This is a genomic window from Kriegella aquimaris, assembly GCF_900103215.1.
Lineage (GTDB): Bacteria > Bacteroidota > Bacteroidia > Flavobacteriales > Flavobacteriaceae > Kriegella > Kriegella aquimaris.
Genome location: NZ_FNGV01000009.1, coordinates 57,672 through 115,342 on the forward strand (window position 1 = coordinate 57,672; position 57,671 = coordinate 115,342).

Below are 57,671 nucleotides of genomic sequence, written 5' to 3' on the forward strand. Positions count from 1 at the left end.
CGGCCACCTCTTTAGCGGTAAAACCAATATAACTAAAGACTAGAACGGCGCTGGTGCTCGGTACCATTATGGTGTAATTGCCATTGAAATCGGAGGTAACTCCAGTGTTGGTTCCTTTAACAAGAATGCTTGTCCCGGGTAAGGGCCCGCCATCAGAATCGGTGACGATGCCACTTATCTCTATGGGGTCTTGTAAAATGGGTGGGACCGAAGTCTTCCCTGCCGAGCGATACGTGGTGTTCGAAGTCAGAACGATTTGTTTGTCAATAATCTTGAAATTAACGTTTCCAAAGGGAAAAAGCTTTTGAAGTACTTTTTCAATATTTATCCCCTTCACACGCATATCTACTTTGCGTTGCAGGTCTAAATCTTCTTTGCTATAAAAGAACTTAAACTCAGTCTTGGCTTCTATCGCATCGATTATTTCGAGTATCGTAGCCCCAGTTTTGTCTAAATCAATTTTCGTATTTTGGGCGTAGCCCGTAGTTGCGTGTAATTGGCAAAGTGATCCAAAGAAAAAAAAGAGGATGGCAATCACTTGACAATTAAATTTTGGAAGTAGCGCATTGGCATCGTCCAATAGCCTCATTGGTTTTTTCATAATTACTTGTTTGGTTGATTAATTACGTTGTTCAGTGTATTGCATGAAGGTGCTTCTGCACTTTTCGAATGCGTGCTGTATATAATGAATGGGGTTTTAATTCATCTGGTATGTTTTAAGGTTTTCTTTTTTCCATAATGGTTATAGTGTTTCCTTTTTCCCTAAAATCGAAAGGAGTATGTTCTTGAAATACCCTTAAAATCTGATCTAGGGATTCTTTGGTGAAGGTTCCTGTAAATCGTTTTTTGTTCAATAGTGTAATATGATTATCAATAATGACATTAAAATGCCTTTCCAGTGTTTTGGCAATTGTTTCAAATGGATCATCGATGAATACCAATTTCCCTTTTGTCCAGGCGATGTACTTGTCTACGTTTACTTGATCAATGGCAATGGTATTCTTGAACATTACTGCACGCTGACCCGGGGCTATTTCGATGTCGTTGAAGCTTGAAACATCAGTTGCTTTATAGACACCGACACTTCCTTCTATTAAAACCACAGCGGTTTCGTTCTCTTCGCCGTAACTAGAAATATTGAATTTTGTACCGTAAACTCGGGCATTCATTGTTTTGGTGATTACCTTGAAGGGCCATACCCTGTCTTTTTCTACCGAAAAATAGGCTTCGCCATCAAGAAAAACATTTCTTGCGCTATTGTTCGAGAAGGCTACGGGGTACCGTAGTTTAGAACCCGAATTCAAAAAGACATGAGATCCATCTGAAAGTTTCAGTTCAAATTTTTTGCCATAGGGTACGACCAATTCGTTATAGGCAAGGTGTTCTTGGTCTTTGACTCTTTTTTTATCGTAAACAAGAATATTTCGCTCTTGATTTACAACTCTATTCCCTTTTTCATTCATAATAACTTCCGAAGCCTGTTCATTGAGTATTTGCACGGATCCGTCTTCAAGTTGTAAGGTTATTTGTGAGCTGATAGTTTTTAGACTTTTCTCCTCGGAATTGAAAAGAAGGTGATAAAGTCCGAAAGTGGTACCTGTTATGATGATAAAGAGTGCGGCAAATCGCAGTAGAGATCTGATCTCAAACAGGGGTGATGGATGAAGTTGAAAATAGTTTCTATTGCTTTTTTTCTTTCTTTTTTGAAAAATATTTTGCCACATCGTATCAATTTCTGTGGCAGAAAGTTCTTCTTTGCCGGCAAATTTCATCAGTCGCATCATACGTGCCGCATTTTCAACGGTCTCCTTTTTCTTTGGATTTTGCACGACCCAGTTTTCCCAAAAATTACGCGTCAAACGGTCCGGGTCCAAAATCCATTTCTGAAAATAGGTGTCCTTTACAAAATCTTCTTCTTTGTAATGGGTGTATTTCATGCTGCAATTCATTTGGTACTACCGAAGTAATTGTGCCATGCCGACTACTGGTATTAAGAAAGAGACGGAAATTTGATTTTTACCCCAATAAAATCCATTTTTTTGCTGAAAAAAGAATATGAAATCAGTATTTAGTAGCTTGATATAAAGTGTTTTGGTAAAAAAATATGCTACATATGGACGTATCTTATAGGTCTATGGACATCCTATTTCTTTCACGAAGAAAATTCAAAAAAAATACGTGTCGGAATGCTATTTTCAAAAAAGGAATCCTTCTGGAGGAGACTCAAAAAAAACAGCACCGTTTAAATCAAACGATGCTGTTTCTGACTAACCTAACTAATTTTTTTGTTAATACCCCATGTCGATGGCGTGCATTAATGCTTTGATATATCCGAAAGCATAGGCATGGCCTTGAAGTCCGCTTGCGGGATCTTTATGATAGGGTATGTGGTCGGGCATGACCATACCGGCATAATCTACATCGCGTAAGGCTTTAATGATCTCACCGAAATCCATATCCCCGTTGTCGGGATATACTTCTTGAAAATCATTATATCCTCCTTTGATATTGCGTAGGTGTATATTGAATATTTGTTTTCGTTCACCCACCCATTTGATGATAGGCAAAATTTCTGTTCGTGGGTTTTTCAAACCCTCAGCTGTGGATCCAAGACAAAGGTTGAAGCCATGCGACGGACTGTCGTAAAGTTGGGCAAAGCGTTTTATGCCCTCGAAGACATCAGGACTGTTCCATCGCGTTATGCCTCGGTACCCGACTGGCGCCGGGGGGTCTGCAATATGGTTGGCCAATTGCACATTGTATTCCTCGGCCACAGGAATGACCCGATCCAAGAAATAGGTGATACGCTCGAATATTTCGTCGATGTCCACTTTTCCTGCAATGGTGAGTCCTTCGTTTTTGGCAAGCGATTTTTCGAGGTTCCAGCTTCTGTAATACGTATTGCCACGGGTCTTGTCAAGTGTATCTTCAGTTCTTAGGATGACGTGTATGATGGTATTGTACATTAACGTTTTCACTCCGGTTTTACTGGCGACGGAAATCATTTGCTGAATCATTTCTATTTCGCGGTCACGTGCAGGGCTTTTACCCAACATGATGTTCGGGGTGCTTATGTTTTCAATGCCTGCGGACGACAATGGCAGGTGATAGGCGTCTAGAGTGATACCATATTTTTCGCAAGCTTCCCGTTTTCGCATGGAGTCATCTATGTCCCATCCGACACCCTCGATTAGTTTAGGGGATCCGCCATCCATATTAAAGACACCATAGCGGGCCAAAAATTCTAGGTTTTCTTTTCCAGTGCCCCCATGTTGACATCCGATTTTCATCAGCATCGGTTTTTTGGACATCTTGGAGATTTCTTCCTTTATATTTTTTGTTGATGTTTTTTCGCTGTGTGCCGAGACCGTACCCATTGATCCGAATGCAGCAGCTCCCAATCCTCCTTTTAATAAAGTAGAGAGGGCCTTTCTTCGATTTAACTTTTCAAGTTCTTTCATTTTTAGAGGTTTTTAAAAGCATATTTATCGACTTGGGCATAGCGGTGATTGTTACCATCGTTGTAGTTTAAAATGCCATTGCGGGTCAACTTTTTGCATTTCTACTTCATCATTCCGTTCTTTTAGGCCGCAGGCCAAGAATTTCTTATGAAGTTTTTGCAACTGCTCCCGATCTAACGTTACTCCAAGACCAGGTCCGTCTGGCACAGTAACGAATCCGTCAATTATGGGAATTTTACCCCCGTCAATCACCTCGTCGGCTTGCCATGGATAATGAGTGTCTAGGGCATAGTCAAGATGTGGGATGGCCGCCCCCAAATGCACCATTGCGGCCATGGAAATACCGAGGTGACTATTGGAATGCATTGAAAACCCCCTACCGAAGGTCTGGCAGATTTTATTCAGTTCCATTGATGCCCGCAAACCGCCCCAAAAGTGATGGTCGGACAAAATGATATGTTCCGACCCTAATCGAATGCTTGCAGGAAGATCTTCAAAAGAGGTGGTGCACATATTGGTTGCTAACGGAATATCGACTTTTTGACTCAATAGCGCCATATCAATTTGGCCTCTGACGGGATCTTCATAGTATTCAAGAATGCCCTCCATTTTTTTACCATATTTTATGGCGGTCTCCAATGACCAAATGGCGTTTGGGTCTAACCGCAAAGGTGTATCGGCGCCAAAGGCATCCCGCAAGGCTAAAATACTTTCGTATTCGATTTCAGGAGGACGCGCGCCACCCTTTAGTTTTATAGATTGAAACCCGAATGCCTCGCACATGGCTTTGGCCTGGTCGACTATCTGATCGGGGGATAGGGCCTCCTCTTGACGGGCCCGTAACCAACCGGATGCTTCCGTATCCTTATCTGATCCGAGTGCTCCCCCAGCACCTTCGTATTTATAAAAAAGATAGGCAGAAAAAGGAACTTTGTTTCTTGACCTTCCTCCCAGTAAATCTACAACGGGACGATCTAATTTTTTACCGATACAATCTAAACAAGCAACTTCGATTGCACTGAACAAATGTACCAGTAACCTTTGGTCCCAAGGTGCGACTCCCCGTTGGTCGTCGCGTTCCCCAAATTTTTGATTGATCAATGTCTTGATCGTATGGAGTTGAAATACGTCTTGACCGATTAGATGTGATTTTAATTCGGTCAACGCTTTGTATATTTTTTCGCTCCCGGGAATTTCACTCAGTCCGGTAATTCCAGAATCAGTGATTATTTCTACGATAATACGAAGTGCATAAGGGGCATGCAGCCCCGCCGCATTTAATAATGGAGGGTCTCCGACTGCAATCTGGGTGATATTTATATCGGTAATTTTCACGGTTTCATTTTAAATAGGAAATTCATTTTATTCGAACATTCAAATGGCGGCCAGCTCGGCAAGTAGTACATACAATGCGCTGTGGTCGAGCTCTCCTTTTCCCTGGGCAATAAGGGCATCCATATTGGCAGCGACCTGAGCGCTACCCTGTAAGGGAACAGAGAATTCTTTTCCAGCTTGAAGCGCGATGTTCATATCTTTTCGGTGTAGTTTTACTTTAAAGCCCGGCTTGAAATTGTCATCGATGATCCGTTGTCCGTGCAAATCAAGAATACGACTTTGGGCAAATCCGCCAAGTAACGCTTCCCTCATTTTTTCGAGGTTTACATCTGCTTTCTTTGCGAGGGCAAAAGCTTCAGCTACGGCCTGAATAGTCATTCCCACAATGATTTGATTGCAAGCCTTCGTCGTTTGGCCGGCCCCTGCATCACCAATCAATACGGCGCTTTTTCCCATTACATTAAATAGTGGGAGCACTTTGTCAAAGGCATCTTGGCTGCCTCCTACCATTATTGAAATTGTGCCACTTTCTGCACCTACCTGCCCTCCGGATACAGGAGCATCCAAAGCTTCAACTTTCTTTTCTTGAAAGGCGTTGTATATTTTTTTTGCGGTTGCGGGTGCTATGGTCGACATATCAACGAAAATCGACCCAGGGCGTATGCCTTCAATAACCCCGTCTTTGCCTAAAACTACGGTCTCTACTTCTGGCGAATCTGGAAGCATGGTAATGACGACGTCGCTATCATGGGCTAAGGCTTTACTCGTTTTATATTCTTTTGCCCCAGCGGCGGCGACCTCTTTGGCTGCCGCACTGGTTTCCAATATCAATACAGTGTATCCTGCCTTGATTAAATTTAATGCCATGGGTTTCCCCATTATTCCTAATCCTATGAATCCTACTTTTTCCATTTTTTGTGTTCTATTTTATGCGATTGTTCGGTTAAAATTAATTATATATTATTCTGTTGTTCTATACCAAAGGCCACAGTTGTGCGGCAATTAAAATAACGATAAGGCCGGTTACGCCCATTATCGTCAACATGGGTGAAAATGTTTTCAATAGTTCCTTTTCAGTCAAGTTACTCATTTTACATACAATCCAAAACCCGCTGTCGTTCATCCAAGGAAATATTTTAGAGCCACAGGCAATGGCAAGTCCGACATAAAGTTGATGGTAGCCGAGATCCATTGTAGCCGACATGCCTGCAAGAATTCCCGAAGCAGTAATCATGGCAACCGTAGCTGATCCTTGGGCGGTTCGCACCACCATTGCTATAAAAAAGGCGAGAGGTATGATGGCCATTTGATAGCCTTGGGTGAGTTCTCCGATGCGGGCACTAATGCCAGTCTGTTGCAACATTCCTCCGAAAGCACCTCCCGCAGCGGTAATCAATATGATGACTCCACCACTCATCAATGCGGTTTGTACTGCTTTTCCCATTGCCGTCTTATCTTCTTTTTTTTGGAGGACTAGCAGGATTAAGGCGGATAGTGCACCACAGATCAAGGCCGTGTTCTTTTCCCCAAAGAAGTTCACTAAGGCCAACAAGATATTTTCTGGGTTCTCTATATTCATAAATGTGTCAATGACCGCTTTGACGGTTATAAAGATCAAGGGAATTAAAACAGGAAGTGTAGAAAACCATAACGATGGCAGGTGGTCATCTGATTTTAAGGATAATGCTTTTATGTCTTTTAGAGGTGCATCTACCGAGTCACGAAGGGGTATGGGCCATTTTCGATTCGCCCATACGGCATACATGTAGCCAGTTGAAATTGTGAAGAGGCCCACCAAAATTCCACCGAGCATCATCATGCCAATCGGAATATTCATTTCACTGATTAAGAACAACGGTCCCGGAGTTGGTGGTACCAATGAATTGGCCATTGCGGCGCCTGCAGTAATGGCAAGTACCAAAAGCAAGTAGTTTTTGCCCATTTTGTTCGCCATCGCTTTGGCCAAAGGAATCATCAGGTAAAAAACAGTGTCAAAAAAAACGGGAATCCCCAGAAAGAAGCTACCACCTAAAAATGAAATAGGGGCATTTTTCATCCCGGTCCATTTGATAAGGGACCTTATGATTTTCTCTGCCGCGCCACTTTCGAGCATACATTTACCAATAATGGCGGCCATGGCAATAAGTATTCCGATTTTGCCACATGTCTCCCCGAAGGCAATAGCGATTCTTTTGCCGACATGCCAATGCGACATTTGAAGTGCCGCTTCGTTGGAGACGCCCTTGGTCAGGGCAAATGTTTCGACAGCGGAGGCCGGGGTCAATAAAGCTACGGCGAAGGCAGCGATCAACAGTGCAAGAAAAGCATGCAATCGAAGACCTATGATTCCGCCAACGACAATTATAATACCAATTAACAAAATAAATAAAGGGTCGGAAAAAAAACTAGCTAAAGCCATATTGTAGGATTACGCTTTTTGAGAATTTAAAGACTCGGCCATTTTCAATGCCCCTTGACTCACAAAAGTGGCATCAGAGCCACAGGCTATCAATCTGATGCCCATGTCATAATATGTTTTGTAATCGTCAGGATTGAACAAGAGAATTCCGACAGCCTTTCCCGCTTTATTGGCGGCAGCGATAATAGCCTTTAGGGCGCTGATATATTTGGGGTGGTCTAATTGGCCGAATATTCCTAAAGACATGGAAAGGTCTGAAGGCCCCACAAACAGCACATCGACCCCTTCCAAAGCCGCAATTTCATCTAAATGGTTTAGTGCCTCGGTAGTTTCAATTTGAATTACCCCTAAAATATTTTCTTTCGATTTTGTTCTGTAGCTGTCAAAATTTTTCCCAAAACTGGTGGCCCTGACCATTTTGGCTACCCCCCGTTTTCCATCAGGGGCATAATACAGACCATCGATTACTTTTTCTGCGTCGGCTGGGGTTTCTATTTGAGGGCACATGATTCCTTCGGCACCCATATCCAAGGCGCGCTGAATACGTCTTTTGTCATTGCTCTCAACCCTAATAATTGCACCCGTTGAACTAGCTTGTAGCGCTTGAAGCTGTAAGAGTGCGTCTTTTTCATTGCCTGAACCATGTTCAAGATCAATCAAGACCCAATCGAAACCTGCCTGCCCCACAATTTCGGCTGTTAGTGAACTGCCTAAGTTCAACCAGCAGCCATTTAGGGCTTCTCCATTTTTGAGTCTTACCTTTAAGTTTTTCATAAGATGTACAATTGGTTTATTGTTAAAGCTTGGATAATAGTTGGCACTTTACAATCAAGAGGTAGAATTTTTATTTTTACCCCATAATCGAAACAAGTTTTTTGAACTAGTTGTAATTTCAATAGATCGTTCAGTTTTTATATCTGGATTTTAGTAAAGCTTTAGATGGAAATTTGAATACTTGCAAATTTTCCTTTCCTGTCGTTTCCTGCAATTTTATACTAACGTTCAATTTATTTTAATGGACATATTAATTATTAGTTGTTAAATTATTTTGTATTTTGTTCACATATTCCCAAAATTCCCCTAGCATTAATAGCATATAACTATTTTTCAACTGCGGATATACTTTAATTTTGGATTTAAATTTATCATATTTTCAGAGCTACATTTCGGACGACCGAAGTGAGGCGCCCAAGGTTGTCTCGAGAGAACCCAAGGGGATAGCAGATTTTCAACTATGGCAAGAATTTCAGGCCGGCAGCGATATCGCATATGCTACTATTTATAGAAACAATGTGTCTTTATTATATAGCTACGGACTAAAATTGATCAGGGACAAGGAATTGATCAAAGATTGTATTCAAGAACTTTTTGTTGAAATTTGGAATTCCAAACATAAACTAGGTCGCGTAAAATCGATAAAATCCTACTTGTTCAAATCCATTAGAAGAAAATTGATTGCCGAATCTGTAAAGCGTCGCAAGAAATCGATGCCCCTTGATTTAAAACCTAATTTTTTAAAAGTACTGGCCACCCCTTCCATAGAGTTTGATATTATTGAACGACAATGTTTTGATCAGCAATGCCAAAAACTTAAAAAAGCGCTTGAAAAGCTTACCGATAGACAGAAAGAAATCATTCACCTGAAATACTACACCCAGTTGAGTTATGATGAGATTGCAGAAATTATGTCGCTCAGTACAAAGGGAACTTATAAGTTGATGGGCCGATCCATCAGTTTTCTTAGAAAAAATATGGGTAGCATTCTAATTCTGTCAATGCTCGTGCATCTTTAAGTTGCCAGTACTATTGGTGATTATGTGTCAAGACTTTTTTCATCAAAGGAAGGGTCGTCAGGGGTTTCTTGGATACCAGAATCATTCTTTGGAGTTTCTATATTTGATGAAGTTGAAATTACCGCATTTTGCTCCTGCTCCTTTGATTCAGAGTGCGTTACATGCTCGACGCCATCATAGGCTTCTTCCCTAGCCTCGTATTCTACTTCGATTTCATCTAGTAAAGTGCCCATCTTATGTTTATCCTTGATCATGGCCCAAGTCATGACCAAGCTGGTCACAATAATTACAAATAGCAGAATGCCCGATTCGAAACCGGCAATTTCTGCTTCCACAGGAATGGCATAGAATAATAGTATAGTAATTAATCCCCTTGGTGCGATAAAGATTTGTGGGAGAATATCCTTTCCGATAAAAACACGTAAGACTATAAATCGAATGATGTATATAGAAGCGATGATTAGAAGACTGACCAGCGCTACATTTAGGTTTAGCAAAGAAGTTAAAACGATGGTGATTCCAAATATCACAAAGAAAAAAGTACGCACTACAAAGGCCGTTTCCAAAGTGATAATGTGTAATTCGTGATAAATTTGGTGCATTTTTTCTTTTTCGAGAAAAATAGCCGTTTTTCCAGGAAAGAATAGTTTAACGTTCGCGATTACCAGTCCGAATACCAAGATAATTATCAATGACGAGAGATGCATCTTCTTACCTATAGCGTAAAGCAAAAGCAACACGGCAATGAGCAAAAATTGTTTGGCCTGACTTTTTATACGTTGAAAAATAAGTACAAGGGCGTAACTTGCGACTATGGCAATCACAATGGTCAGAACGATGTTGCCAGCAAAGCCTACGGCTCCTGAGTCTTGTTCGGGGTCGAGACCTCCCGCCAAAAAATAAAACATCATGATACCCATGATATCGGAAAAGGTACTCTCGTAGATGTGGAACTCTTTTTTATCGCTTGAAAGGCCTCCAACACTTGGGATTATAATGGCGGATGAAAGTATGGAAAGGGGTGTGGCATACAGCCAAGCCGATTGCATGGTCATATCGGGTATGAACTGATATAGAATCAAAGCGGCGACCCAAGCAGAACCGATGAGACCGATCAGGGCAATCGCCATTGATTTGAGAATAGGCACCAATTTTTCCCTTTTAAGCTCCAATTCCAGGGCCGCTTCCAATACAATCATGATAAGGCCTACGGTTCCGATAATTTCTAAGGTGCCTTTCAGACTCTTTTCAAAATCAATATGGTCTCCGATAAAATATTTCAACACAAACTGCAAAATAATACCCAGAACAATGAGCATCAAGACTGAGGGGATATTAGTTCTTTTAGAAATGCCATTGAACCAAAAAGATAAGATAACAATGATCGAAGCCCCGATAATCATGTTGTATGAAGACAATATTTCCATAGGGTAAGTGGGTTGTTTAGTATGGTCGTTGTTTAAAAATACTACTTAAATAGCAAGTTAAACTTTTTACCTTAAGATTCTTTTTTATGAAGTAAATAATGGAATTTTAAGGTGTTGCAAAGCGGGTGTCCACCATAAATAGATTGTGGGAAACAAAAAAATTGTATATTTGCACCACTGAAAGGATATAAAAGTATTCATGAGGGGACCATAATAGTCCTCTTTTTTGTTTGCAAGATTTTCTTTTTTGAGGTATTCAATACAAATAAGAGGGTGCGATTGTATTGTTGCTGAACGATATTTAGAAAGATTTTAAACGTTACGATTCATGTTAAAAGATAAAGTTAGGGCGCTTTTAGAAGCTGCTTTACAAGAGGATTCATCACTCTTCCTTATTGATTTTTCCGTGACACTTGACAATAAAATAAAGGTCGTTATTGATGGTGATCAGGGTGTTACGGTGCAAGACTGCATGAAAGTCAGTAGGGCTATCGAGCATAATCTAGATCGCGAAGAAGAAGACTTTTCTTTAGAGGTGGCATCGGCCGGGGCCGCTGCACCGATGGTGATGCCGAGACAGTATAAAAAAAATATTGGCAGAAAATTAGAGGTGAACACTTTAGGCGATACCTTTGAGGGCAATCTAACAGACGTTACCGAGAAGGGTATCATCTTAGAGTGGAAAGCACGTGAACCCAAGCCTATTGGAAAAGGGAAAGTTACGGTTCGGAAAAAAAAGGAAATCGGATTTGCCGACATAAACGAAGCAAAAGTTGTATTAAAATTTTAATTGTAGCATAAAAATGGAAAATATTGCGCTCATTGAATCTTTCTCTGAATTTAAGGACGATAAATTCATAGACAGGGTAACGCTAATGGCGATTTTAGAAGATGTTTTTAGAAACGCGCTAAAGAAGAAATTTGGCTCCGATGATAATTTCGATATTATTATCAACCCTGATAAAGGGGATTTGGAAATATGGAGGAATAGAATTGTTGTTGAAGATGGTGAGGTAGAAGATCCTAATGAAGAAATATCGTTATCTGAAGCACGAAAGATTGAGCCCGATTTTGAAGTAGGCGAAGACGTTTCCGAAGAGGTGAAATTGATTAATTTAGGGAGAAGGGCCATTTTAGCCTTGCGACAGAATCTTATTTCTAAAATTCATGAGCATGACAATACTACCATATACAAGCAGTTCAAGGATTTAGAAGGAGAAATTTATACGGCCGAGGTACATCATATTCGTCACAAGGCCATCATTCTTTTAGATGATGAGGGCAACGAGATTATTATGCCCAAAGACCGACAGATTCCTTCTGATTTCTTTAGAAAGGGAGATAACGTACGGGGAATTATAGAAAGCGTTGAACTAAAAGGAAGCAAACCGACCATAATAATGTCGAGAACATCTCCCAAATTTTTGGAAGCTTTGTTTTTTCAAGAGATACCCGAGGTTTTTGATGGTTTGATTACGATTAAAAAAGCGGTGCGCATCCCTGGTGAAAAGGCTAAAGTTGCTGTTGATTCATATGATGACCGTATCGATCCGGTAGGTGCTTGTGTGGGTATGAAAGGTTCCCGTATTCACGGTATCGTGAGAGAATTGGGCAATGAGAATATCGATGTAATCAATTGGACCAGCAATCCGCAATTGATGGTAACCAGGGCGTTGAGTCCGGCACGTGTTTCCACGGTAAAGCTGAATGATGAGAAAATGACGGCTCAGGTATATTTACGGCCTGAAGAAGTTTCGAAGGCTATCGGTAGAGGTGGTCATAATATTAGATTGGCAGGTCAATTGACTGGTTATGAGATTGATGTGTTCCGTGAAGGTGTTGAAGAAGATGTAGAGCTTACCGAGTTTTCAGATGAAATCGAAGGGTGGATTATCGAAGAGTTCAAGAAAATCGGAATGGATACGGCAAGAAGCGTTTTAGAGCAAGACGTGGCCGATTTGGTCAAACGTACTGATCTTGAAGAGGAAACAATTTCAGAAGTTGTACGCATACTAAAAGAAGAATTGGAAGATTAGCTATATATTAGCGGTGTTTTATTGAAAGAATAGGAATTAATATTTATGGCAGAAGTTGCAAAAATTAGGCTTAACAAGGTTCTCCGAGAGCTCAATATTTCATTGGATAGAGCTGTGGACTTTCTTAAGGATGCAGGGCACGAGGTAGAGGCGCGACCGACCACGAAAATATCTAATGAAGTGTATCAAGTGCTAGTCGACGAGTTCCAAACAGACATGAGCAAGAAGGTTGCTTCAAAGGAAGTCGGTGAAGAAAAGCGTAAGGAGAAGGAAGCCCTGAGACTGCAATTGGAACAAGAGCAGGAAGAAAGGCGTCTGGCCCGTGAGAAGCGAACTGCAGCATCTGAGAATATAATTAAGGCAAAAGCATCACTGGCGGGTCCTAAAACGGTTGGTAAAATCGATTTAGATAATAAGAAGAAGCCTAAGCCAGTGGTTGAAGAGGCACCCAAAACTGAGGAGCCAATAACTCCGGAAGTCAAAACTCCTGAGGTCAAAGCTCCTGCTGAGGTGAAGACACCTGAGGTGAAAGCACCTGAAACCAAGGCTCCTGAAACAAAAACTCCGGAGGTCAAAACTCCCGAGGCGAAGAAGACTGAAGTTGTCAAACCATCTGAGCCCGTTAAAAAGGAAGAGCCGAAGGAAGAACCCAAGGTAGTAGCAAAAAAAGAACCGGAAGAAGTTAAGGAGAAGCAGGAAGAAGCTGCGCAACCGGAAAGTGAAACGATAGCCACTAACTACAAAAAGCTGTCGGGACCAAAAATTACTGGTGCAAAAATTGACTTATCCCAATTTAATAAACCGAAGAAAAAGAAGGAAGATGCAAAAACTTCCGACTCGGTTGATAGAAAGAAAAGAAGGCGACGTATTGTAAGTGGTAACACTGCCAAACCGCCAGCAGCTCGGGGTACTGGCCCTAGAGGTGCGAATTCCGGATCTAGCGATGCGAGAAGGGGATCAGGCCCAGGTAGGCGTTTTGCTACACCTGTGAATAAGGTTGAGCCTACGGAAGAAGATGTACAAAAACAAGTAAGGGAAACCCTGGAAAAATTACAGGGCAAATCGAAAAAAGGAAAAGGTGCCAAATACCGTAGGGATAAGAGGGACCAACATAGACAGCAGACAGAAAAAGATTTAGAGCAGCAAGAACTTCAGAGTAAAATTTTGAAGGTTACCGAGTTTGTTACGGCAAGCGAGGTGGCTACGATGATGAACGTTTCAACGACCGAAATTATTTCGGCCTGTATGTCGCTAGGTTTGATGGTTACCATGAACCAACGATTGGATGCTGAGACGATTTCGATTGTAGCCGAGGAGTTTGGTTACGAAGTTGAATTTGTGACTGCTGAAATCGAAGAGACAATCGAAGAGCACGAAGATGCGCCGGAAGATTTAAAGCCAAGAGCACCAATTGTTACGGTGATGGGGCATGTGGATCATGGTAAAACTTCACTTTTGGATTATGTTCGTGAAGCCAACGTTATCGCTGGAGAAAGCGGTGGTATTACCCAGCATATCGGTGCTTATGGTGTAACTTTAGAAGGAGGTCAAAAAATCACTTTCTTGGATACTCCGGGTCACGAAGCCTTTACGGCGATGCGTGCTAGGGGTGCTCAAGTAACCGATATTGCGGTAATTGTCGTCGCTGCTGATGATGATATTATGCCGCAGACCAAGGAAGCAATCAGTCATGCGCAGGCCGCTGGTGTTCCCATTGTATTTGCAATTAACAAGATAGATAGGCCAACGGCGAATCCTGAGAAGATTAAAGATGGTCTGGCGCAAATGAATTTATTGGTGGAAGATTGGGGAGGCAAGATACAGTCGCACGATATTTCTGCAAAAACCGGTGAGGGTGTTAAAGAGCTTCTTGAAAAAGTATTGCTTGAGGCCGAGTTGCTAGAGTTGAAGGCTAACCCAGATAAACTGGCTTTAGGTACGGTTGTAGAGGCCTTTTTAGATAAAGGCCGTGGTTATGTATCAACTATTTTGATACAGGCAGGTACGCTCAAAATTGGGGATTATGTTTTGGCAGGTACCCATAGTGGTAAAGTGAAGGCCATGCATGATGAACGTGGAAAAGAGGTTCAAGAAGCAGGTCCGGCGACACCGATCTCTATTTTAGGGTTGGATGGTGCTCCGCAGGCAGGTGATAAGTTCAATGTCATGGAAGACGAGCGCGAAGCCAAACAAATTGCATCGAAAAGATCACAGTTGCAGCGCGAACAATCTGTTCGTACACAGCGACATATCACACTGGATGAAATAGGAAGACGAATTGCATTAGGCGACTTTAAGGAGTTGAATATTATCTTGAAAGGTGATGTTGATGGTTCTGTTGAGGCGTTGACTGATTCTTTCCAGAAATTATCTTCTGATGAGATTCAGGTAAATATTATACATAAAGGTGTTGGTGCGATTACAGAGTCCGATGTGTTATTGGCGTCTGCTTCTGATGCAATTATAATCGGCTTTAATGTTCGGCCAATGGGTAACGCGCGTGATGTAGCAGAAAAAGAAGAAATCGATATCAGAATGTACTCGATTATCTATGATGCCATCAATGACCTTAAGGATGCCATGGAAGGAATGCTTTCCCCGGAAATCAAAGAAGAGATTACGGGAACTGCCGAAATTCGTGAAACATTCAAAATTTCGAAGATTGGTACTATCGCAGGTTGTATGGTTACAAGTGGAAAAATATTACGAAATGCCGGTATACGATTAATTCGTGATGGTGTAGTAGTGTATACTGGAGAATTGTCTTCCTTGAAACGATTTAAAGATGATGTGAAAGAAGTTTCCAAGGGTTACGATTGTGGACTTCAGGTCAAGAATTACAATGACATATTCGAAGGGGATATTGTAGAAGCCTTCCAAGAAGTTGCTGTTAAGAAAAAGTTGAAGTCTAAATAATCACAGTAGTGAATCTTAAGCTGTCAAATTGTTGAGGGCTGTTAGTGGGATACTCAGATTTGATTTGATAAAGAGCAAAAAAAAATCGACCTAATTGGTCGATTTTTTTGGTTTTAATAGCATCGCGTCAGGATATTTTGCCCTGACCTCCATAAAATTTCGTTCCGCTTCCAATTTGGTTTTGAATCTTCCAACGCGTACGCGATAGGTGGGTGACTCAAAAACAATTTTCGAAGATAATTGTGGAAAATCTATTTCTACATTCGATTTTATTTCCTGTGCCTTTGAAGAAGAACCGAAGCCTACCTGTATTCTGTAGTAATCAGAATCGTCCTTGGGAGATTTATACAGGGCCATTAATTCGTTTATTTTTTGATCTTGTTCGATATTGATCTGTCCTTTCTGTGAAATTCCTAAATTGTAAATAAAGGCAAAAGCAATAACACTTATCGTTGTTTTCATTCTAATCTATTGTGTTTAAGTGGGTAGCTGTAAAAGTAAATCTTTCCGATCAGTCGACCAAAAATGTATTTATTTAGAACTGTTATAAATTATAAATTATAAATCCATTAACATTTTGCAAATAAAGTCTATGTCGTATTTTTGCCTGCAATTTAGGCATGGGAAACAATCCATAAATTTATCTAAAGCAATAGAAAATATCATGCCAAGATTTGAAATACTTTATACATGAAAAAGGTTATATACCGTAATCAAATTTCCAAAGTCTTAGGTATCGGTCTGGTGGTTTTCCAACTCTTTTCCATTTCGCTCAGCGCGCAGGAAGATGCTGCGGCCGCTGGAGGTGATCCAGTGAAAGGAAAGGCGTTGTTCAATCAGAACTGTGCTGCTTGTCATGCTTTGGACCGTAAAATGACGGGTCCTGCGCTGGCTAATGTAGAAAGTCGCCTTGCGGAGGACGAAGGTTTGGATAAAGAGTGGATTCATGCCTGGATAAAGAATAGTCCCGGGATGATCAAGGCTGGTGATTCTTATGCTAATAAGATATACGCCGAGTATAATCAAGCGGCGATGACGCCATTCCCGACTTTATCGGTCGAAGACATCGATAATATTTTGGCTTATACGGCAGCTGCCCCTGCTCCTGTTGCTGCGGCTGCGGGAACCGAAGTGGCGAATGCCCAAGGGGGTCAGGGATCAGGCTCTGGTATTTCCAATGAAGTTATTTTGAGTGCACTTATTTTGGTTTTTGGCTTGCTGGTGTTGATGTTGTTCATGGTGAACAAAACATTACGACAAATAGCGATGGCCAATGGCGTTGATTTGGAGAAAGAAATGGGTGAAAAGCGATTGCCGGTTTGGAAAGCCTTCGCTAAAAATCAATTTCTTGTATTAGTCACCGTAATTTTCCTGCTTTTGGGAAGTGCATATTTTGCATACGGCTGGATGATGCAGGTTGGTGTTGATCAAGGTTACGAGCCTATTCAGCCTATCCATTACTCGCATAGGATCCATGCTGGTGATAACAAGATTGAGTGTAAATACTGTCACTCTTCCGCTCGAGTTTCCAAAACTTCGGGTATACCATCGTTGAACGTTTGTATGAACTGTCACAAATCAATTTATGAAGTTGCTCCTGAAACCTTGGCAGAAGGACAGGCTCATGGTGTTGATTATAATGCAGAAATACAAAAACTGTATAAAGCAGTTGGTTGGGACGAAGAGAATCAAAAATATACAGGTGAATCCAAGCCGGTGGAATGGATACGGGTGCATAATCTTCCTGATTTTGCTTATTTCAACCACTCACAACATGTTTCTGTAGCGGGTGTTGAATGTCAGACTTGTCATGGGCCTGTAGAAGAAATGGAAGTTATGTATCAACATGCTCCATTGACTATGGGATGGTGTATAAACTGTCATAGGGAGACCAATGTTAAGGTCGCTGGTAATGCATACTATGAGAAAATACATGCCGAACTTTCCAAAAAATATGGTGTAGACCAGCTTACGGCGGCCCAAATGGGTGGATTGGAGTGCGGAAAGTGTCATTATTGATTAAAAAAAAGTAGCTAAATACCTATAAATAAGTATGGCATCAAACAAGAAATATTGGAAAAACGAAGCGGAGTTAAATCCTAACGATTCCATTGTTGAGGCGCTAAGACAGAATGAATTTGTTGAAGATATACCTGTCGACAAGTTTTTGGGCGATAAAGAGAATTTGTCTGCCACAAGTACCAATAGAAGGGATTTTCTTAAATATGTAGGTTTCAGTACGGCAGCTGCTACGGTAGCCGCTTGTGAGGGGCCGGTAATTAAATCGATACCTTATGTGGTGCAGCCTGAGAATATTATTCCTGGTGTAGCTAATTATTATGCTACCACAATAGCCGATGGATTTGATTTTGCAAGTGTCTTGATCAAAACCCGTGAGGGTCGTCCGATTAAGGTTGAGAATAATACCGATGCCAAAGTTGCTGGTGGGGCGAATGCCAGAGTGCAGGCATCAGTGTTGTCATTATACGATAGTACTCGTATTCAGGGGCCCTTGGCGAATGGAGAGCCGGTTGAATGGTCGGTCTTGGATGCTGCGGCCAAGGCGAAATTGAATGCATTAAAAGGTTCGGGCAAACAAATTGCTGTTTTGACACAGACTTATGCCAGTCCTTCGACTACAAGATTATTGCGAGAATTTAAAGAGGCGTATGGAAATGTAAACCATGTCGTTTATGATGCTATCTCCGAAGATGCTGCATTAACGGCATTTGAGAATCGGTATGGTGAGCGCGCCTTGGCCGATTATAATTTTGAAAATGCTGAAATAATAGTTTCTTTCGGTGCAGACTTTCTTTCCGATTGGCAAGGAGGTGGCTATGATGGTGGTTATGCCAAAGGACGTATTCCTAAAAATGGTAAGATGTCTAGGCATGTACAATTTGAGGCGAATATGTCGTTGACGGGGGCAAATGCTGATAAGCGTGTTCCTTTGACGCCGATGCAACAGAAAATTGCTTTGGCTCAGTTATATGCAAAATTAAATGGTACGAATGTATCTGGTGAATTGCCGGAATATGCGCAACGGGAAATTGAAAATGTTGCGGCACACATACGAAAAAATAAATCTGCAGCCGTTGTTGTTACCGGTATAGATGATGTAAATGCACAGACCGTAGTCTTATCTATTAATGATGAGATGTTGGGAAGTAGGGCTTTTGATGCCCAAGCGCCCCGATATGTGCGACAAGGAAGCAATGCCGCAGTAAATACTTTGATCGCGGACATGAAGGCTGGTAAAGTTGGGGCTCTGTTAATGGATGGGGTAAATCCAATGTATTCATTGCCTAATGCCGCTGATTTTGCGGAAGGTATTTCAAAAGTTGATTTTTCGGTGGCCTTTTCGACCAACTGGAACGAAACTACCGAAGTCACTCAATACACAGCTGCAGCGAACCATTACCTTGAATCATGGGGAGATGTCGAAATCAAAAAAGGGCATTACAGCCTAACGCAGCCTACAATTCGTGAGTTGTTCGATACGCGACAGTTTCAGGGCGCATTGTTGCAGTGGACGGGTAGTGAGAAAACATATTACGATTATATAAAGGAAACATGGAGCACTGCTGTCTTGAATGGCGGTGATTGGAACAAGGCGCTGCATGATGGTGTTTTTGTAGCTTCTTCCGATGTGTTGGAGACAGAAGAGTCAGACCCCGTAAATGGAGGTGTGCAATCTGATAAAGAGGAAGTGGAATCGTTGGATGATTCGGTTTCCGAATCTACCGTTATTCCTATTGCTTCCGCTGTACGAAGTTTGGCCAGTGCCACTAGTGGTGGGGGTATGGAGCTTACGTTGTATTCCAAGGTAGGTATGGGTGATGGCCAGCAGGCAAGTAATCCTTGGTTGCAAGAGTTTCCAGATCCAATTACACGTGTTTCTTGGGATAATTATGTGACTGTTTCCAAATCAGATGCCGAGAAACTTGGTTTGGTGAACGAGCATGTTGCCAACGGCGGTATGGATGGGAGTTATGCGAAGCTTACGGTTAACGGAGTAGCGCTTAACAACGTTCCGGTTATCGTTCAGCCCGGTCAGGCGCCAGGTTCTGTAGGTTTGTCTTTTGGTTATGGGAAACAAGTTGGCATGAAATCTGAAATGCAGACCGGTGTCAATGCATATCCTTTATATCAGAATTTTAATAAAGTTCAGTCCGTTACTTTGGAGAAGGCAAGTGGTATGCACGAATTTGCGTGTGTTCAGTTGCATAAGACTTTGATGGGAAGGGGCGATATTATTAAAGAGACAAGTTTAGAAATTTTTAATACGAAAGACCATGCCGAGTGGAATATTGTACCACAGGTATCTTTGAACCATCAGGAAGTTCCTGCTACAAGTGTCGATCTTTGGGATAGCTTTGACCGCTCTATCGGTCATCATTTTAATTTGTCGATTGATTTGAACGCTTGTACCGGTTGTGGTGCCTGCGTTATAGCCTGTCATGCAGAGAACAATGTACCTGTTGTTGGAAAAGAAGAGGTAAGACGTTCTCGCGACATGCATTGGTTGCGTATTGATAGGTATTATTCTTCTGAGGATACTTTCGAAGAGGATAATATTAAGAAAGATGAATTCGACGGACTTTCAGGTGAAAAAGGTTCTTTGGGTGGGTTTGGAGAGTTGGAGCATCCGGCAGCCAATCCTCAAGTGGCCTTTCAGCCGGTAATGTGTCAACATTGTAATCACGCACCGTGTGAAACGGTTTGTCCTGTTGCGGCAACATCACATAGTAGGCAAGGTCAGAACCATATGGCCTATAACCGATGCGTGGGTACTAGGTATTGTGCAAACAACTGTCCATACAAAGTGCGACGTTTCAACTGGTTCCTTTACAATAATAATGAAGAATTTGATTATTATATGAACAATGATTTGGGGAAAATGGTTATTAACCCTGATGTCAATGTTCGGTCTAGAGGTGTTATGGAAAAATGTTCCATGTGTATCCAAATGACGCAAAAAACGATTTTGGACGCTAAGCGTGATGGTCGTGTAATCAAAGACGGGGAATTCCAAACAGCATGTTCTGCCGCTTGTAGTAGTGGAGCAATGGTCTTTGGAGATGTCAATGATAAAGATAGTCAGGTGGCTGAGTTAAGCCATAGTAACAGGATGTACCATCTTTTGGAACATGTTGGTACCAAACCGAATGTATTCTATCACGTTAAGGTTAGGAATAACAACGAAGCATAATCATAAATTAAGCAAGTAACTATAATAGAAATCTATGGCGTCGCATTACGAAGCACCTATACGAAAACCCTTGGTTGTTGGAGACAAAGGCTATCACGATGTATCAGTCGATATAGCAGCTCCGGTAGAAGGTAGAGCCAATAAGCATTGGTGGATCGTCTTCTCTATTTCCTTGGCGGCATTTCTTTGGGGAGTGGGTTGTATTCTTTATACAATTTCTACAGGAATCGGTACTTGGGGGTTGAACAAAACCGTAGGCTGGGCCTGGGATATTACCAACTTTGTTTGGTGGGTAGGTATTGGTCATGCCGGTACTTTAATATCGGCCGTATTATTACTTTTCCGACAAAAGTGGAGAATGGCAATTAACCGTTCCGCTGAGGCAATGACCATATTTTCTGTGGTACAGGCAGGACTTTTTCCAATTATACACATGGGCCGACCATGGTTGGGGTATTGGGTACTTCCTATTCCGAACCAATTTGGCTCGCTATGGGTGAACTTTAACTCACCGCTTTTATGGGATGTATTTGCGATATCAACGTACCTTTCGGTTTCATTGGTCTTCTGGTGGACAGGGTTGTTACCTGATTTTGCCATGATTCGAGATCGTGCCGTAAAGCCTTTCCAAAAGAAAATATACAGCCTGTTAAGCTTCGGTTGGACGGGTCGTGCAAAAGACTGGCAACGTTTTGAAGAGGTGTCTTTGGTGCTGGCCGGTCTAGCTACGCCACTTGTACTTTCGGTACACACTATCGTATCGTTTGACTTTGCTACTTCGGTAATCCCCGGATGGCATACGACTATATTCCCTCCTTATTTTGTGGCAGGTGCAGTTTTCTCTGGCTTTGCCATGGTGAATACGCTATTGATCATCATGCGTAAGGTGTGTCATCTCGAGGCTTATATTACGGTTCAACATATCGAATTGATGAATATTGTAATAATGGTCACTGGGTCTATTGTGGGTTGTGCCTACATTACCGAGTTGTTCATGGCATGGTATTCTGGTGTTGAATACGAGCAGTACGCATTTTTGAACCGGGCTACCGGTCCTTATTGGTGGGCATATTGGTCAATGATGACTTGTAACGTTTTCTCTCCACAGTTTATGTGGTTCAAAAAGTTGCGAACAAGTATTATGTTCTCCTTCTTTATTTCGATTGTAGTGAATATTGGAATGTGGTTTGAACGTTTTGTTATTATAGTCACATCTTTGCACAGGGATTATCTTCCATCTTCATGGACGATGTTCTCTCCAACGTTTGTTGATGTCGGAATTTTTGTGGGCACGATAGGATTCTTCTTTGTATTGTTCTTATTATATGCGCGTACTTTCCCTGTTATTGCACAGGCCGAGGTAAAATCAATTTTGAAATCTTCAGGTGAAAAGTACAAGAAGTTAAGAGAAGCTGGAAAACCGCTTTATCAGATCACTATTATGCCAGATAATCGACCAGGCGCAACGATTGAAAAGGCTGTAGTGGAAAAACCGAAGGTTGCCCCAGTCGAAAAGAAAGAAGAGGTTTCTGCTTTGCTAGGTGCTTTAGGTGTTTTTGACCCGACAAAAGATACAGCCGATGATCTTAAGAAGGTGAAAGGTGTTGGTCCTAAAATGGAGGAGACCTTAAACGAGATCGGTATATACACTTTTGCGCAAGTAAGCAGAATGACCGAAAAGGAATACGATTTACTCGATTCTATTACCGGCTCTTTTCCTGGTAGGGCGCAAAGAGACGATTGGGCTGGACAGGCAGAAAAATTAAACAACAAAAAATAGATATGGCATCTAAAGTTATACACGCATATTACGATGATGACGATGTGCTTATGCATGCGGTCAAAAAGGTGAAGGCGGCCAAACACCACATCGAAGAGGTGTACTGCCCGTTTCCCGTTCACGGTCTTGACAAGGCTATGGGATTGGCTCCGACGAGAATTGCCATAACTTCTTTTATTTATGGTTGTTTAGGTTTGTCAGTGGCTACGGTTATGATGAACTATATCATGATTCAAGACTGGCCTCAAGATATCGGTGGTAAACCAAGTTTTAGTTACATAGAGAATATGCCGGCTTTTGTGCCCATTATGTTTGAACTTACGGTGTTTTTTGCTGCGCATTTAATGGTTATTACGTTCTACTTGAGAAGTAGGTTGTGGCCATTTAAGGAGGCTGAAAATCCTGATGTACGAACTACCGACGACCATTTCGTTATGGAAGTTGAAATACATGACAATGAAGACGAGTTGTGGGATTTGTTGCGTAATACGGGAGCTGTGGAGATTAATATATCAGAAAAAAACAGTCATTGAATATGAACAGTTTTAGCAAATTAGGAATTGTATTAGGGTTGGTTCTCTTAGTTGCTTCCTGTAAAAAGGATAGGAGTCCGAATTATCAGTATTTTCCCAATATGTATGAGCCTGTAGGTTACGAGACATATGGAGAAGTTGATTTTTTACCCAACGGACAAGAGGCAATGTTGCCTGCAGAAAACACGATACCCAGAGGTTGGATGCCATATGGAATTGAAAACACTCCAGAAGGTAAAGAACAGGCTAGGTTGTTGATGAGTCCTTTAGATTCACTTCAGAAAGATGAGAATTTGGCCAATGGTGCGCAATTATATACTATTTACTGTGCGATATGTCATGGTGATAAAGGTGACGGGCAAGGAACATTGGTAAAAAGGGAAAAGATTCTAGGGGTACCCAATTATAGTGATGTTGCTCGAAATATTACTGTGGGAACTACATATCACACCATTCAATATGGTTTGAACTCTATGGGTTCTTATGCCTCACAATTGGATACCAAGGAAATGTGGCAAGTTTCCGAATATGTGATGAAATTGAAAGAAGACTTATAATAAAATAATACATAGAACATAGATATGTACACGTTTTCAAATAGATTAAAAATAGGCTCCTTTATTTTGATGGCAGTGGGTGCGCTATGTATTGTTACCGGATTTTTGTCTGCTCCAGGAACTGTGGAGGAAGCAAAAGCGATAGTGGCAAGTCATAGTGATGGTCATGGGGAGTCCCATGGAGAGGAAGTTGGTCATGTGGCCGAGAGTCACGGTGCGGTTGCGCATGGTGAAGAACATGATGCCTCGCATGATGAACATTTGTTACATCAACTTCAGAACAGACCTTGGGCAGCACTTTATGTGGCCGCGTTTTTCTTTTTTATGATCGCTTTGGGAGTGTTGGCATTTTATGCGTTACAACGGGCAGCTCAAGCAGGATGGTCACCGTTACTGTTCCGAGTTATGGAAGGAATAACCGCATATGTGGTTCCCGGCGGTATTGTTGTGTTCGTTATCTTGGTACTTTCCGTAATGCATATGAATCACTTGTTTGTATGGATGGATGCCGATGTTGTGGCACATGATAAATTACTGCAAGGCAAGTCAGGGTACCTTAACCCTATCTTCTTTTTGATTCGTGCAGCTATATTCTTGGGAGGTTGGATTTTATACCGAGAGTATTCGAGAAAGCTTTCGTTGCGACAAGATGAGTCAAATGACAATTCTAATTTTAAGTTGAATTTTAAGATATCCGCAGCCTTTCTAGTCTTTTATCTTATCTCAGAATCGATGATGTCTTGGGATTGGATTATGAGTGTCGATCCGCACTGGTTTAGCACATTGTTCGGCTGGTATGTATTTGCAAGTATGTTCGTATCGGGTATCACAGTTATAGCCATGGTAACAATTTACCTGAAATCTAGAGGTTATTTAGAAGAGGTGAATGATAGTCATGTTCATGATTTGGCCAAGTTTATGTTCGGTATCAGTATTTTTTGGACATATCTCTGGTTTTCCCAGTTTATGCTTATTTGGTATGCCAATATACCTGAGGAGGTAACTTATTTCATTACACGAATAGAAGATTATAACCTGCCATTCTTTGGTATGATCGCAATGAATTTTATTTTCCCCATATTATTGTTAATGAATAGTGACTATAAGCGTATCAATTGGTTTGTGATTCTTGCTGGTATTGTGATTCTAGCGGGGCATTATTTGGATATATTTAATATGATTATGCCAGCTACCGTAGGAGACCAATGGTTTATCGGTATTCCTGAGATAGGTTCAATACTGTTCTTTGCCGGATTCTTTATATTCTGGGTTTTCAGGGCATTGACCACGGCACCGCTTCAGCCTAAGCGTAACCCGTTTATCGAAGAGAGCAGACATTTTCATTATTAATTGGTTTTTAAGGTATAATATCTAAAGATATACGATGACGACAATATTAACTTTAGCTGTTTTGATTCTAGTGGCAATTGCTATTTGGCAAATGACCAAGATATTTGAATTTTCTCAGCTTAGTGCACAAACATCCGAAGTTGCAAATGATGAAGATAACAAGTACAACGGTTATCTCCTTTTCGCTTTTCTTATATTTATCTATGGAATAACAATTTTCAGCTTTTGGAAATATGGTAAAATGCTGTTACCGGAAGCTGCTTCTGAGCATGGTGCGGATTATGATAAATTGGAGCTGGTTTCCTATATCATTATCTTTACGGTACAGGCCTTGACCCAAACATTATTACATTATTTTGGATTTAAGTATCGCGGGGAAAAAGGCAAAAAGGCCTTGTTTTATGCCGATAACGACCGTTTAGAGTTCATATGGACAATCATACCCGTTATCACTTTGGCCGGCTTGATTCTATGGGGACTTTACACTTGGACTACCATTATGGATGTGAATGATGATGATGACCCGCTAATTGTCGAATTATACGCACAACAGTTCAATTGGACAGCTAGATATGCCGGCGACGATAATGTTTTAGGTATGGCGAATGTTAGAATGATCGATATCGATAAGGCAAATGTGTTAGGCCTTGATGAAGCCGATTCATATGCTGCCGATGATGTTATTGTAAAAGAGCTGCATCTTCCGGTAGGCCGCAAAGTTAATTTTAAAATGCGTTCCCAGGATGTTTTACATTCTGCTTTTATGCCGCATTTTAGGGCTCAGATGAACTGTGTACCAGGTATGATTACCGAATTTTCATTTACTCCTAATAAAACTACTGAAGAAATGCGATTAAACGCTGATGTAGTTGACAAAGTAGAGCGTATTAATAAGATACGGTCAGAAAAGGCAGCGAAGGGAGAGCCGAATTCAGATCCATGGGAGTTTGATTATATTTTGTTGTGTAATAAAATATGTGGTAAATCACATTACAATATGCAGATGAAGATTATTGTCGAAACACAGGAAGAATATGAAGAGTGGATTAAAAGTCAACAGACTTTTGGTAAGACCATGGCTTCAGCACAATAAAAAAAGAATTAAAGAACAATAGTAAAAAAATAAATAGATTATGTCTGCCACAGCACACGAACAAGTTGAAGATCATGGGCATCATCATAAAGAGACCTTTGTAACTAAATATATATTTAGTCAAGATCATAAGATGATATCAAAGCAGTATTTGATTACTGGTTTGATTATGGGTGTTATAGGTATAGCAATGTCATTGCTGTTCAGAATGCAGTTGGCATGGCCAGGGGAATCGTTTCCTGTTTTTGAGGCTTTGCTTGGCAAATGGGCCCCTGACGGTGTTATGGATGCCGATGTTTATTTGGCACTTGTTACCATACATGGTACATTAATGGTGTTTTTTGTATTGACTCAAGGTTTGAGCGGTACTTTTAGTAATCTTTTGATTCCGTTGCAGATTGGTGCACGTGATATGGCTTCAGGTTTTTTGAATATGTTGTCGTATTGGATGTTTTTTATCTCTTCTGTGATAATGATTTTATCATTGTTTCTTGAAGCAGGACCCGCAGCTGCTGGCTGGACGGTTTATCCACCTTTGAGTGCCCTTCCAATGGCACAACCTGGTTCAGGTTTGGGTATGACACTCTGGTTGGTGTCAATGACTATATTTATTGCATCTTCCTTATTGGGGTCTCTGAATTATATCGTTACCGTATTGAATTTAAGAACCAAGGGTATGTCTATGACACGTTTGCCATTGACAATTTGGGCGTTCTTTGTGACAGCAATAATCGGCGTAATATCGTTTCCCGTATTACTATCTGCAGGTCTTTTGTTACTTATGGATAGAAGTTTCGGAACGTCATTTTTTCTATCCGATATTTTTATTCAAGGTGAGGTCTTGCATTACCAAGGTGGGTCACCAGTTTTATATGAACACTTATTTTGGTTCTTAGGCCACCCAGAGGTGTATATCGTTATTCTCCCTGCAATGGGTATCGTATCAGAAGTAATGGCAGTCAACGCCCGTAAGCCTATCTTTGGCTACCGTGCGATGATCGCCTCTATTTTGGCGATTGCTTTTCTTTCGACTATCGTTTGGGGACATCACATGTTTATTTCAGGTATGAATCCGTTCTTGGGTTCTGTATTTACATTCACTACCTTATTGATTGCAATACCATCTGCCGTAAAAGCATTTAACTGGATTACCACCCTATGGAAAGGTAATTTACAGTTGAATCCTGGGATGCTGTTTTCCATAGGTATGGTATCTACATTTATATCAGGAGGTCTAACGGGAATTATCTTGGGAGATAGTACGTTGGATATCAACGTTCATGATACTTATTTTGTAGTAGCTCACTTCCACTTGGTAATGGGTATCTCGGCACTATATGGTATGTTTGCGGGTATCTATCACTGGTTCCCTAAAATGTTCCATGGTCGAATGATGAGTAAGAATTTAGGATATGTTCATTTCTGGATTACGGCGGTCGGATCTTATGGAATCTTTTTCCCTATGCACTTTGTAGGTATGGCCGGGGTGCCGAGAAGGTATTACGAGAATACCAATTTTCCGATGTTCGACGATTTGACCGATATACAGGTGTTGATGACCGTTTTTGCACTGATTACTGCAGGGGCCCAGTTGATCTTCGCCTATAATTTCATTAGTAGCATTTTCTACGGAAAGAGAGGAGTTCAAAATCCATGGAAAGCAAATACATTGGAATGGACAACACCTTTAGAGCCTATTCATGGTAACTGGCACGGTGAAATACCACACGTTCATAGATGGGCCTATGACTATAGTAAGGTTGATGAAAAAGGAGAATATATTATTCCAGGACAAGACTTTATCCCGCAAACGGTTCCGTTGCTAGACGATGAAGAAGAGTTACAACATTAAACTTGTCTAAATAAATAAAAAAATGCCCAGCTGTATAAGTTGGGCATTTTTTTTGATATATTTAGTTGTAGCCCCATGATGGGGTTATAAAGGGGTCTTTTTGCCGTGGGGATGTTATTTGTTCCATATTTCAGGTCTTGAGAAACCCGTAACTAGAATGCTGCTATGAAAAATTTAATCGTTTTATGTACCCTTATATTTTGCTTTCAAGCTTTTGCTCAACGGAAGCCTAAAATTAAGGGTAATAAAAATGTCGTCGAGGTCGTAGAGAATCTCCCCCCATTCAATGGTATTAAGTTAAATGATGATCTTGAAATAGTACTTCAAAAATCATCTCAAGAAGGATATCAGATTACCGCCGATGATAACTTGATCGATGTTTTGAAATTTGATGTGCAAGACAATACCCTGGTCATAAGTTCATATTACAAGATTACCTCGAAAAAAAAACTTGATATTACCATCAACTATTTTGAATTGAATAATATAGCAATGAACGATGGTCGCATTCGTATGAAAGATGTGATTAAGTCCGATGAGTTAAATGTTAATACATACGGAAGCTCCAAATTAGAACTCACGGCGGATGCCCCGTTTATTAATATCAACATGGAGGGTAATAGTTCTGGCGATTTCAATCTCGATGGTGATTCGGTAAACATTGTTTTAAAGGATAGGATTGATGTTCAGGTCTATTCGGGGAGTGATAGCAACACGATTAAAATGTATAAGAATGCCTCTCTAAAAATGGAAGGTACAGCCAACACATTTATGGTGAATCTTCTAGAGAATGCCAACTTGAAAGCCGAACGATTTGAAGCTAATAATGTAACCTTGAACTCAAACGATTCATCTACCGCAATAGTTAACGCCCTAGATACTTTCGAACTTTCTTCAAGTGGTTCATCGAAGGTATACCTATACGGAAAGGCCAAAATAACTATTCTTGATTTTCTGGATACCTCCGAACTTCACAAAGAAAAATAGGCTGTTTCACACTTTTGTGAGTGTTGTCAATAGGTGATTTATATTAAGAGGTGGTTAGCTTTTAATAGCGTTTTTGTTTTTTCTTAATTATCAAAGTATCTCTAAAAAAGTATTAGGATTAATCAACAATTCTAGCTTATTTTAATAAAGTATTTATAATGGATTTTCCATTGTAAAAAGGAGGCACTTTTGAATAGTTAAGTATTGGAAAGTTGCTTTAATTGATGTTTTGCAGAACAACTATGGCTTTTTTACAAAATAGTAGTGTTATATGAATCTTAGGGACGGTGTAAAGACTTCCGATAATAAGGTTTCCGCAGAAACCGAAAAGTTGGCTGATTTCGTTAAAGACGAAAGTAAGTCGCTAATTGATAGGCTAGAATGTTATGAAGATATCATAAACTTGGAAGTAGGTGATACCGCACTGAACAGGGCAAAAACTTTGGAAAGGGAGTTTGATATTCGACAGCTTTATCTTAAGTACGAGGGTGACAACCCTACCGGCACACAAAAAGATCGCATAGCTTTTGCCCAAATGTATGATGCACTTCGAAGAAAGTATGAAGTAACTTCACTTGCAACTTGTGGAAATTATGGCGTGGCAGTTGCATTGGCCGCTAATCTAGCGGGTATCAAATGTAAAATTTACATTCCTGAGTCTTATCAGACCGATCGTTTCGCAGAGATGAAATCGCTTGGCGCCGAAATTATTCAGTTGTCTGGCAGTTATGAAGATGTAGTTCGCAAAAGTAGTGCCTTGGCACAACAGAACGATTGGTACGATGCAAACCCTGGTGGTGCGAATACGCCATTGCAGATTTCCGCATATTCACAAATCGCTTTTGAAATAATTGAAGAGTTGGGTGATGCCCCCAAATATTGTGCAGCTCCGGTTTCGAACGGAACCTTGTTCGCCGGTATTTATAGAGGCTTTGTAAGCATGTATAAACGAGGGAAGACGTCACGAATTCCTAAAATGATAGCTGCCTCGTCATCTCGAAAGAATCCGATAGTACAGTCATTTATACAGGGTCTGGACTTTTGTAAGGATTTAGATCCGCACATCGCCAAAGAAACCAAGTATAATGAACCATTGGTGAACTGGCATAGTTTTGATGGGGAAGAAGCCCTTTATGCGCTCATTCAATCCGAAGGTAGTGCATTCAATATTAGTGATAAGAAAATGAAGGAAATGAGTAGTTTTTTACTTAAAAAGGAAGGGTTGCGTATTTTGCCTGCAGCCACGGCCGGACTCATTGCTTTATTGGAAATGGATGAAAAACATAATTTTGAACCGGATCGCTATGTTTCGGTTTTAACAGCGAAATATTAGTGTTATGAAAGAAGAATCTATTGATGGCAAAGCGCTGGTCTATTGTGAACAAGGTTTCAACACGCCTAATGGAAAAACGGCTCATGGCCTCGTTCGTTTTACCGAGCGTTATGATGTTGTGGGGGTCATCGATAGCAATTATGCAGGTCAAGATGCGGGAAAAGTGCTTGATGGCAAAAATAATGGCATACCAATCTTCAAAAGTATTGGGGAGGCTACCAAAAAGCTTACCGACATGAACCAAGTGCCTAAATCGCTCGTTATGGGGCTTGCCCCAGATGGGGGAAGAATGCCTGCACAAGCCAAAATTACCATAAAAAAGGCATTGGAAATGGGGTGGAACGTTGATAGCGGATTGCATGATTTTTTGACAAACGATAAAGATTTGATGCGCCTTGCCGAGGCAAATGAGTGTCGCGTGCGTGATATAAGAAGAACCCCGGATCGCGACAAGCTTCATTTTTTTACTGGGGATATTGAGAAAGTGTCTTGTCTTAAGCTAGCAGTGTTAGGAACCGACTCTGCTATTGGCAAGCGTACCACAGCTTGGCTGTTAGTACATGGTTTTCGCAATAGCGGAGTGAAGGCCGAAATGATTGGAACCGGTCAGACCGCTTGGATGCAAGGGGCGAAGTACAGTATGGTCATGGATAGTTGTATAAATGATTTTGTTTCCGGGGAAATAGAACATGCCGTAGTAAGCGCTTGGCGTAATGAAGACCCTGATGTAATAATCATTGAAGGTCAAGGAAGTTTAATGAACCCCGCTTATCCGGGAGGTTTTGAAATTTTGGCAGCCGGTCGACCCGATTACGTTATTTTACAGCATGCACCGAAAAGGGTGGAGTATGATGGTTTTCCGGGGTATAAATTACATTCCATAAAAGAACAGATAAATGCCATTCAGGTAATCTCGGGAAAGGAAGTAATTGCCATAACGTTGAATCATGAACTTATGGAACCGGAAGAAATATTGCCGGCTTGTGAGGCATTGACGGCTGAAACGGGTTTGCCCACTTTCGACGTTCTAGCCCATGGGCCCGATAAACTCATTGCTTTATTGAAGTCGAAGATAAAATGAATGACATTCGCACCCTCGTTGTTTTTAATGAACTAAAGGTTCATCAAGTTATCATTGAGCCAAAACGGGTCAAAGCTACCTATACGATAGTTAAAAATGATGGTGGGGAGGTAAGTAATGAACTTATCTATTCCTATAAAAATGCCTATTTCGATAAAAGTAGTGCTGTAGATGCCAATTTGGCTTCTATGATGCTTGCGCAGGTCGCCCTTAATTACGGACTTTTTTTTAAGACAATCACCCTCGACGGTCTTTACGATGCGGCTGATAAGCGTTTTCTTCTTGACATGATGGAGAATACCTCACGTGAAATAGTGGTCAATAAGTTTTTGGTGAAAAATGAATTTTTAAAACCTCCTTTCGATAATCTTACAATACAAAAATTAGAACGTTATACAGCAGCTGATTTGAATTTTGTCAACACCTGCTTTGCAAATCTGAAACTGAATAAAGAAAGAGCGGTTACTGATAAAAATCAATATGCCATTCTCAGTAGCGGGGGGAAAGATAGTCTGCTTACTTACGGTATAATAAAGGAAATTGGCGAACCACATCCGGTGTTTATTAATGAATCGGGTAGGCATTGGTTTACTGCGATTAATGCCCATGAACATTTTGAAAAAATTGAGCCCAATACCGTAAAACCTTGGTGCAATAGTGATCGTATTTTTAATTGGATGGTAAAACAGATGCCATTTATAAAGGAAAATTTTCAGAACATTCGAGCAGATATTTACCCCATCCGTTTATGGACGGTCGCTGTTTTTCTGTTTGGCGTATTGCCCGTTGCGCGCAAACGCGGAATTGCAAATATTCTAATTGGTAATGAATATGACACTACGGTAAAAGGTAACCATAACGGTATCAGTCATTATAATGGGCTGTATGACCAGAGTAAGTATTTTGACAATGCACTGACGAGATATTACCAAAAGAAAGGATGGAATATGTACCAATATTCCATTTTAAGAAGCCTTTCGGAGCTTCTTATCCTCAAAGTGTTGGTAAAACGTTATCCCGATCTTCAACAACACCAGGTGTCATGCCATGCTGCCCACGAGTTTGAAGGTCGCATGCTTCCATGTGGCAAATGTGAGAAATGTCGGAGAATTGTCGGTATGCTAAAAGCTTTGGATGAGGATCCGAAGCGCTGTGGCTATTCCGAAAACCAAATCGAAAATGGACTTAAGGCACTTGGTCAACAAAAGGTAAAACAAATTGGAAGTGACGCGGCACACTTATATAATCTTCTACTACAAAAAAATCTGATAGACAAAAATGAGCACACCCTGAAAATTGCGAAATCACACCCTGAAATCGTAAAATTACGTTTTGATAATGAAAGAAGTCTCTTGTCAGATTTACCACAACACATCCGGAAACCTTTATTTTCAATCCTATCAAAATATAGTGATGGTGCCGTACAGCTTCTAGATCGAAAATGGCATACCTTTATAATGGAAGATGGGGCTTTGGAATCGGCTTATTTTTTATCCGAAGAGAAATAACGAAAAATGCTTTCTCCATTCGCTATAATTGTAAACGAGTATTTGAATTAATAGGAAATGTATTTCCCAATTCGTATCCTTAGTCTTCGCCCAATTTAAATTATTAAAAGCATGAAAGAACCGTATAAGAAAGGCAGCTTCCTTTGGGAACAGATGACGTGGCCAGAGATTGAGGCGTATCTAAAAACTGTAGATACTGCCATTTTACCTTGTGGCGCCATAGAACAACATGGCCCACATTTACCTGTGGATATTGATTATTTTGACGCCAAATATATGGCCTTTAAAGTGGCTGAAGCTTGTGAGGAACCTAAACCTTTGGTGTTGCCTACTATTCCTTTTGGGGTTTCGTACCATCATGACGATTTTAAAGGTACGCTGAGCGTTACCAATGATGCACTCTCGAAATTCGTCTATGATATTGGTATGAGCCTTGCCAAAAATGGGATTAAGAAAATTATTATTTTAAACGGTCATGGCGATAATGAACCTACGTTGACCTATGCGGCCCAAATGATCAACCGCGATGCCAAGATTTTTGTGTGTGTTGATACCGGTGAGACGAGTGATGTTGATTTGTACAATCTTATCGATACGCCTAATGATATTCACGCCGGCGAGATTGAAACAAGTACGGCCTTGGCGCTGCGACCCGATTTGGTGCAAATGGATAAAGCAGTCAATGAAACGATGAATTTTGGCAGTAAGTTTCTTGATTACGATAATGAACGCGGCGTTAATTGGTACGTTCAAACGAATAAAATTTCAGAAAGTGGGGTCATGGGAGACGCCACAAAAGCGAGTGCCGAGAAAGGGCGAAAAATGTGGGAGCTCATGATTCACCATATGGTCCGTTTCGTCGAGTCGATAAAGAATACGCCTTTGGAAGAACTGTACCAAAAAAGATATTGATGAAAATTACCAAAGTGTCGTATGAGCGTTTTGATATTAAATTAGCGACACCTTATACCATTGCATATGAAACAGTATCAAAATCGGTCAACTTTATACTTAAACTAGAATCGGAAGGCTTGATTGTAGGTTATGGTTGTGCGGCACCGGATGAAGTTGTCACAGGAGAAACCGCAGAACAGGTCGAACAGGCCATACAAAATACAATTGTTCCCTTATTGAAAGGTAGAAACCCTTTTGCCTATATCAAAATAATTGAAGAGTTAAAACAGCTATTAAAAGATTATTCCTCGACATTGGCCATGGTCGATATGGCTTTGTATGATCTGATTTCTAGGAAGGCGGATGTGCCATTATATCAATTTTTAGGTGGCTTTCGAAGTAGCATCCCGACGAGCATTACAATTGGTATTTTATCAAGTAAGGAGACCATCGAACAGGCAAGGGAATTCGTTAGACAAGGATTTTTTATTCTTAAGATTAAAGGCGGACTTCAACTCGAGGAAGATATTGAAAAAATGAAATTGCTACGTGAAAAGTTTCCTGAACTGGTCCTGCGATTTGATGGTAATCAAGGGTACTCGGTGGCAGAATCGATAGCTTTTGTCAATGCCACGGATGAGGTTGGAATAGAAATATTCGAACAGCCCACAAAAATCGGAAAAGAAGAAAATTTAGGGGAAGTAACCAAAAACGTTGGTTTACCGGTTATGGCGGATGAAAGTATTAAAACCTTGGCCGATGCATTTCGTTTGGCGCAGCACCAACGCATCGACATGGTGAACATTAAAATAATGAAGGTGGGCGGCATAGTAGAAGGCCTGCATGTGAATTCCGTGGCAAAATCCGCAAACTTGGAAGCAATGGTCGGCTGTATTGACGAGTGCAGCCTGGGAATTTCTGCCGGACTCCATTTTGCGTTGTCAAGACCGAATATTCAGTTTGCCGATTTAGATGGACATTTAGATATGTTGAATGATCCTTTTACCGGCTTGTTCCATCTAAAAAAGGGGATTTTATACCCCAGTGATAGTCCGGGTTTAGGAAATGTCAATTTGTAATGGGAGCGGTCATAAGATGGTCTGGAATCCCGAAGCCATCGACCAATACCTCCATATGTGGGCGTAATTCAGAACATAATCGTTCTACGCGTTGACGAATGGCCTTTGACTTTGTGCTGCCAATATAGCCTTGTTCGAGAAACCAAAACGCATTCTCCTTAATTTGGTTGAGTGCATATAAGGTTCCAAGTTTTTCAAAAAGCAGTCGATTCTTCTCGTCGGCAATATTTTCAGTGAAATTAACATACATATGATAGGCCAATTCATGGCTGTACGCTTTGCCCAACGCTAGTAAATGGTCTTGTACCTTAAGAAATGCCTGATACGAAGGCATGCCCTTTTTAATATAACTGCGAATGCGCATTGCTAATGTATAGGTCAATCTTCTTGTGCGATATTGAAATGCATGTCTGTGAAACTTGGTGTTGAACAAATGCTCTTTGTCGATTTTGTTTGAATAAACCGGATTTATAGTAGTGAGTTTGTCACTGATTTGCGACCCCAGCAATTTTAGTACTGAAGAAAATCCGGCGCTATTGAATTCAGAATTAAAATCTGACAAAATACCCTTAGCTGCCAATTGCAGCAGAACAGTATTATCTCCTTCAAAGGTTGTAAAAATATCTACGTCTCCCTTTAGGTCCGCGATTCTATTTTCTATAAGATACCCTTTGCCACCACAGGCTTCCCTGCATTCTTGAATCGCATCGTTTGCAAACCATGTAATTATTGATTTGAGTCCAGCCACTTGGGTCTCGATTTTACGCTTGTCGTTTGAAGTGTCATCGGCATAAGCCTGCATAATATGGTCTAAGGTGATACTATGCACATAACATTCGGCCACTTTTGGCGTCAATCGCAATTGATGGGTAGGATAATCCATAATAAGGTCTTCCTGAATCTTAACGCTATCGTTGAATTGTCGCCTGCCCAAAGCATATTTCACGGCAATGGTTAGGGCCATTTTGGCTCCGCCTAATCCGGCTCGTGCCACACAGATGCGCCCGCCGACCAAAGTACCTAGCATGGTGAAAAAGCGTTTGTTCGGATTCTTTATTTCGGATTGATAGGTGCCCGTCGTATCGATATCACCATATTTGTTCAATAGATTTTCACGAGGCACTAAAACTTGGTCGAACCATATTTTGCCGTTGTCCACGCCGTTCAAGCCCAATTTGTAACCGTTATCCTCAACGGTGATACCGGGTAGAAGTTCGTGGTTTTCGTTTCTCAAGGGCACTAAGATGGCATGTACACCCTCGTTTTTTCCAGCGACGATCAACTGGGCAAAGACCGTTGCCATTTTGGCGTGCAGTGCATTGCCGATATATTCTTTATTATCATTTTTTCCGGGCGTATGGATTACGATCTGCTCAGTTTCCTTGATGTAAGTGGCCGTGGTACGAATGCCGCGCACGTTTGAACCATGTCTGGTTTCGGTCATCGCAAAGCACCCAAGCAATTTTACGGCACCGGCATCTTGTAAATAATGGTCGTGATGTTTTTTGGTGCCTAGTTTTTGAATGCTTCCCCCAAAAAGTCCGACTTGCACGCCAAACTTTATGGCGAGGCTGCCATCAACATACATCAGATTTTCAAAAATATGGGCATAGGCCGGCATGTTTTCGATGCCCCCATAGGCTTTTGGGTAGGCCATTGCCCCGTATCCTTTTGCTCCTAAAAATTTAACTTGTTCAAGTACCTTTTGTCTAAAATCTTCCTTGTTCCTTTTTATTTGCCAATCAAAGATTGGATCGGCCAGAAGTGCACGAAAGGCATCAAGGTGTTCGGCATGCTCACCCTTTAGAAGGGCGTCCAATTCGGAAGCATTATAATAATTTGATGTTTTCTCGTGTACCACCGCTACCTCGAACAAGTGGTTGTAGTGGTTGGGCTGTATGCCCAAATTTATTTCGATATGTTTTAATTGCTCATTAAAGGGGCATTCGCTTTTATAGCTGCATACTAATTTTTGGCTAAAAGAAGAAAGAGGGTAGGTTTCACTTTCGACCAGCTTCACCCCAGAGTTCGAAATAGTATGTTTCCAGTTTTTTAATTCTGTATTGGCAGGGGGATGGTCTCTTTTTAACCACTCGAGCATCGTATTTTTGTCCGAATCAATAAGTGATTCGTCGTGTTCAAATGATTTTTTTACCACTTCGATTTCGGAAGCGGATAGAAGGTCATCGGACCATATCACATAAAAAAAAGGAATATATTGTAAAATGCCCGAGGAATATTTTGTTTTTTGCATAGGCTGAATTTACGAATTATTTGTATTTATTTCATTAACGTTAAATAGTGTGAAACTTCATTTGAAAGGAAGGATAATACCTGTCAAAATATATGTAAGCACGGTTGGTCTTACTGAAATTATAATGGAGGTCTATACCTAATTTACCTATCTTTGTTAGCCTATGAACGAGCATTTAGACCCAACAACGGGTAATTTTTCTTCCGAGGAAGTGGACATTGAAAGAGCCCTAAGACCGGTTACTTTTGATGATTTTACTGGACAGGAACAGGTGTTGGAAAATTTAAAGGTCTTTGTCGAGGCGGCAAATCAGCGCAATGAAGCCTTAGATCATACGTTGTTTCATGGCCCCCCAGGATTAGGAAAAACTACTTTGGCCCATATTTTGGCTAACGAGTTGGGGGTAGGCATTAAAATCACCTCAGGGCCTGTATTGGATAAACCCGGTGACTTGGCCGGGTTGCTTACCAATCTAGACGTACGTGATGTGCTTTTTATCGATGAGATTCACCGACTGAGTCCCATTGTGGAAGAATACCTCTATTCGGCCATGGAAGATTACAAAATCGATATCATGATCGAGACCGGACCCAATGCAAGGTCGGTTCAAATCAATTTGAATCCCTTTACCCTAATAGGAGCAACAACCCGATCAGGTCTACTGACGGCGCCCATGCGGGCACGATTCGGAATTCAGAGTCGATTACAGTATTACGATACCGAGCTGCTATCTACAATTGTTGAGCGGAGCGCTGAAATTTTGAAAGTACCGATTACACCAGATGCGGCTATCGAAATTGCGGGACGAAGTAGGGGTACACCCCGTATATGCAATGCACTTCTGAGAAGAGTACGTGATTTTGCACAGATAAAAGGCAATGGCAACATTGATATGGACATTTCTAAATTTAGCCTTAAGGCTTTGAATGTTGATGCGCATGGTCTTGATGAAATGGATAATAAAATTTTAACTACCATAATTGATAAATTCAAAGGTGGTCCGGTAGGGATTACGACTTTGGCCACTGCCGTTTCTGAAAGTGCTGAGACGATTGAGGAAGTTTACGAGCCTTTTTTGATTCAACAAGGTTTTATCATGAGAACTCCAAGAGGTCGCGAGGTTACCGAGTTGGCCTATAAGCATTTGGGCAGAGTGAAGGGTGGTGCCCAACCAGGTCTATTTTAATCTCATTTTTAGATAATTTAGAGTAAACCAAAATGCAAAAGAGAATACCCGTAGTATCTTTACCTCAATTTTTATTGCATTCATTGGATATTCTAAAAAATCCACTGCCATTTCATCTAGATAACTTTAAAAGGCATGGTGACGTTTTTCGCTTAAAGATTGGTTTTAAGAATTCCGTAATTTTTTCACGTGATGCCGCGCTCGCCGAATATGTGCTTCAAAAGAATTGGAAGAATTATACAAAGTCCCCCATACAGACGGTAGATTTAGCAAAGTATCTCGGTAAAGGGTTGTTGACTTCGGAGGGTGAACATTGGCGAAGGCAACGAAAATTAATACAACCTGCTTTTCATAAAAAGCAACTTGCAAAGCTATTGGGAAGCATCGAAGAAACAATCATAGAAGCCCTGTCGGGAGTCGAAACTGGCATAACTACTGACGTATTTCCCATTTTTAACGATTTGGCCTTTAAAACCGTAGTGCGGTCATTGTTCAGCAATGCCGCGAGCGATGAAGAAATTGCGCAACTTCAGCATAGTACCGAAATGAATCAAAAAATGCTGGTGAAAGAATTGCGACAGCCCTATCTGGGTTGGTATTTCAGGGCCTCGGGAAAAATAGAGGAACATATCAAATTGGCCGAAGCATCGAAGGCTATTTTACGTGATATCATTATTCGCAGAAAGAAGTCTTCTAAACGTTACGACGATCTGTTAGACATGCTTTTGGATGCGCGCTATGACGATGGAAGTGCCATGTCGGAAGAACAATTGATCGATGAGATTTTAGTGCTTTTTGTTGCCGGTCATGAAACAACGGCGAACACCCTCAGTTTTACGGTACAGCTTTTGGCGCATCACCCTGAATGGCAGAAACAGATACTAAATGAGTTTGAAAAGATGGGGAATAGTGAGCAAGACTTAATGCAATTGGTAATGTCTTCCCAGATTGTTACCCAGGTTATTGAAGAATCCATGCGATTGTACCCGCCAGCCTATTTTATAGATCGCGTAAATTTAGAAGCAGATAATTTTAATGGGTTCACTTTAGAAAAGGGCTCAAGCCTACTTTTTTCCATTTATGAAATTCATAGGCATCCTGATCTTTGGGAATCGCCTGAAAAATTTATGCCTGAGCGTTTTAAATCTGATAAAGCCAGAAATTATTCCTCTTTTTACTTTCCTTTTGGGGCAGGCCCAAGAAAATGCATTGGCAATAATTTTGCTATGTTCGAGATGATATTGACCATCGTACAACTCGTATCACGGTTTGAAATCGTTCGAGTGAAAGATGTAATAGAAATCAAACCGTTGATCACCTTAAAACCTAAGAATGCCTTAGTTAAATTTAGGAAACGAAATCTAGACATGCGCTAAATAAGTATGTTCCCTTTTGGTTCGATTCCCTAAGCTATTCCAGTCCAAAATGATTCATCACAGCGTTATAGTTGCTCACATCTACTCCCGAAGACTTAAGGTTGTTCAATAGGCTTGCTTTTCCAGCTATTTCCGATACTGCATTGGACGATTCGATGAGTACGATTCGAAAGTCGATAGTAGTCGGCACGTCTTCATCTGGAATACGGTCAGGCTCATATCCATTGATTGTTTTTGCCAATAAAAGGCGATTAGTGTTAGCTTGTTGCTCTATTAGTAGGCCAAATTTCTCCGTTGAAGTAGAAACCATTCCTATATATGGTAAGAGCTTGGTAATGTTTATCGCAGTTCCCCTTCCCGAATCCGAAGCATAATTAGGCTTGGCATAAGCCAAAACTATATTTCCTTCATTATAAAAATTGTATAATTCTATCCCCCCGGTACTATCTGCGGGAACAGTATAATATCTATATTCATTACTCGCCCCAAAGTGCAAGTTCGCACTCCAATCTGTATTCGAAACTATGATATCATAATGTTTTACATTCGCATTTCCGGGATCCCCTTTGATACCTTGCTCCCCTTCGATGCCTTGTATTCCTTGTTCACCTTGTGGGCCCTGTGGCCCGATGGCACCCACGTCACCGTCTTTAGAACATCCTGTTATTGTCAGTGCACTACTGGCCAGTAGACATAGCGAAATTTTCAACCTAATTTTCATAACCTAATTTTTGTTGGTTTTTTATGTCCTGAAAGTAATAGGTAATCATCGAAACTTTGGTCTATATGTGCAGAATGGCGTCGAAGAAGTGTAAATGGATGATTTTTATGTTTATTCGGAATTGTTTGATACTAATAGGAGAAGGTTTTGTAGAAGAAATAATATTAGTTTTTCGTGCGCTCGGGTTGTCTAAAAAAGATGTGATTTCATTCCCCGAATAATTATATTTTGACAAAATGATATTATAAAAATAAAATTGTGAGCTGCCATTGTCGGGAAAAACATAAAAAATGGTGTTATAACCAGAAAAGTTGCGCTTGTTCGGTAAATTTTTGAAACTGGGGAAAGATGTAGAATATTTGTAAGTAGTTACTTTCTATATAAAAGAAAAAAGGTTGTAAATCGTAAAAGAAATGTGATACTTTTATTGTAAATGTTCTCGTGTAAAGAAAATTTGCATGATATTAAGACTATTGGGAATAGTGAGCTCTTTTTTTAAAATTAGTATTGAATTTTGTAAAATAACAAAAATATTGACCTTTAATATAATCTTATGAAGACAACGCGTATTAGTTTATTTGGTTTAATGGGAATTGCACTTTTATCGTGTAGCAAAAGTGATGATTCTACGCCACCCAAGATTGATCCGGATCCGGATCCTGTGAACCAGGCACCAGCCGCCTTTGATTTGTTGACAGCGGCAGATGGCGCCGAAGGTGTTGACGTATTACCCACATTAACCTGGGAGACCGCCACCGATCCCGATGGCGATACTGTTAGTTATGATGTTTTTCTTGATGGTAGTGCCGATCCAACAACATTGTTGTCTGGTGCAGTTGGCGCAACCACGGTTACAGGAACCGAACGCCTTCATTTTTTGACACCATACAATTGGAAAGTGATTGCTAAAGATACTGAGGGCGCTACCACGGCGAGCGGGGTTTTTGGATTTACTACAAGAGGATTGCGAGTTCCTGCTGCGGCAACAGTTGAAGCAGCTGCGTTTTCTCCAAAAATTGCTCTTTCTTCGGTTGCCTTCGGAGATAAGCTTTGGGTAATAGGCGGAAGAGATTCTGCAGGGTTTCAAGAAGAGGTTTGGTCGACTAGTGATGGGGCCGCTTGGTCTTTAGTTACTGAAGAACCTGGTTTTCTTGGAAGAGCAAGTCATGCAACTGCTGTCTTTCAAGACAAAATGTGGGTGATGGGAGGTACTTCGATCCGCGAAGTCGCTCCCACACCAGAGAATCCATCTGGAGATGAGCAATATTATATGAACGATGTATGGTCTAGTGTCAATGGTACCGATTGGGTAGAATTGACTTCAGAGGCCGCTTTTGCAAAACGTGATGGATTGACTTCTGCAGTTTTGGGTGATCGGCTTTTTGTAATGGGTGGTTATGATGGTACCTATATGAATGATGTTTGGTCCACAACCGACGGAGAAGTTTGGGAACAGGTAGTTGCATCGGCTGAGTTTTCAGCCCGTTCTGGTCACACCACTGTAGTGTTTGACGATAAGATTTGGGTAATCGGTGGCTGGGATGGTATCAAAAGATTGAATGATGTTTGGTACAGTGCCGACGGTATAACTTGGTCTCAGGCCACTGGAGCAGCTGAGTTTTCTGCCCGTGTAAATCCTACAGCGGCAGTATTCGATGGTAAACTTTGGGTTATCGCTGGATATGCCTCAACTGCTGTGAACGATATCTGGTTCAGTGCAGATGGTATTACTTGGGAACAAGCGTCGGGTGACGAAACTTTTCCAGTTAGAGGTGACCATACTACCGCCGTATTCGATGATAAAATATGGGTAATAGGAGGAAATGATGGAAGCTTAGATCAAAAGTATAACGATGTTTGGGCATTGGATTAATACATAAAACGGGCTGCCTAGGTGTAACTAACTAGCGAACAGGCCATAAAAGTATACGGTCGAAGTAGGTTTTTTCAAACTACTTCGACCGTTTTTATTTGTTCAAATTTGAAAGTTCAAGCCTGTGTGAAATCTTCAGACTGCCAGAGCCTGATGTGACCTTAAAATGTTGTGCATTGTAAAATCCTAGATTAAGATTAGTACCTTCGTCATTATCAAATTGTCGGGTGACCACATCAAAATGTTAGGAAAACCAGAATATGCAAAAGCTATAAAAACCGAGGCCAAACGTCTTGGTTTTTTGTCATGCGGTATTTCAAAGGCCGAATTTTTGGAAGAGGAGGCTCCGAGATTGGAGCAATGGCTAGAGAATAATATGCATGGCGAAATGGCTTACATGGCCAACCATTTTGACAAGCGACTAGACCCTACCAAGCTGGTCGAAGGGTCAAAATCGGTCATTTCACTATTGCTGAATTATTATCCGGAAGAAACACAGAAAAATGATAGTTATAAGTTGTCGAAATATGCGTATGGCCACGATTATCATCATGTTATCAAATCAAAGCTAAAACTGTTGCAAGAGTTTATTTCCGAGGAGATTGGTGACGTTAATGGTCGTGCCTTTGTTGATTCAGCACCCGTTTTAGATAAAGCGTGGGCGGCTAAGAGTGGTCTGGGTTGGATTGGAAAACACAGCAATCTACTTACCCAACAAGTCGGTTCATTTTACTTCATTGCCGAACTTATTGTTGATTTGGAATTGGAATATGATTTGCCCGTCACCGATCACTGTGGCACCTGCACGGCTTGTATCGATGCTTGCCCAACAGAAGCCATAGTTGAACCTTATGTGGTCGATGGAAGCAAATGTATTTCCTACTTTACCATCGAATTAAAAAATGAGATTCCGAATGAGTTTCATGGAAAATTTGATGATTGGATGTTCGGTTGCGATGTTTGTCAAGACGTTTGCCCCTGGAACCGGTTTTCAAAACCCCACAATGAGCCTTTATTCAATCCGCATCCTGAATTGTTGTCGATGACCAAAAAAGATTGGCAAGAAATAACCGAAGACGTTTTCAAAAAAGTCTTTCAAAAATCAGCAGTAAAAAGAACTAAATTCTCAGGGCTACAACGAAACATTGAATTCTTGAAGTAATAGACACCGCTTTTAAATCGTTGTCGATTTTTTGCAAATACTTTAAATTTCTCATCAAAGGTTTCTTAAACCTTATCATGCATTCTTACTTCGATTTTCAACTGTTCAAGCATTAAAAAACACTATATTGAGTAGAATTTTTTTCGACTAAACTAGTGTAACAATGAAAATACGGAAGCCTGAGCTGAGTTTTTGGCAGATATGGAACATGAATGTGGGTTTTTTTGGAATCCAGTTTAGTTTCGGGCTACAACAGACCGCAATAAATCCTATATTTTCTTTTCTTGGTGCACATCACGAAGAACTTCCTTTGCTCAATCTTGCAGGTCCAGTTACCGGGTTGTTGATTCAGCCGATAATCGGGGCGATTTCTGACAAAACTTGGTCACCGCGGTGGGGACGTCGCAAACCTTTTTTCTTGATTGGTGCCATAGTAGCAAGTTTATGTCTGTTTGTATTTCCCTTTAGTTCTCATTTGTGGTTTGCCGTAGGGCTTCTTTGGATTTTAGATGCCGCCAACAATACAGCTATGGAACCGTACAGGGCCTTTGTGGGTGATAAATTGCCCGATAACCAATTGACGTACGGTTTTCAAATGCAAAGTCTGTTTGTGGGTGCAGGTATCACCCTGGCGAATTTTTCATTGTTCCTTTTTCAAGATTGGTTCAGTGTTCCTTCGGCAAGTGGAAGCCTTTGTTCAACCACCACCGAGGTAGTGTCGGCAATCCCGACGTGGGTGTATTATAGTTTCTTTTTAGGTGCGGTAGCTTCCATGGGAACTATTTTATGGTCTGTTTTTAAAACACCTGAGATACCGCCTACGGATGCCGAACTTGCACATATAAGAAATAAAGATAGGGGCAAGTCTTTTATTCAGAAAGTTTTCGGACCCGTTCTCGAAATTGTACATGCCATTGGTGTTATGCCCAAACTAATGTGGCGTCTTTCAGCCGTCTATTTTTTTCAATGGTATGCCCTGTTCGTATACTGGCAGTTCATAACCCCGATGCTCAGAACCGGCCTGTTTGGTATTAGTAACCAAGATACTGAAAGGTTTGAATCCATTATGGCCGCTTGTAATGCTGGTAGTGTAATCGGAACAAGCGACCTATCTTTTGCTCAAAATATTCAATCACTATCGGAACAGGCCTTGGCCCAAACCGGGTTGATGAACGGGACGTATAATTTAGTGACGATGGTCGTGGCTTTGGCCCTGGTGCCTTTGGCAAGAAAATACAGTTCGAAGTTGGTTTATGTGCTCAGTTTAGTGCTGACCGGAGTGGCCATGTTGAGTATGCCCTATATTTCAGATCAATATCTATTGCTTCTGCCAATGATTTTATTTGGTGTCGGGTGGGCGGCGATGATGGGTATTCCGTATGCTATGGTATCGAAAGTGATTCCTGAAGATCGTCGGGGTGTTTATATGGGCATCGTGAATATGATGATAGTGATACCCATGCTGATTCAGACGGTTTCCTTCGGATTTATTATCAAGAATATGCTTGGTAATGACGCTATAAATGCTATTCTTTTTGGGGGAATTTTCTTCATCATTGCAGCGATTTTGGCATTGCGTTTGAAGATTCCCGATGATTGATAAGTAATGCAATTCGGGGAATGTATTTTTCCTAGCGGTAAGATTGTTACCTAAGATAAAAACGGGATAAAAAGTAGACGCCCCGAACTTAAACTTCATTTCAGCAACTTTCAACGACTTTTATCCGAAGAATACTACTAAATTTGTTTTCCAAAGTCTAACTATATGAGCAACGAGAAACAAAGACGTGAAGCATTGGTCTACCACGCCAAACCCCAACCTGGAAAGATTAAGATTGTACCTACTAAGCCTTATGCCACCCAACGTGATTTGGCGCTAGCTTATTCCCCTGGGGTTGCAGAGCCCTGTTTGGAAATCGCAAAAAATAAGGACAACGTATATAAATACACCTCAAAAGGTAATATAGTTGCCATTATATCGAATGGTACGGCCGTACTAGGACTTGGTGATATCGGACCCGAGGCTAGCAAACCCGTTATGGAAGGGAAGGCTTTGCTTTTTAAGATTTTTGCAGATATTGACGGAATCGATATCGAAGTTGATACCAAAGACGTTGATAAATTTGTGGAAACGGTCAAGATGATTGCACCCACTTTCGGAGGCATCAACCTTGAAGATATAAAAGCACCCGAAGCTTTTGAAATTGAAAGACGCTTAAAGGAAGAACTTGATATTCCGGTGATGCACGATGATCAGCATGGTACAGCGATTATTTCTGCTGCTGCTTTGTTGAACGCCCTTGAAATAGCCCAAAAGAAGATGCACGAAGTAAGAATTGTGGTGAGTGGTGCAGGTGCGGCCGCAGTTTCGTGTACCAAGTTATATAAAGCTTTCGGGGCGAAGGCCGAAAATATTGTAATGTTGGATAGTAAAGGAGTGATTCGAAAGGATGCCGAAAACTTGGCTCCTTCGAAATTGGAGTTTGCCACCGATAGAAAAATTGACACCTTGGAAGAAGCCATGATTGATGCCGATGTTTTTGTGGGCTTGTCCGTTAAGGATATAGTGTCCCCTGAAATGCTGCTTTCCATGGCGAAGGATCCTATTGTTTTTGCTATGGCGAATCCTGATCCCGAAATGAAATATGAATTGGCCGTCTCGACTCGAAAAGATGTTATTATGGCTACTGGGCGTTCAGACCATCCTAATCAGGTAAACAATGTTTTAGGTTTTCCTTTTATATTCCGGGGGGCCTTAGATGTACGGGCGTCGGCAATTAACGAAGAAATGAAGATGGCCGCGGTAAAAGCTTTAGCTTCCTTGGCCAAAGAACCCGTTCCCGAACAAGTGAATATAGCCTATGGAGAAACAAGGTTGACATTCGGCAGGGAATATATCATACCCAAACCTTTTGACCAACGGTTGATATCCGAAATTCCGCCAGCAGTGGCAAAAGCTGCAATTGATAGTGGGGTTGCAAGAATCCCTATCGAGGATTGGAGCAAATATCGCGAGGAGCTATTACAGCGCTCGGGAGACGATAACAAGGTAATGCGACTGCTTATGAACAGGGCGAAAATCGACCCTAAAAAAATTGTTTATGCCGAAGCTGACCATCTAGATGTCTTAAAGGCGGCTCAGATAGCTTATGAAGAGGGTATCTCCATACCGATACTTTTAGGCAAACGTGATATCATCGAAGAACTGATGGGGGAATTGGAATTCGATGCCGATATTGTTATCATTGACCCCAACGCTATCGAATCGAATGAGAGAAGAGATAGGTATGCTACAAAATATTGGGAAAATAGAAGGCGAAGTGGCTCTACCTTGTACAATGCGAAATCTAAGATGCGTGAGCGTAATTATTTCGGGGCGATGATGGTTCTTGAAGGTGATGCAGATGGTATGATTTCAGGTTATTCACGAGCGTACCCCAGAGTGGTAAAACCAATATTCGAGGTGATTGGGAGGGCTACTGGTGTCACAAAGGCCGCCACGGTTCACATTATGATCACACGAAGAGGACCGTTGTTCTTGGCCGATACTTCTATAAATATCGACCCCACGGCAGAAGAAATAGCAGAAATAGCCCGAATGACCGCCAAGGTTGCAGCTACTTTTGGTTTTGATCCCGTAATGGCTTTGTTGTCTTATGCAAACTTTGGGTCTTCTAATCACCCGCATGCTACCAAGGTAAGAAAGGCGATTAAAATCTTACATGCAGAAGATCCTGAATTGGTGGTCGATGGAGAAATTCAAACCGACTTTGCCCTTAATAAAGAATTGCATCAAAGCCAGTTTCCGTTTTCTAAACTAGCAGGAAAAAAGGTGAATACTTTGATTTTTCCGAATTTGGAATCGGCGAATATTACTTATAAACTGTTGAAGGAACTTAATGAAGCGGCATCAATCGGACCAATTATGGTCGGATTGCGAAGGTCTGTACATGTTCTGCAATTGGGTGCAAGCGTTGATGAAATGGTAAATATGTCGGCAATAGCCGTAATCGATGCACAAGAGCGAGAAAAACGCAAGAAAGCAAAAATAGGCAGTAATTAGTTGAACTTTTGTACATATCCGATTCGAGTTTGAACTTGATGGAACAATACCTTCTTGTACTTGATGTGTTATGGAGACTTAATATTTAAACCTGGATTTAACTTATGATTCATCATCTTCACGGCAGACTTATTGAAAAGAATCCCACCCATGTTATTATCGAATGTGCGGGAGTCGGATATTTTGTCAATATATCTTTAAACACCTTTTCGAAGGTTTCCGATAATGAAAACATCAGTTTATATACCCATCTGCAGATTAAGGAAGATTCACATACCTTGTTCGGTTTCGTAGAGAAATCGGAACGGGAGATTTTCCGTTTATTACTATCTGTTTCAGGAATTGGTTCCAGTACGGCCCGAACGATGTTATCATCGCTTTCGCCGTCACAAATAAGAGATGCTATAGCCTCTGGTGATGTGGCTACGATTCAAGGGATAAAAGGGATCGGTGTAAAGACTGCTCAGCGGGTGATTCTAGATCTTAAAGACAAGATTTTGAAAATCTATAATATTGATGAACTTTCCCTTGTTTCAAACAATACAAATAAAGATGAAGCGTTATCTGCATTAGAGGTTCTTGGATTTGTCAGGAAGCAGGCCGAAAAGGTCGTTGACAAGGTTTTGGCACAAGACCCGACACTGAGCGTCGAGGAAACTCTAAAACGCGCGCTCAAAAATTTATAACAAGTTTGAAAACAGGGGCAAAAACAATTCTTAAATCATCATTTAAGCTTACCTTTCTATTCGTTATTTTCTTTATGGCAACGGAAACTTCCTTTGCACAAGATACCGATGAACAAGAAACGGATGAACAAGAATTGGATTCTGTAAAAACAGGTTTCTCGCTAGGGAGATTAAAGATGCCCAACCCCGAAAGCATCGTTTCAAAATATATTTACGACCCCAAGCTTGACCGATACATTTACAAAGAAAGCATCGGTGATTTTGATATCGGATACCCAATAATCCTTACGTCTGAGCAATATCTTGAACTGGTTCGCCAAGAAGGTATCAAAGATTATTTTAAAGAGAAATCGGATGCCTACTCTGGAAAAAAGGAGGGAAGTGAAGAAGCTCGAAAAAACCTCTTGCCCAACTTTTATGTCAATAACAGTTTCTTTCAGTCTGTATTTGGAGGAAATACCATAGAAGTTATTCCACAAGGATCTGTAGCGATGGATTTAGGTGTTATTTGGCAAAAAAATGACAACCCATCCCTTTCACCAAGAAACCGTACCAACCTATCTTTTGATTTTGACCAACGTATAAGTTTGAGCATGTTGGGAAAAATAGGTGAGCGGCTACAGGTGACTGCCAACTACGATACCGAAGCTACATTCGATTTTCAGAATATTGTAAAGCTTGATTATACACCGACCGAAGACGATATCATTCGTAAAATTGAAGTGGGTAATGTGAGCATGCCGCTCAATAGTTCCTTGATCCAAGGGGCGCAGAGCCTTTTTGGGGTAAAGACCCAATTGCAATTCGGTAAGACTATGGTGACCGCCGTTTTTTCCGAACAGCAATCGCAGAACAACACAGTAGTGGCACAAGGGGGAGGAACCTTGAATGAATTCTCTGTCACAGCTTTGGATTACGATGAGGACAAACATTTCTTCCTTGCCCAATATTTCAGGGACACCTATGACGAGGCGCTTTCAAACTATCCTTTTATCCGTAGTGGAGTACAGATAACGCGGCTTGAAGTCTGGGTTACCAATCGTAGCCAGCAGACGCTGAATGTTCGAAATATTGTGGGTATTCAAGATTTAGGGGAATATGATCCGCTTAACGGACCTACCGAATCAAAAACTAGAATTTATAGTCAGATTGCCGGTAATAATCCTCCGGCCGGATTCTTTAATACCAATACTACAGACATGCAGCCCAACGGCTTGCCAAGAAACAATGCCAATGATTATGATCCGGCATTGATTGGTGCTGGAGGCGTTTTGACAGAGAGTATTCGTGATATAGCTACGGTAGAACAAGGTTTTAATGTGCCGGGCTATCAGCCAAACCAAGGTTTTGATTATGCGATTCTAGAGAATGCACGAAAATTGGAACTCGGGCGTGACTTCGATTTCAATTCACAATTAGGGTATGTTTCTTTGAACCAGCGTTTAAGTAACGATGAGGTTTTGGCCGCCGCCTTTCAATATACCTATAATGGAAAAGTGTATCAAGTAGGTGAGTTCGCAAATGGGGGTCTAGATGCTACCACAGTGTCTGGGGGTATCAATGCTGCCAATCCTATAATCGAAAACAATACGTTGGTATTGAAATTACTCAAGAGTAATATCACGAGTGTCTCAGATCCCATTTGGGATTTGATGATGAAGAATATTTATGCGACCGGGGCCTTCCGTTTGAGCGAAGACGATTTTAAAATGAATATTCTGTATTCCAATCCGACTCCGCGAAACTACATAACACCGGTAGACGATGCTACGTGGCCCGATGGGTTGGAAGAGGATATATTGCTGAAAGTGTTCAATTTTGATCGCTTGAACGCTTATAACGATGTTCAGCCAGAAGGTGATGGGTTCTTTGATTTTGTACAAGGAATTACGGTCGATACCCAAGGAGGGAATATTATTTTTACAAAAGTGGAACCTTTTGGGGAATATTTGTTCGAAACTTTGGGCGGCGGTACTTATGATGTGGCCAATGGCCAGGGTTATAATGCGAACCAGCAAAAATATGTGTTTAGGGATATGTACGAGCTTACCAAATCGGCGGCGTTACAAGACCCTGAAAAAAACAAGTTCTTATTGAAAGGGCGCTATAAGTCTGAGGGAAGCAATGGTATTCCCATCGGGGCGTTCAATGTGCCAAGAGGTTCGGTACGGGTTACTGCCGGAGGGCGTCAATTACAGGAAGGTATTGACTATACCGTAAATTATCAGGCAGGTACCGTGCAATTATTGGATCCCAGTTTAGAAGCCTCCAACACGCCAATCAACATATCGGTAGAAAACAATGCTGTTTTCGGCCAACAGACCAGAAGATTTACGGGCGTTAATGTAGAACATCAATTCAACGATAACTTTGTGTTAGGCGCTACGTTTCTAAACTTGAACGAACGTCCGTTGACCCAGAAATCCAATTTTGGGGTAGAACCTGTAAACAATACTATTTTCGGTGTGAACGGAAACTTCTCGACAGAAATTCCTTTTCTGACCCGATTGGTAAACAAATTACCGAATATAGATACCGACGTTCCTTCTAATCTTTCTGTTCGGGGAGAGGTTGCTTGGTTGAAACCGAATTCTCCGAAAAATGCTGATTTTCAAGGGGAGACTACGACGTATCTCGATGACTTTGAAGGAGCACAGGCACTTATAGATATTCGTTCTTCTTTGGGCTGGTCACTGGCCAGTACGCCTATTGAGTTTTTAGATAGCCCGACACAGAAAGGTTTGGAAACAGGTTTTCAAAGAGCTAAACTGGCATGGTACACCATAGATCCTATTTTTTATACAAATCAACGGCCATCAAGTATTGGAGATAGTGATATATCCATTAATACGACCCGACGAATATTCGTTAACGAAGTATTTCCAAAGGTAGAAATTGCACAAGGTCAGACAAGACAACAGACTACGTTAGATTTGGCGTATTATCCAAATCTTAAAGGTCCGTATAACGCGAATGATGATTTTGATAGTGCCGCTGCCAATGATAGGTGGGGAGGCATTATGCGTTCGCTGAGTAGTACCAATTTTGAACAATCGAATGTTGAATTTGTACAGTTCTGGGTAATGGATCCGTATGAAGACGGTACGGCCACCAGTTCAGGGGAATTGGTTTTTAACCTTGGGAATATCTCCGAAGATATTTTATCAGATGGTTTGAAACAGTATGAAAACGGACTGCCTGTAAATGGGGTAGGTAGTGTAAAACCTGAAAACCCTATTTGGGGTGTAGTACCAGCGACTCAAGCTTTAGTATATGCTTTTGACGTTGATGAAGCTGGGAGGCAAGCGCAAGATGTCGGTTTTGACGGATTGGATGACTCGGCCGAGGTTGCTATTTATGGTCCCGGGGAAGATCCGGCTTCCGATAACTATGAATACTTTTTGCAGCGCGATGGGGGTATCTTGAATCGATACTTGAATTTTAACAACCCTCAGGGCAACTCGCCTGTACAAGTAACCAATGACAATAGGGGGTCAACGACGCTGCCCGATGTTGAAGATATTGACCGGGATTTAACGATGAATACGGTAAATAGCTACTACGAATATCGTGTTCCTATCAAACCGAATACCAATATTAACGATAAGTATGTAACCGATATTCGCGATTCCTTGGTTTTATCGGGTGATCGTATTCCAGATGGTAGTACCGTGCGAACTCGGTGGATTCAATATAAAATTCCCTTAAGTGATTTTACCGATGCCGTAGGTGGTATTACCGATTTCAGGTCTATCAGTACGATGCGTATGTATATGACGGGTTTTAATGATGATGTCGTACTGCGTTTTGCAACCTTGGATTTGGTCAGGGGAGATTGGCGTACCTATGCCAAATCGTTACAGGATGATGATATAGATCCACTTGATGATGGTACCAGTTTAGATGTCAATGCCGTCAATATTCAAGAGAACGAGAATCGGAATCCAATTCCGTATGTGCTGCCCCCGGGGGTGCTTCGTGAGCAGTTGAACAATAACAATACAATTATTCAGCAGAACGAACAATCACTTTCTTTAGTGGTTGAGAATTTAGAGGCTGAAGATTCAAGGGGGGTGTTCAAGAATTTGAACATCGATGTACGGCAGTATGAAAAACTGAAAATGTTTATGCATGCCGAAAAAATATTCGATGCCGATTATCCGCTTGATGATACACCATTGGTAGGGTTTTTACGGATAGGTACCGATTTTTCCGAGAATTTCTACCAAATGGAACTCCCGTTAAAGTTTACGCCCTTCAGTGCGGTGTCGGATACCGAGATTTGGCCTGAAGAGAACGAATTGGAAGTTATCTTGTCCGATTTGAATAAAGTTAAGTCCTTGCGTCTCGCGCTACGGTCACAGAACGATGTACCGCTTAACGAGCTGAGATTTTTTGAAATTGATGGAGGAACAGTGGTGGAGGTAGATGAATTTTCACCCAGAACGCTAGGAAGAATTCGAATCGGAATTAAAGGGAATCCCTCATTGGGAAGTATTCGAAGTGTGATGGTCGGTGTAAAGAACATCGATAACCTGCCAGCTCGCGGTGAAGTTTGGTTCAATGAACTTCGGCTCGCCGGTCTAGATAATAATGGAGGATGGGCCGCAGTAGCCGCAATCGATGCCAATATTGCCGACTTTGCAGATATATCCGCAACAGGAGGCACGAGCACATCAGGTTTCGGGGCCATCGATCAGATGCCCAACGAAAGGGCACGTGAAGATGCTATATCGTATGATTTGGTTACCAATGTAAATGTAGGTCAGTTGCTTCCTGAAAAGTGGGGTATTCAATTGCCCTTTAATTACGGTATATCCGAACAACTGATTACACCTGAATTCGATCCCGTATATGACGATCTCAAATTACAAGATAGAATAGATGCCGCCGATAATGCCGAGAATGCAAAAGAAATAGAGGAGCAAGCCGAAGATTATACCAAGCGCACAAGCATTAACTTGATAGGAGTACGTAAAAATCGGGGTGAAGAGGCCGATGCCAACTTTTATGATGTTGAGAATTTTACATTCAACTATTCGTACAACGAGACCGACCATCGTGATTTTGAGATTGCGGAATTACGAGATCAGAACGTTGTTACGGGCCTTGTTTACAATCATAATTTTAAGCCTGTTGAAATAGCTCCGTTCGTCAAAAACGATTCATTGCTCACGGGTAGATATTGGCAATGGTTAAAAGAACTGAATCTTAATTTGTTGCCTGCAAGCGTATCGGTTAACTCCAATATCAATCGGCAATTCAATCAACAGAGGTTCAGGGATGTGGTCGAAGAAGGGGTAGATAAACTGGCATTACCGACCTTAAAACAACGAAATTATCTTTTTAACTGGCAGTATGCGGTAAACTATAGTCTTACCAAGTCGTTGCGGTTGAATTTAAAAGGAAGTAATAATAACATCATACGTAATTATTTTGAGGAAGAAGGAAATCCTGATTCCGAGATTGATCAGATGTTGGGACTTTGGGATGGCTTTTGGGATTTAGGGGAACCGAATCGACACTCGCAACAAATGGAATTGAATTATGAATTGCCTTTTAGCAAAATTCCAGCCCTAGATTTTATCAGTTCACAATATAGTTATACTAGTAATTTTGACTGGCAGCGCGGCGGAGATGCCTTGCGTGAGGTGGCCGGGTCTGACATAAATACGGTACAGAATGCCAATACCCATAATTTAACCGCGGCATTGACCCTGCAAAAATTTTATGACTTGATCGGGTTGAGAAAGCGATCAGGAAAAACACGTGCCAATGCTGCTCCCGTTCAGCGAGACAAGGCGGGCAATCCGGCAACGAATTCGGAACAAACAAAAAAGAAAACTGGTGGTTTGTTCAACGCTGCGGTAGACATCTTGACGATGGTTAAACGCTTGAATTTTAATTATAATGAAAGTAACGGAAAAGTACTTCCTGGGTATACCCAATCGGTTGGCTTTGTAGGTTCTTTGAGGCCTTCGGTCGGTTTTGTTTTCGGAAGCCAGTCAGACGTACGCTATGAAGCTGCGCGAAGGGGTTGGTTAACAAGGTTCACCGAGTTCAACGAACAGTTTATAGAGCGCACGAACAAGCAATTGAATATTACCGCTACAGCACAACCTTTTCAAGACCTGACCATAGATTTGTCGGCAGACCGACAATATTCAAGCAGTTATCAAGAGAGTTTTGAGGTTATTGACGATTTTGAAAATGGGGGCTCGCGATACCATAACCTGTTAGGTAATAACTTTGGGAACTTCAGCATCTCGACCGTCATGATCGGTACGGCCTTTGGAAAGAGTGATGAATTTACCTCGGCTCATTTTGAGCAGTTCAAAGAAAATAGATTGACTATAGCCAATCGCTTGGTGTCTGATAGAGGCGGTGTGCCGGGCACTTTAGATGAAGATGGTTTTCCGGAACGCTACAGTAAAACAAGCCAAGATGTTCTGCTTCCTGCCTTTTTTGCAGCTTACACAGGTCAAGATGAGAATCGGGTGAACCTAGATGTTTTCAGACAGATTCCTATTCCGAATTGGAACATAAAATATACAGGATTGATGCGTAATAAGTGGTTCAAGAAAAAATTTAAACGTTTTTCGCTGGGTCATGGGTACAGGGCTTCGTATAGTATCAACTCTTTTCAAACCAATTTGGAACGTGAGAATGGACTTATCGATCCCGAAACAGATGACTTTTTACCAGAACTTATTTTGAACAACGTGGTGCTTACCGATCAGTTCAATCCGTTGATGCGGGTCGATTTTGAAATGAAAAATTCAATTAGCGTATTGGCCGAAGTACGCACCGATAGAGCCTTGTCGCTTAGTTTTGATAACAATCTGATGACCGAGATCAGTGGTAAGGAGTATACAGTCGGTCTAGGGTATCGTGTCAAAGACGTGCAGTTTGTAACGAACATTGGCGGTAATAAAACAAGGTTGAAAGGTGATCTTAATTTAAAAGCTGATGTGACTTTGCGTGATAATATTACCATCATACGTAATCTTGACATAGACAACAATCAAATTACATCAGGGCAAAATCTTTTGTCCATGAAATTCACTGCTGATTATGCGCTGAGCAAAAACTTGAACGCCCTGTTCTTTTATGATCATTCATTCTCACAGTTCGCTGTTTCCACGGCATTCCCACAGACTACCATTAACACGGGCTTCACGCTACGTTATAATTTTGGTAACTAAAAGTGTTGATTGGTCATGTTCTCGAAGAAAGGTGTACACCTTCATATTGCTATCAAATTGAAATTCAAGTAATTTAAGTAGGTGCCGAATTTAGCGCTTGAACTTATGCTTATTTTTTGAATTCCTCTTCAGAATCATTTACATTTGCTTTCCTAAAAATAAAGAAATGAACATACCATCGGAATTAAGCTACACCAAAGATCATGAATGGATAAGAGTCGAAGGCGACGTAGCCATAATAGGTATTACCGATTTCGCCCAGGGTGAATTGGGAGATATCGTTTATGTTGAAGTAGAAACCGTTGATGAAACGATGGATAGGGAAGAGGTTTTTGGTACGGTAGAGGCCGTGAAAACGGTTTCGGATCTTTTTCTTCCTGTAAGTGGTGAAATTATCGAGTTCAATGAGGCTCTTGAAGATGAGCCAGAAAAAGTGAACACCGATCCTTATGGTGAAGGGTGGATGGTCAAGGTGAAAATTAGTGAGCCGTCACAGATTGACGACTTATTGAGTGCATCAGATTATAAGGCGTTGATTGGTGCTTAAGAATAGATTGTACACCATCGCTTTCATAAGTTGGATGTCGCTGGTTGCATATTCATGTCTGACTTCTTTTTCCGGAGACGAAATTCCTAGTTTTAATTTACCCCATATGGACAAGGTCGTGCATTTCGGATTTTATTTCGTCGGCGCAATTTTAGGAACAATGGCCTTGCGGGAACTTTCAAAAAGTAAAATTCCTATAAAAAAAGTGTTATTCGTAATCTTGGTGGTGGTTATTGTGTTTGGTATGATTATTGAGGTTGTACAAGAGCACTATACGCTTGATAGAGAGGGTGATATGCTTGATGTTTTGGCAAACAGTTTTGGTGCGATTTGCGGAGCGTTATGTATGAAATCTTTATTTTCGGGCAAAACGAGATTAAAATGGGAAAATTAATTGCTTGATTATCGATTATTTATTTAAATTAGCAAACCTTAAAATTTGTAGATATGGAACCGAAAAAGAACCCGAAGGCAGATATAGGGCGCAATAGCGGCTTGTACTTTGTTATAGGTTTGACACTGACAATGATTTTAGTATATGGCGCTCTAGAGTGGAAAACGTACGATAAGACCAATGATTACGACATTTCAATGAATGTTGATGATGATTTGGATGAAGAAGTGCCAATGACGGAACAGATCAAAACACCACCTCCGCCACCGCCACCAGCCGCGCCTGAAATTATTGAGGTTGTCGAAGATGAGGAAGAAGTTGAAGAAACTGTAATTGAATCTACAGAGACAAGTCAAGAAGAAGAGATTATCGAGGTTGAAGATGTTGCGGTCGAAGAAGAAATCGAAGATGTCGACGTACCTTTTGCTGTAATTGAAGATGTTCCTATTTTTCCTGGTTGTGAAAATGAAAGTGATAAAAGGGCTTGCTTCAACTCAATGATGCAAAAGCACATCAGCAAGAACTTTAGATATCCTGAAATCGCACAAGAAATGGGGATTCAAGGTCGGGTTAGTGTAATGTTCGTAATCCAGAAAGATGGTAGTATCGGCGGCGTTAGAATGCGTGGACCGGACAAAAACCTTGAGAAAGAGGCGGCTCGAATTATTGACAAGCTGCCAAAAATGACCCCAGGAAAGCAAAGGGGTAGGGCAGTAAGGGTTCCTTTTAGTATTCCTATTACATTTAAACTGCAGTAAAAAATATTTTCAATATATTTTGAAACCCTGATAGTGTGAGCTATCAGGGTTTTTTTATGGCCAAAAGATAAACATTGTCAAGAGGTTGCACAAAATAGTGTTTGAGACTATCTTTGCATTCCGATAAAAAATGGAGAATGAAGGCTGCGGTCAATACGCCAACAAATGCTGTCTGGTCAAATACATTTGCTGATTTTAAGGAGATTACCAAGGCCCGACTTGCGGTCAGTGTAGTTTTTTCTTCCTTGGCGGGCTACCTACTTGGGGCTTATCAGATTGAAATGTCTTCAATTTTATTGCTCGCTTTCGGCGGGTATTGTATGGTAGGGGCTTCAAATGCGTTTAATCAAGTTATCGAAAAAGATTTGGATGCGTTGATGAATCGTACCAAAAACAGGCCCATTCCCTCTGGTAGAATGTCTACGAATAAAGCAATGGCGCTTGCTATAATTCTTACCGTATTGGGCGTGGTCTCGTTATATATATTGAACCCAAAGACAGCGATGTTCGGGGCTATTTCCATTTTTTTATATACCTGCGTATATACACCTTTAAAAACGAAAACTCCGTTAGCTGTTTTTGTAGGGGCATTCCCTGGCGCCATACCGTTTATGTTAGGGTGGGTCGCTGCTACGAATGATTTTGGAATAGAACCTGGTACCCTATTTATGATTCAGTTTTTTTGGCAATTCCCCCATTTTTGGGCGTTGGGGTGGATGTTGGATGAGGATTATAAAAGAGGAGGTTTTAAAATGTTGCCTACGGGAAAAAAAGACAAGGGAACCGCTTTGCAGATTATA

The 57,671-nt window shown here is 41.2% G+C and carries 41 protein-coding genes (2 of these 41 cut by a window edge); 30 read left to right on the forward strand and 11 right to left on the reverse strand.

The genetic code is table 11. The features are described 5' to 3' along the window. The 7 genes from BLS33_RS16555 to BLS33_RS16585 form a co-directional block, all read right to left on the reverse strand. On the reverse strand, window positions 1-601 hold the 5' end (the start) of the coding sequence (locus tag BLS33_RS16555; RefSeq protein WP_218129579.1) for a SusC/RagA family TonB-linked outer membrane protein. The gene continues 2,858 nt to the left of window position 1, outside the view; the window shows 601 of its 3,459 coding nt (coding positions 1-601); the start codon lies at window positions 599-601; the stop codon falls past the left edge of the window. Window positions 602-716: 115 nt separating this feature from the next. Next, the gene (locus BLS33_RS16560) at window positions 717-1,937 is read right to left on the reverse strand and encodes a FecR family protein (RefSeq protein ID WP_176801414.1); all 1,221 of its coding nucleotides are present in this window, start codon (window positions 1,935-1,937) and stop codon (window positions 717-719) included. A 351-nt stretch (window positions 1,938-2,288) separates the two neighbouring features. Next, entirely contained in the window at window positions 2,289-3,461 is a 1,173-nt protein-coding gene (locus BLS33_RS16565; protein ID WP_089892022.1) for a mannonate dehydratase, read from the reverse strand. Between the two features lie 51 nt (window positions 3,462-3,512). Next, a complete protein-coding gene (locus tag BLS33_RS16570; protein WP_089892025.1) occupies window positions 3,513-4,796 on the reverse strand; it encodes an enolase C-terminal domain-like protein in 1,284 nt (427 codons plus the stop codon). Window positions 4,797-4,835: 39 nt separating this feature from the next. Further along, window positions 4,836-5,708: a 2-hydroxy-3-oxopropionate reductase gene (locus tag BLS33_RS16575; RefSeq protein ID WP_089892028.1), complete on the reverse strand. Its 873-nt coding sequence runs from the start codon at window positions 5,706-5,708 to the stop codon at window positions 4,836-4,838. A 61-nt stretch (window positions 5,709-5,769) separates the two neighbouring features. Then, window positions 5,770-7,215, reverse strand: a complete 1,446-nt coding sequence (locus tag BLS33_RS16580) for a GntP family permease (protein WP_089892031.1) — start codon at window positions 7,213-7,215, stop codon at window positions 5,770-5,772. Window positions 7,216-7,224: 9 nt separating this feature from the next. After that, window positions 7,225-7,989 (reverse strand): HpcH/HpaI aldolase family protein, encoded by a 765-nt coding sequence (locus BLS33_RS16585; protein ID WP_089892035.1) that lies wholly within the window; start codon window positions 7,987-7,989, stop codon window positions 7,225-7,227. A 356-nt stretch (window positions 7,990-8,345) separates the two neighbouring features. Between BLS33_RS16585 and BLS33_RS16590 the strand changes: the two genes are divergently transcribed. After that, complete coding sequence (locus BLS33_RS16590; RefSeq protein WP_176801415.1) at window positions 8,346-9,008, forward strand: RNA polymerase sigma factor; 663 nt, start codon at window positions 8,346-8,348, stop codon at window positions 9,006-9,008. A gap of 20 nt (window positions 9,009-9,028) precedes the next feature. Here BLS33_RS16590 and BLS33_RS16595 read toward each other — a convergent pair whose 3' ends face one another. Further along, entirely contained in the window at window positions 9,029-10,435 is a 1,407-nt protein-coding gene (locus BLS33_RS16595; RefSeq protein ID WP_089892041.1) for a cation:proton antiporter domain-containing protein, read from the reverse strand. A 328-nt stretch (window positions 10,436-10,763) separates the two neighbouring features. On the opposite strand from BLS33_RS16595, the gene rimP reads away from it, so the two are divergent. From rimP to infB, 3 genes are read left to right on the forward strand one after another with little or no spacing between them, the layout of a single operon-like run. Continuing rightward, on the forward strand, window positions 10,764-11,225 hold the full coding sequence (gene rimP, locus BLS33_RS16600; protein ID WP_089892044.1) for a ribosome assembly cofactor RimP: 462 nt from the start codon (window positions 10,764-10,766) through the stop codon (window positions 11,223-11,225). 13 nt (window positions 11,226-11,238) lie between these two features. Further along, complete coding sequence (gene nusA / locus BLS33_RS16605; RefSeq protein WP_089892048.1) at window positions 11,239-12,471, forward strand: transcription termination factor NusA; 1,233 nt, start codon at window positions 11,239-11,241, stop codon at window positions 12,469-12,471. A 45-nt stretch (window positions 12,472-12,516) separates the two neighbouring features. Continuing rightward, window positions 12,517-15,387, forward strand: a complete 2,871-nt coding sequence (gene infB, locus BLS33_RS16610; protein ID WP_089892053.1) for a translation initiation factor IF-2 — start codon at window positions 12,517-12,519, stop codon at window positions 15,385-15,387. Window positions 15,388-15,477: 90 nt separating this feature from the next. Here the strand turns inward: infB and BLS33_RS16615 are convergent, their stop codons facing one another. Beyond that, window positions 15,478-15,849, reverse strand: a complete 372-nt coding sequence (locus BLS33_RS16615; protein WP_089892056.1) for an SPOR domain-containing protein — start codon at window positions 15,847-15,849, stop codon at window positions 15,478-15,480. A gap of 228 nt (window positions 15,850-16,077) precedes the next feature. On the opposite strand from BLS33_RS16615, the gene BLS33_RS16620 reads away from it, so the two are divergent. The 14 genes from BLS33_RS16620 to BLS33_RS16685 all read left to right on the forward strand — a co-directional run bounded on the left by BLS33_RS16620 (window position 16,078) and on the right by BLS33_RS16685 (window position 34,646). Next, the gene (locus BLS33_RS16620) at window positions 16,078-17,406 is read left to right on the forward strand and encodes a c-type cytochrome (protein WP_089892059.1); all 1,329 of its coding nucleotides are present in this window, start codon (window positions 16,078-16,080) and stop codon (window positions 17,404-17,406) included. A 34-nt stretch (window positions 17,407-17,440) separates the two neighbouring features. Further along, on the forward strand, window positions 17,441-20,599 hold the full coding sequence (locus BLS33_RS16625; RefSeq protein ID WP_089892062.1) for a TAT-variant-translocated molybdopterin oxidoreductase: 3,159 nt from the start codon (window positions 17,441-17,443) through the stop codon (window positions 20,597-20,599). 34 nt (window positions 20,600-20,633) lie between these two features. Next, window positions 20,634-22,379, forward strand: coding sequence for an NrfD/PsrC family molybdoenzyme membrane anchor subunit (gene nrfD / locus BLS33_RS16630; protein ID WP_089892064.1), 1,746 nt, complete (start codon window positions 20,634-20,636; stop codon window positions 22,377-22,379). 2 nt (window positions 22,380-22,381) lie between these two features. Further along, window positions 22,382-22,912 (forward strand): DUF3341 domain-containing protein, encoded by a 531-nt coding sequence (locus BLS33_RS16635; RefSeq protein ID WP_089892068.1) that lies wholly within the window; start codon window positions 22,382-22,384, stop codon window positions 22,910-22,912. A 2-nt stretch (window positions 22,913-22,914) separates the two neighbouring features. Further along, window positions 22,915-23,469, forward strand: a complete 555-nt coding sequence (locus tag BLS33_RS16640; RefSeq protein ID WP_089892071.1) for a c-type cytochrome — start codon at window positions 22,915-22,917, stop codon at window positions 23,467-23,469. 24 nt (window positions 23,470-23,493) lie between these two features. Next, window positions 23,494-24,819, forward strand: coding sequence for a quinol:cytochrome C oxidoreductase (locus BLS33_RS16645; protein ID WP_089892074.1), 1,326 nt, complete (start codon window positions 23,494-23,496; stop codon window positions 24,817-24,819). A gap of 34 nt (window positions 24,820-24,853) precedes the next feature. After that, entirely contained in the window at window positions 24,854-25,912 is a 1,059-nt protein-coding gene (locus BLS33_RS16650; protein ID WP_089892077.1) for a cytochrome c oxidase subunit II, read from the forward strand. Window positions 25,913-25,952: 40 nt separating this feature from the next. Beyond that, window positions 25,953-27,764, forward strand: a complete 1,812-nt coding sequence (locus BLS33_RS16655) for a cytochrome c oxidase subunit I (protein WP_089892079.1) — start codon at window positions 25,953-25,955, stop codon at window positions 27,762-27,764. Between the two features lie 165 nt (window positions 27,765-27,929). After that, window positions 27,930-28,751, forward strand: coding sequence for a GIN domain-containing protein (locus BLS33_RS16660; RefSeq protein ID WP_089892083.1), 822 nt, complete (start codon window positions 27,930-27,932; stop codon window positions 28,749-28,751). 271 nt (window positions 28,752-29,022) lie between these two features. Next, window positions 29,023-30,084: a pyridoxal-phosphate dependent enzyme gene (locus BLS33_RS16665; RefSeq protein ID WP_089892085.1), complete on the forward strand. Its 1,062-nt coding sequence runs from the start codon at window positions 29,023-29,025 to the stop codon at window positions 30,082-30,084. A gap of 4 nt (window positions 30,085-30,088) precedes the next feature. Beyond that, window positions 30,089-31,165 (forward strand): N-acetyltransferase DgcN family protein, encoded by a 1,077-nt coding sequence (locus BLS33_RS16670; RefSeq protein ID WP_089892088.1) that lies wholly within the window; start codon window positions 30,089-30,091, stop codon window positions 31,163-31,165. Continuing rightward, the gene (locus tag BLS33_RS16675) at window positions 31,162-32,673 is read left to right on the forward strand and encodes a hypothetical protein (RefSeq protein WP_089892091.1); all 1,512 of its coding nucleotides are present in this window, start codon (window positions 31,162-31,164) and stop codon (window positions 32,671-32,673) included. The genes BLS33_RS16670 and BLS33_RS16675 overlap by 4 nt, the downstream gene beginning before the upstream one ends. Window positions 32,674-32,784: 111 nt before the next feature. Further along, on the forward strand, window positions 32,785-33,585 hold the full coding sequence (locus BLS33_RS16680; protein ID WP_089892094.1) for a creatininase family protein: 801 nt from the start codon (window positions 32,785-32,787) through the stop codon (window positions 33,583-33,585). After that, complete coding sequence (locus BLS33_RS16685) at window positions 33,585-34,646, forward strand: mandelate racemase/muconate lactonizing enzyme family protein (RefSeq protein WP_089892097.1); 1,062 nt, start codon at window positions 33,585-33,587, stop codon at window positions 34,644-34,646. Before BLS33_RS16680 ends, BLS33_RS16685 begins: the two co-directional genes overlap by 1 nt. On the opposite strand, the gene BLS33_RS16690 is transcribed toward BLS33_RS16685, so the two are convergent. Further along, entirely contained in the window at window positions 34,636-36,900 is a 2,265-nt protein-coding gene (locus BLS33_RS16690) for an acyl-CoA dehydrogenase family protein (protein WP_089892100.1), read from the reverse strand. The two genes, BLS33_RS16685 and BLS33_RS16690, sit on opposite strands and share 11 nt — an antisense overlap. 163 nt (window positions 36,901-37,063) lie before the next feature. On the opposite strand from BLS33_RS16690, the gene ruvB reads away from it, so the two are divergent. Then, window positions 37,064-38,086: a Holliday junction branch migration DNA helicase RuvB gene (gene ruvB, locus BLS33_RS16695; RefSeq protein ID WP_089892103.1), complete on the forward strand. Its 1,023-nt coding sequence runs from the start codon at window positions 37,064-37,066 to the stop codon at window positions 38,084-38,086. Window positions 38,087-38,118: 32 nt separating this feature from the next. Further along, entirely contained in the window at window positions 38,119-39,462 is a 1,344-nt protein-coding gene (locus tag BLS33_RS16700) for a cytochrome P450 (protein WP_089892105.1), read from the forward strand. Between the two features lie 34 nt (window positions 39,463-39,496). Here BLS33_RS16700 and BLS33_RS16705 read toward each other — a convergent pair whose 3' ends face one another. Next, window positions 39,497-40,183 carry a collagen-like protein gene (locus BLS33_RS16705; protein ID WP_089892108.1) on the reverse strand — a complete coding sequence of 229 codons (687 nt, stop codon included), beginning with the start codon at window positions 40,181-40,183 and terminating at the stop codon, window positions 39,497-39,499. A gap of 553 nt (window positions 40,184-40,736) precedes the next feature. On the opposite strand from BLS33_RS16705, the gene BLS33_RS16710 reads away from it, so the two are divergent. The 10 genes from BLS33_RS16710 to cyoE form a co-directional block, all read left to right on the forward strand. Next, window positions 40,737-42,056 (forward strand): Kelch repeat-containing protein, encoded by a 1,320-nt coding sequence (locus tag BLS33_RS16710; RefSeq protein WP_089892111.1) that lies wholly within the window; start codon window positions 40,737-40,739, stop codon window positions 42,054-42,056. A gap of 241 nt (window positions 42,057-42,297) precedes the next feature. After that, on the forward strand, window positions 42,298-43,218 hold the full coding sequence (queG, locus tag BLS33_RS16715) for a tRNA epoxyqueuosine(34) reductase QueG (RefSeq protein ID WP_089892113.1): 921 nt from the start codon (window positions 42,298-42,300) through the stop codon (window positions 43,216-43,218). 163 nt (window positions 43,219-43,381) lie between these two features. Continuing rightward, window positions 43,382-44,818: an MFS transporter gene (locus tag BLS33_RS16720; protein WP_089892116.1), complete on the forward strand. Its 1,437-nt coding sequence runs from the start codon at window positions 43,382-43,384 to the stop codon at window positions 44,816-44,818. Between the two features lie 165 nt (window positions 44,819-44,983). Next, on the forward strand, window positions 44,984-47,281 hold the full coding sequence (locus tag BLS33_RS16725; RefSeq protein WP_089892119.1) for an NADP-dependent malic enzyme: 2,298 nt from the start codon (window positions 44,984-44,986) through the stop codon (window positions 47,279-47,281). 104 nt (window positions 47,282-47,385) lie between these two features. Continuing rightward, window positions 47,386-47,967: a Holliday junction branch migration protein RuvA gene (gene ruvA, locus BLS33_RS16730; RefSeq protein ID WP_089892122.1), complete on the forward strand. Its 582-nt coding sequence runs from the start codon at window positions 47,386-47,388 to the stop codon at window positions 47,965-47,967. 5 nt (window positions 47,968-47,972) lie between these two features. Then, window positions 47,973-55,172 carry a T9SS outer membrane translocon Sov/SprA gene (gene sov, locus BLS33_RS16735; RefSeq protein ID WP_089892126.1) on the forward strand — a complete coding sequence of 2,400 codons (7,200 nt, stop codon included), beginning with the start codon at window positions 47,973-47,975 and terminating at the stop codon, window positions 55,170-55,172. 166 nt (window positions 55,173-55,338) lie between these two features. Further along, window positions 55,339-55,719 carry a glycine cleavage system protein GcvH gene (gene gcvH, locus BLS33_RS16740; protein WP_089892129.1) on the forward strand — a complete coding sequence of 127 codons (381 nt, stop codon included), beginning with the start codon at window positions 55,339-55,341 and terminating at the stop codon, window positions 55,717-55,719. Further along, window positions 55,712-56,113, forward strand: coding sequence for a VanZ family protein (locus tag BLS33_RS16745; protein ID WP_143017635.1), 402 nt, complete (start codon window positions 55,712-55,714; stop codon window positions 56,111-56,113). The genes gcvH and BLS33_RS16745 overlap by 8 nt, the downstream gene beginning before the upstream one ends. A gap of 53 nt (window positions 56,114-56,166) precedes the next feature. Beyond that, a complete protein-coding gene (locus tag BLS33_RS16750) occupies window positions 56,167-56,871 on the forward strand; it encodes an energy transducer TonB (RefSeq protein ID WP_089892134.1) in 705 nt (234 codons plus the stop codon). Between the two features lie 137 nt (window positions 56,872-57,008). Beyond that, window positions 57,009-57,671, forward strand: the 5' portion of a protein-coding gene (cyoE, locus tag BLS33_RS16755; protein ID WP_089892137.1) for a heme o synthase. Its footprint extends 237 nt past the window's final position; 663 of the gene's 900 nt are visible here — the first part of the coding sequence; the start codon lies at window positions 57,009-57,011; the stop codon falls past the right edge of the window.

Coding starts and splice junctions, on each gene's coding strand:
- BLS33_RS16625 (WP_089892062.1), top strand. CDS start 17,441: ATGGCATCAAACAAGAAATATTGGAAAAACGAAGCGGAGTTAAATCCT.
- BLS33_RS16620 (WP_089892059.1), top strand. CDS start 16,078: ATGAAAAAGGTTATATACCGTAATCAAATTTCCAAAGTCTTAGGTATC.
- BLS33_RS16650 (WP_089892077.1), top strand. CDS start 24,854: ATGACGACAATATTAACTTTAGCTGTTTTGATTCTAGTGGCAATTGCT.
- BLS33_RS16565 (WP_089892022.1), bottom strand. CDS start 3,461: ATGAAAGAACTTGAAAAGTTAAATCGAAGAAAGGCCCTCTCTACTTTA.
- BLS33_RS16720 (WP_089892116.1), top strand. CDS start 43,382: ATGAAAATACGGAAGCCTGAGCTGAGTTTTTGGCAGATATGGAACATG.
- BLS33_RS16725 (WP_089892119.1), top strand. CDS start 44,984: ATGAGCAACGAGAAACAAAGACGTGAAGCATTGGTCTACCACGCCAAA.
- BLS33_RS16585 (WP_089892035.1), bottom strand. CDS start 7,989: ATGAAAAACTTAAAGGTAAGACTCAAAAATGGAGAAGCCCTAAATGGC.
- nrfD (WP_089892064.1), top strand. CDS start 20,634: ATGGCGTCGCATTACGAAGCACCTATACGAAAACCCTTGGTTGTTGGA.
- BLS33_RS16595 (WP_089892041.1), bottom strand. CDS start 10,435: ATGGAAATATTGTCTTCATACAACATGATTATCGGGGCTTCGATCATT.
- BLS33_RS16575 (WP_089892028.1), bottom strand. CDS start 5,708: ATGGAAAAAGTAGGATTCATAGGATTAGGAATAATGGGGAAACCCATG.
- BLS33_RS16670 (WP_089892088.1), top strand. CDS start 30,089: ATGAAAGAAGAATCTATTGATGGCAAAGCGCTGGTCTATTGTGAACAA.
- BLS33_RS16700 (WP_089892105.1), top strand. CDS start 38,119: ATGCAAAAGAGAATACCCGTAGTATCTTTACCTCAATTTTTATTGCAT.
- BLS33_RS16675 (WP_089892091.1), top strand. CDS start 31,162: ATGAATGACATTCGCACCCTCGTTGTTTTTAATGAACTAAAGGTTCAT.
- rimP (WP_089892044.1), top strand. CDS start 10,764: ATGTTAAAAGATAAAGTTAGGGCGCTTTTAGAAGCTGCTTTACAAGAG.
- BLS33_RS16665 (WP_089892085.1), top strand. CDS start 29,023: ATGAATCTTAGGGACGGTGTAAAGACTTCCGATAATAAGGTTTCCGCA.
- ruvB (WP_089892103.1), top strand. CDS start 37,064: ATGAACGAGCATTTAGACCCAACAACGGGTAATTTTTCTTCCGAGGAA.
- BLS33_RS16580 (WP_089892031.1), bottom strand. CDS start 7,215: ATGGCTTTAGCTAGTTTTTTTTCCGACCCTTTATTTATTTTGTTAATT.
- ruvA (WP_089892122.1), top strand. CDS start 47,386: ATGATTCATCATCTTCACGGCAGACTTATTGAAAAGAATCCCACCCAT.
- BLS33_RS16640 (WP_089892071.1), top strand. CDS start 22,915: ATGAACAGTTTTAGCAAATTAGGAATTGTATTAGGGTTGGTTCTCTTA.
- BLS33_RS16705 (WP_089892108.1), bottom strand. CDS start 40,183: ATGAAAATTAGGTTGAAAATTTCGCTATGTCTACTGGCCAGTAGTGCA.
- BLS33_RS16655 (WP_089892079.1), top strand. CDS start 25,953: ATGTCTGCCACAGCACACGAACAAGTTGAAGATCATGGGCATCATCAT.
- BLS33_RS16635 (WP_089892068.1), top strand. CDS start 22,382: ATGGCATCTAAAGTTATACACGCATATTACGATGATGACGATGTGCTT.
- BLS33_RS16645 (WP_089892074.1), top strand. CDS start 23,494: ATGTACACGTTTTCAAATAGATTAAAAATAGGCTCCTTTATTTTGATG.
- BLS33_RS16660 (WP_089892083.1), top strand. CDS start 27,930: ATGAAAAATTTAATCGTTTTATGTACCCTTATATTTTGCTTTCAAGCT.
- BLS33_RS16750 (WP_089892134.1), top strand. CDS start 56,167: ATGGAACCGAAAAAGAACCCGAAGGCAGATATAGGGCGCAATAGCGGC.
- BLS33_RS16685 (WP_089892097.1), top strand. CDS start 33,585: ATGAAAATTACCAAAGTGTCGTATGAGCGTTTTGATATTAAATTAGCG.
- BLS33_RS16615 (WP_089892056.1), bottom strand. CDS start 15,849: ATGAAAACAACGATAAGTGTTATTGCTTTTGCCTTTATTTACAATTTA.
- BLS33_RS16680 (WP_089892094.1), top strand. CDS start 32,785: ATGAAAGAACCGTATAAGAAAGGCAGCTTCCTTTGGGAACAGATGACG.
- gcvH (WP_089892129.1), top strand. CDS start 55,339: ATGAACATACCATCGGAATTAAGCTACACCAAAGATCATGAATGGATA.
- BLS33_RS16690 (WP_089892100.1), bottom strand. CDS start 36,900: ATGCAAAAAACAAAATATTCCTCGGGCATTTTACAATATATTCCTTTT.
- infB (WP_089892053.1), top strand. CDS start 12,517: ATGGCAGAAGTTGCAAAAATTAGGCTTAACAAGGTTCTCCGAGAGCTC.
- queG (WP_089892113.1), top strand. CDS start 42,298: ATGTTAGGAAAACCAGAATATGCAAAAGCTATAAAAACCGAGGCCAAA.
- nusA (WP_089892048.1), top strand. CDS start 11,239: ATGGAAAATATTGCGCTCATTGAATCTTTCTCTGAATTTAAGGACGAT.
- BLS33_RS16710 (WP_089892111.1), top strand. CDS start 40,737: ATGAAGACAACGCGTATTAGTTTATTTGGTTTAATGGGAATTGCACTT.
- BLS33_RS16560 (WP_176801414.1), bottom strand. CDS start 1,937: ATGAAATACACCCATTACAAAGAAGAAGATTTTGTAAAGGACACCTAT.